This window comes from Rhizobium sp. HT1-10, assembly GCF_049472505.1.
Taxonomy (GTDB): domain Bacteria; phylum Pseudomonadota; class Alphaproteobacteria; order Rhizobiales; family Rhizobiaceae; genus Rhizobium.
Map to the genome: position 1 here is coordinate 1 of NZ_JBCEBQ010000002.1, position 57,671 is coordinate 57,671.

The 57,671-nt window shown below is 60.4% G+C and carries 47 protein-coding genes and 6 pseudogenes (1 of these 53 running past the window's edge); 23 read left to right on the forward strand and 30 right to left on the reverse strand.

From position 1 onward, the window contains the following. From VH564_RS05140 to VH564_RS05150, 3 genes and pseudogenes are all read left to right on the forward strand, one after another. Positions 1-191, forward strand: a pseudogene (locus VH564_RS05140) (IS30 family transposase); the annotation flags it as partial. A gap of 109 nt (positions 192-300) precedes the next feature. Further along, on the forward strand, positions 301-942 hold the full coding sequence (locus VH564_RS05145; protein ID WP_423338752.1) for an amidase family protein: 642 nt from the start codon (positions 301-303) through the stop codon (positions 940-942). 117 nt (positions 943-1,059) lie between these two features. Next, positions 1,060-1,776 carry a maleate cis-trans isomerase family protein gene (locus tag VH564_RS05150; protein ID WP_423338753.1) on the forward strand — a complete coding sequence of 239 codons (717 nt, stop codon included), beginning with the start codon at positions 1,060-1,062 and terminating at the stop codon, positions 1,774-1,776. A gap of 124 nt (positions 1,777-1,900) precedes the next feature. Here VH564_RS05150 and VH564_RS05155 read toward each other — a convergent pair whose 3' ends face one another. The 13 genes and pseudogenes from VH564_RS05155 to VH564_RS05215 form a co-directional block, all read right to left on the reverse strand. Then, positions 1,901-3,589 carry an ABC transporter ATP-binding protein gene (locus VH564_RS05155; RefSeq protein WP_423339375.1) on the reverse strand — a complete coding sequence of 563 codons (1,689 nt, stop codon included), beginning with the start codon at positions 3,587-3,589 and terminating at the stop codon, positions 1,901-1,903. Then, on the reverse strand, positions 3,589-4,533 hold the full coding sequence (locus VH564_RS05160; RefSeq protein ID WP_423338754.1) for an acetamidase/formamidase family protein: 945 nt from the start codon (positions 4,531-4,533) through the stop codon (positions 3,589-3,591). Before VH564_RS05160 ends, VH564_RS05155 begins: the two co-directional genes overlap by 1 nt. Positions 4,534-4,603: 70 nt before the next feature. Continuing rightward, a complete protein-coding gene (locus tag VH564_RS05165; protein ID WP_423338755.1) occupies positions 4,604-6,238 on the reverse strand; it encodes an ABC transporter substrate-binding protein in 1,635 nt (544 codons plus the stop codon). A 28-nt stretch (positions 6,239-6,266) separates the two neighbouring features. Then, complete coding sequence (locus VH564_RS05170; protein ID WP_423338756.1) at positions 6,267-7,187, reverse strand: ABC transporter permease; 921 nt, start codon at positions 7,185-7,187, stop codon at positions 6,267-6,269. Positions 7,188-7,189: 2 nt separating this feature from the next. Beyond that, positions 7,190-8,038 carry an ABC transporter permease gene (locus VH564_RS05175; RefSeq protein WP_423338757.1) on the reverse strand — a complete coding sequence of 283 codons (849 nt, stop codon included), beginning with the start codon at positions 8,036-8,038 and terminating at the stop codon, positions 7,190-7,192. Beyond that, positions 8,038-8,619, reverse strand: a complete 582-nt coding sequence (locus VH564_RS05180) for an ANTAR domain-containing response regulator (RefSeq protein ID WP_423338758.1) — start codon at positions 8,617-8,619, stop codon at positions 8,038-8,040. The genes VH564_RS05175 and VH564_RS05180 overlap by 1 nt, the downstream gene beginning before the upstream one ends. Beyond that, positions 8,616-9,749 carry a transporter substrate-binding domain-containing protein gene (locus VH564_RS05185; protein WP_423338759.1) on the reverse strand — a complete coding sequence of 378 codons (1,134 nt, stop codon included), beginning with the start codon at positions 9,747-9,749 and terminating at the stop codon, positions 8,616-8,618. Before VH564_RS05185 ends, VH564_RS05180 begins: the two co-directional genes overlap by 4 nt. 483 nt (positions 9,750-10,232) lie before the next feature. Continuing rightward, on the reverse strand, positions 10,233-11,288 hold the full coding sequence (locus VH564_RS05190) for an aldo/keto reductase (RefSeq protein ID WP_423339376.1): 1,056 nt from the start codon (positions 11,286-11,288) through the stop codon (positions 10,233-10,235). A 275-nt stretch (positions 11,289-11,563) separates the two neighbouring features. After that, positions 11,564-12,568 carry an NADP-dependent oxidoreductase gene (locus tag VH564_RS05195; protein WP_423338760.1) on the reverse strand — a complete coding sequence of 335 codons (1,005 nt, stop codon included), beginning with the start codon at positions 12,566-12,568 and terminating at the stop codon, positions 11,564-11,566. 31 nt (positions 12,569-12,599) lie between these two features. Next, positions 12,600-12,743 (reverse strand): annotated as a pseudogene (locus tag VH564_RS05200) (alpha/beta fold hydrolase); the annotation flags it as partial. 35 nt (positions 12,744-12,778) lie between these two features. After that, positions 12,779-13,603 carry an oxidoreductase gene (locus VH564_RS05205; RefSeq protein WP_423338761.1) on the reverse strand — a complete coding sequence of 275 codons (825 nt, stop codon included), beginning with the start codon at positions 13,601-13,603 and terminating at the stop codon, positions 12,779-12,781. 111 nt (positions 13,604-13,714) lie between these two features. Next, positions 13,715-13,843 carry a hypothetical protein gene (locus tag VH564_RS05210; protein ID WP_423338762.1) on the reverse strand — a complete coding sequence of 43 codons (129 nt, stop codon included), beginning with the start codon at positions 13,841-13,843 and terminating at the stop codon, positions 13,715-13,717. 55 nt (positions 13,844-13,898) lie between these two features. Further along, positions 13,899-14,687 (reverse strand): SDR family NAD(P)-dependent oxidoreductase, encoded by a 789-nt coding sequence (locus VH564_RS05215; RefSeq protein WP_423338763.1) that lies wholly within the window; start codon positions 14,685-14,687, stop codon positions 13,899-13,901. Positions 14,688-14,798: 111 nt separating this feature from the next. On the opposite strand from VH564_RS05215, the gene VH564_RS05220 reads away from it, so the two are divergent. Further along, positions 14,799-15,386 carry a TetR/AcrR family transcriptional regulator gene (locus VH564_RS05220; protein WP_423338764.1) on the forward strand — a complete coding sequence of 196 codons (588 nt, stop codon included), beginning with the start codon at positions 14,799-14,801 and terminating at the stop codon, positions 15,384-15,386. A gap of 926 nt (positions 15,387-16,312) precedes the next feature. Here VH564_RS05220 and VH564_RS05225 read toward each other — a convergent pair. Together VH564_RS05225 and VH564_RS05230 are read right to left on the reverse strand one after the other, a co-directional pair. Then, positions 16,313-16,486 (reverse strand): hypothetical protein, encoded by a 174-nt coding sequence (locus VH564_RS05225; protein WP_423338765.1) that lies wholly within the window; start codon positions 16,484-16,486, stop codon positions 16,313-16,315. Positions 16,487-16,542: 56 nt separating this feature from the next. Then, on the reverse strand, positions 16,543-17,226 hold the full coding sequence (locus VH564_RS05230) for a transcriptional regulator (protein ID WP_423338766.1): 684 nt from the start codon (positions 17,224-17,226) through the stop codon (positions 16,543-16,545). A gap of 349 nt (positions 17,227-17,575) precedes the next feature. On the opposite strand from VH564_RS05230, the gene VH564_RS05235 reads away from it, so the two are divergent. The 14 genes and pseudogenes from VH564_RS05235 to VH564_RS05300 all read left to right on the forward strand — a co-directional run bounded on the left by VH564_RS05235 (position 17,576) and on the right by VH564_RS05300 (position 37,102). Further along, a complete protein-coding gene (locus VH564_RS05235; protein ID WP_423338767.1) occupies positions 17,576-18,532 on the forward strand; it encodes an ArsR/SmtB family transcription factor in 957 nt (318 codons plus the stop codon). 75 nt (positions 18,533-18,607) lie between these two features. Then, positions 18,608-20,119 (forward strand): alpha-N-arabinofuranosidase, encoded by a 1,512-nt coding sequence (locus VH564_RS05240; protein ID WP_423338768.1) that lies wholly within the window; start codon positions 18,608-18,610, stop codon positions 20,117-20,119. Between the two features lie 238 nt (positions 20,120-20,357). Continuing rightward, a complete protein-coding gene (locus tag VH564_RS05245) occupies positions 20,358-21,461 on the forward strand; it encodes an ABC transporter ATP-binding protein (protein ID WP_423338769.1) in 1,104 nt (367 codons plus the stop codon). Next, the gene (locus VH564_RS05250; protein ID WP_423338770.1) at positions 21,454-22,389 is read left to right on the forward strand and encodes a carbohydrate ABC transporter permease; all 936 of its coding nucleotides are present in this window, start codon (positions 21,454-21,456) and stop codon (positions 22,387-22,389) included. The genes VH564_RS05245 and VH564_RS05250 overlap by 8 nt, the downstream gene beginning before the upstream one ends. Beyond that, on the forward strand, positions 22,386-23,237 hold the full coding sequence (locus VH564_RS05255) for a carbohydrate ABC transporter permease (protein WP_423338771.1): 852 nt from the start codon (positions 22,386-22,388) through the stop codon (positions 23,235-23,237). Before VH564_RS05250 ends, VH564_RS05255 begins: the two co-directional genes overlap by 4 nt. Before the next feature lie 80 nt (positions 23,238-23,317). Continuing rightward, entirely contained in the window at positions 23,318-24,643 is a 1,326-nt protein-coding gene (locus tag VH564_RS05260; RefSeq protein ID WP_423338772.1) for an ABC transporter substrate-binding protein, read from the forward strand. Positions 24,644-25,033: 390 nt separating this feature from the next. Further along, a complete protein-coding gene (locus VH564_RS05265) occupies positions 25,034-25,438 on the forward strand; it encodes a host attachment family protein (RefSeq protein ID WP_423338773.1) in 405 nt (134 codons plus the stop codon). A 586-nt stretch (positions 25,439-26,024) separates the two neighbouring features. Then, positions 26,025-27,326 carry a glycosyltransferase gene (locus VH564_RS05270; protein WP_423338774.1) on the forward strand — a complete coding sequence of 434 codons (1,302 nt, stop codon included), beginning with the start codon at positions 26,025-26,027 and terminating at the stop codon, positions 27,324-27,326. A gap of 46 nt (positions 27,327-27,372) precedes the next feature. Further along, positions 27,373-28,563: pseudogene (locus VH564_RS05275) on the forward strand (glycosyltransferase family 1 protein); the annotation flags it as partial. Between the two features lie 47 nt (positions 28,564-28,610). Next, complete coding sequence (locus VH564_RS05280; protein ID WP_423338775.1) at positions 28,611-31,841, forward strand: glycosyltransferase; 3,231 nt, start codon at positions 28,611-28,613, stop codon at positions 31,839-31,841. Further along, positions 31,838-34,090, forward strand: a complete 2,253-nt coding sequence (locus VH564_RS05285; RefSeq protein WP_423338776.1) for a glycosyltransferase — start codon at positions 31,838-31,840, stop codon at positions 34,088-34,090. Before VH564_RS05280 ends, VH564_RS05285 begins: the two co-directional genes overlap by 4 nt. Before the next feature lie 476 nt (positions 34,091-34,566). Further along, on the forward strand, positions 34,567-35,538 hold the full coding sequence (locus VH564_RS05290; protein WP_423338777.1) for an alpha/beta fold hydrolase: 972 nt from the start codon (positions 34,567-34,569) through the stop codon (positions 35,536-35,538). 207 nt (positions 35,539-35,745) lie between these two features. After that, complete coding sequence (locus tag VH564_RS05295; RefSeq protein WP_423338778.1) at positions 35,746-36,414, forward strand: isochorismatase family protein; 669 nt, start codon at positions 35,746-35,748, stop codon at positions 36,412-36,414. Between the two features lie 58 nt (positions 36,415-36,472). Beyond that, positions 36,473-37,102, forward strand: a complete 630-nt coding sequence (locus tag VH564_RS05300) for a pyridoxamine 5'-phosphate oxidase family protein (RefSeq protein ID WP_423338779.1) — start codon at positions 36,473-36,475, stop codon at positions 37,100-37,102. A gap of 34 nt (positions 37,103-37,136) precedes the next feature. Here VH564_RS05300 and VH564_RS05305 read toward each other — a convergent pair whose 3' ends face one another. Then, positions 37,137-39,848, reverse strand: coding sequence for an ATP-binding protein (locus VH564_RS05305; protein ID WP_423338780.1), 2,712 nt, complete (start codon positions 39,846-39,848; stop codon positions 37,137-37,139). Between the two features lie 134 nt (positions 39,849-39,982). Between VH564_RS05305 and VH564_RS05310 the strand changes: the two are divergent. The 4 genes and pseudogenes from VH564_RS05310 to VH564_RS05325 form a co-directional block, all read left to right on the forward strand. Further along, positions 39,983-40,231 (forward strand): annotated as a pseudogene (locus VH564_RS05310) (glyoxalase); the annotation flags it as partial. 169 nt (positions 40,232-40,400) lie between these two features. Beyond that, positions 40,401-40,541 (forward strand): hypothetical protein, encoded by a 141-nt coding sequence (locus VH564_RS05315; protein WP_423339377.1) that lies wholly within the window; start codon positions 40,401-40,403, stop codon positions 40,539-40,541. Between the two features lie 1,131 nt (positions 40,542-41,672). Then, a pseudogene (locus tag VH564_RS05320) lies at positions 41,673-42,264 on the forward strand (IS5 family transposase); the annotation flags it as partial. A gap of 3 nt (positions 42,265-42,267) precedes the next feature. Continuing rightward, positions 42,268-43,176: pseudogene (locus VH564_RS05325) on the forward strand (IS256 family transposase); the annotation flags it as partial. 239 nt (positions 43,177-43,415) lie between these two features. On the opposite strand, the gene VH564_RS05330 reads toward VH564_RS05325, so the two are convergent. The 10 genes from VH564_RS05330 to VH564_RS05375 form a co-directional block, all read right to left on the reverse strand. Further along, on the reverse strand, positions 43,416-44,618 hold the full coding sequence (locus VH564_RS05330) for an ABC transporter substrate-binding protein (RefSeq protein ID WP_423338781.1): 1,203 nt from the start codon (positions 44,616-44,618) through the stop codon (positions 43,416-43,418). Positions 44,619-44,656: 38 nt separating this feature from the next. Next, positions 44,657-45,739 carry a branched-chain amino acid ABC transporter permease gene (locus tag VH564_RS05335; protein ID WP_423338782.1) on the reverse strand — a complete coding sequence of 361 codons (1,083 nt, stop codon included), beginning with the start codon at positions 45,737-45,739 and terminating at the stop codon, positions 44,657-44,659. A gap of 4 nt (positions 45,740-45,743) precedes the next feature. Then, complete coding sequence (locus tag VH564_RS05340) at positions 45,744-46,649, reverse strand: branched-chain amino acid ABC transporter permease (RefSeq protein WP_423338783.1); 906 nt, start codon at positions 46,647-46,649, stop codon at positions 45,744-45,746. A gap of 1 nt (position 46,650) precedes the next feature. Next, positions 46,651-47,385, reverse strand: a complete 735-nt coding sequence (locus VH564_RS05345) for an ABC transporter ATP-binding protein (protein ID WP_423338784.1) — start codon at positions 47,383-47,385, stop codon at positions 46,651-46,653. Beyond that, a complete protein-coding gene (locus VH564_RS05350) occupies positions 47,382-48,134 on the reverse strand; it encodes an ABC transporter ATP-binding protein (protein WP_423338785.1) in 753 nt (250 codons plus the stop codon). Before VH564_RS05350 ends, VH564_RS05345 begins: the two co-directional genes overlap by 4 nt. 252 nt (positions 48,135-48,386) lie before the next feature. Beyond that, complete coding sequence (locus tag VH564_RS05355) at positions 48,387-49,358, reverse strand: biotin-dependent carboxyltransferase family protein (protein WP_423338786.1); 972 nt, start codon at positions 49,356-49,358, stop codon at positions 48,387-48,389. Further along, entirely contained in the window at positions 49,348-50,223 is an 876-nt protein-coding gene (locus VH564_RS05360) for a 5-oxoprolinase subunit B family protein (RefSeq protein ID WP_423338787.1), read from the reverse strand. The genes VH564_RS05355 and VH564_RS05360 overlap by 11 nt, the downstream gene beginning before the upstream one ends. Before the next feature lie 12 nt (positions 50,224-50,235). Further along, positions 50,236-51,600, reverse strand: a complete 1,365-nt coding sequence (locus VH564_RS05365) for an acetyl-CoA carboxylase biotin carboxylase subunit (protein ID WP_423338788.1) — start codon at positions 51,598-51,600, stop codon at positions 50,236-50,238. After that, a complete protein-coding gene (locus VH564_RS05370; protein WP_423338789.1) occupies positions 51,600-51,833 on the reverse strand; it encodes an acetyl-CoA carboxylase in 234 nt (77 codons plus the stop codon). Before VH564_RS05370 ends, VH564_RS05365 begins: the two co-directional genes overlap by 1 nt. 77 nt (positions 51,834-51,910) lie before the next feature. After that, complete coding sequence (locus tag VH564_RS05375; RefSeq protein WP_423338790.1) at positions 51,911-52,633, reverse strand: LamB/YcsF family protein; 723 nt, start codon at positions 52,631-52,633, stop codon at positions 51,911-51,913. Positions 52,634-52,781: 148 nt separating this feature from the next. On the opposite strand from VH564_RS05375, the gene VH564_RS05380 reads away from it, so the two are divergent. Continuing rightward, positions 52,782-53,675, forward strand: coding sequence for a LysR substrate-binding domain-containing protein (locus tag VH564_RS05380; RefSeq protein WP_423338791.1), 894 nt, complete (start codon positions 52,782-52,784; stop codon positions 53,673-53,675). A 26-nt stretch (positions 53,676-53,701) separates the two neighbouring features. Here the strand turns inward: VH564_RS05380 and VH564_RS05385 are convergent, their stop codons facing one another. The 4 genes in view from VH564_RS05385 to VH564_RS05400 are tightly spaced (at most 9 nt apart) and all read right to left on the reverse strand, a layout consistent with a single transcriptional unit that may run on beyond the window. After that, positions 53,702-54,112 (reverse strand): nuclear transport factor 2 family protein, encoded by a 411-nt coding sequence (locus VH564_RS05385; protein ID WP_423338792.1) that lies wholly within the window; start codon positions 54,110-54,112, stop codon positions 53,702-53,704. Next, a complete protein-coding gene (locus VH564_RS05390; RefSeq protein WP_423338793.1) occupies positions 54,109-55,491 on the reverse strand; it encodes an aspartate aminotransferase family protein in 1,383 nt (460 codons plus the stop codon). Before VH564_RS05390 ends, VH564_RS05385 begins: the two co-directional genes overlap by 4 nt. 9 nt (positions 55,492-55,500) lie before the next feature. Then, positions 55,501-56,967 carry an NAD-dependent succinate-semialdehyde dehydrogenase gene (locus VH564_RS05395; RefSeq protein ID WP_423338794.1) on the reverse strand — a complete coding sequence of 489 codons (1,467 nt, stop codon included), beginning with the start codon at positions 56,965-56,967 and terminating at the stop codon, positions 55,501-55,503. 3 nt (positions 56,968-56,970) lie between these two features. Next, positions 56,971-57,671, reverse strand: the 3' portion of a protein-coding gene (locus VH564_RS05400; protein WP_423338795.1) for a LamB/YcsF family protein. The gene runs 25 nt beyond the window's last position; the window shows 701 of its 726 coding nt (coding positions 26-726); the start codon falls outside the window, past its right edge; the stop codon is at positions 56,971-56,973.

Here is a 57,671-nt window from a genome sequence, read left to right on the forward strand (position 1 = left end):
CCGTCGAAAACACCAATCGCCGGGCCCGCAAATGGCTGTCGAGAGAGGTCAATCCGCTGTCTATCACCGAGAGCGATCTGGTCGAGATCTGCAACAGGCTAAACTCAACGCCGCGTAAATGCCTCGGCTACAAAACGCCCGCAGAGGTCTTTCGCCAGAAAGTTCTCGCCCAGATCAGGCGCGCGGGATAGCATTGGGAATGCCGCAAGTCGCGGTTCATCGTGAACTCACAGGGATATATCGATACCGGGTGCATCGGGCTGGGAGTCGATCGAGCATATCGGACCGATCGCGCGCGATGTGGCCGACGCGGCCCTGATGCTTTCCGTCATCGCCGGCCCCGATCCACGCGACCGCTGGTCGATCCCCTGCGCCGATCTTTCCTGGACCGACATCGCGCCGCTGCCGCGCGGGACCAGGGTTCTCTACTGGCCGACATGGCATGACCAGAAGATCGAGCAGAAATTGCGAGAAACCACCGACAAGGCGGTGGCGCTTCTGGCGGAGGCGTGTGGACTGGAATTGGTCGTCGGCACGCCGCCCGAAATCGATGTTCATGCGACCTTCCGGGCGATGGTGGCGCTGGAGACCGACCTTACAGGCATGCGGGCACTGCTGGCAGAAAAGCCCTTGCCGGTTTCCAACGCTGTCACCGCTCTTCTCGCCGAATCCCGTCCGTTCGAAGATGCCACCGACGCAATCACCGCCAGAAAAGCCTTTGTCGACGAGATCGCGAAGATCATGAGCGGCTGTGACTTCATCCTGACACCCACGCTATCGGTTACCGCCTTCGCGAAGGACCAGGACGGTCCATCGACAATCGATGGCAACCCGATCCTTCCTTACGAATGGTGCCCCTTCACGTCACCCTTCAACCTGACCGGGCAGCCAGCGTACCCTGTGGCCTGGTCGACGGACTACCCATCGGGCTGCAGATCATAGGTCCCCATCTAGGCGACGCCAGCGTGCTCTCCGCCGCAGCCGCATTCGAGGCCGTTCTTCCGAAACTGGGCCGGCCGCCGATCCATGCTTGATCAATCTTACCTTCAGGAAACTTCAGTGAAGCCGCTTCGCATCGGAATGCTAACGCCATCGTCCAACACGGTGCTGGAACCCGTCACCACGCAAATGCTCAAAGATCTGCCTGATGTGACGGTCCACTTCTCCCGGTTCAAGGTGACAGCCATCGGCCTTGATGCCGCGGCACTAAGCCAGTTCGATGACCGCCCGATGCTCGCTGCCGCAGAATTGCTCGCGGACGCGAAGGTCGATGTCATCGTGTGGAACGGAACGAGCGCGGGATGGCTTGGCCTCGACAGCGACCGATCGCTTTGCGCACGCATAACGCAGGCAACCGGCGTCAAGGCATCGACCTCAGTGCTTGCGTTGTTCGATGTCATGCGCAGGCGGAACGAGCGTCAAATAGGTATGGTCTCGCCATATACGTCTGATGTGCAGCAGGCGATCGTAGAGTCGTTTTCCAACGAAGGTGTCGAGATTATCTGCAATCAGCATTTAGGAATTCGGGATAATTTCAGCTTCAGTCAGGTGACGCGTGAGACCATCACCGAGATGATCGCGAAGCTTGTTCCGTCGCAGCCGGATTCGATTGCTGTATTCTGCACCAACCTTGCCGGCGCCCCAATCGTCGAGCAGCTTGAACAGACCTACGGCATCGCAATTCATGACAGCGTGGCGACGGCGATACATGGTGCCATGTCTACAGTCGGATATGACTTTACCCGGGTTTCGGGTTTTGGAAAGATGTTTGATTAGGTCATCGGCTATGTTCTTCGGGTCGGTTCGGAGCAACCCGAGCCTACCGGAAATCACCAATGGCTTTGAAATCAAGTTACACCACCACTTGGGACACGATCCATGAAGACGTGGCCATAAACGATCAGATAGTTCCCTCGGTTCGCATGTAGGCCTCCGGATCAGGGATCGGCACGGCCGCCATCAGCGCCTGTGTGTAGCGATCCTGGGGAGAATCGAAAATTTCACGGCGCGTCCCAGCTTCGACGATCCGCCCTCCTCGCATGACCGCGACGTGGTGCGACATACGCTCGACGACGGCCATGTCGTGGGAGATGAAGAGATAGGCGAGACCCATCGTCTCCTGCAGTTCCAGCATCAGATCGAGCACGCGGGCGCGCACCGATACGTCCAGGGCCGCCACGCCTTCATCGGCGACGATGAGTTTGGGACGCAAGGCAAGCGCTCGCGCGATGCAGATGCGCTGGCGCTGGCCACCTGAAAATTCGTGCGGGTAGCGTGTTGCAGCGTCCGGCGTCAGGCCAACGCGGCGCAGCAGATCAGCTACCTTGTCCTGTCGCTCCGACTTGCCGCCGAGACCATGGATCACCAGCGGCTCGGCAATCGCGGCACCGACGCTCATGCGCGGGTCGAGCGACGCGTAGGGATCCTGGAAGATCATCTGCGCAGTGCGTCGGACGGGGCGCATGGCCCACTGGCCGAGACCTGAAATTTCCAGACCGTCGATCATCACGCTCCCGGTGAAGGGTATCAGGCCGAGCACCGCCTTGCCCGTTGTCGACTTTCCGGAACCGCTTTCGCCGACAAGGCCGAGCGTTTTGCCGGGCAGGATATCGAAGGATACGTCGCTGACGGCTGCCGCCGGTGTCTTGCCTTTGAATAGCCAGCCGGCCTGGTTGCCATAGGTGACATCGAGGCCGCGCACGTTGAGGATCGGCGTACGATCGTGCACCTCCAACGCCGTGCCCGCCGTCACCCGCGGCGGACCGTCCGTACCGGAAAATGCGCCGAGCCTCGGCACCGCTGCCAGCAGTTGCCTGGTATAGTCTTCCTGCGGCTGCCTGAAGACGCCGAGGGTGCTGCCCTCCTCTATCACCCTGCCGCCTTGCATGACGACGACGCGATCTGCCATTTCGGCGACCACGCCCATATCGTGGGTGATCAGAATGATGGAGGTGCCGAACTCCTGCTTCAGCTCGCGCATCAGCTTCAGGATCTGCGCCTGGACCGTCACGTCGAGCGCCGTGGTCGGCTCGTCGGCGATCAGCACTTTGGGGCGGCAGGATAGCGCCATGGCAATCATCACGCGCTGGCGCATGCCGCCCGAGAGCTCGTGTGGAAATTGCTTCAGGCGGCGGGCAGGCTCGGTGATCTGGACTGCGTCGAGCATCCGCAGGGCGCTCGCCTCGACGGTGTCGCCTTCCGCACCCTGGTGTTCGCGGATCGCCTCCATCAACTGGTTGCCGATGGACATGACCGGGTTGAGCGACGTCATGGGCTCCTGGAAGACCATGGCTATTTCCCCGCCTCGGATGCTGCGCAACTGGCGATCCGAAAGCTTCAAAAGATCTCGATCGCCGAAAATTATATTCCCCGAGGCAACCTGCAGCGACGCTTTCGGCAAGAGACCCATAATCGCAAGCGATGTCACCGACTTGCCGGAGCCGGATTCGCCGGCGATGCAGAGCGTTTCTCCGGTCTTCAGGTCAAAGCCGACGCGATCGAGAACCCGCCGCCGTCCCTCCGGGGTGCGGGCATCGACGCAGAGCTCGCGAACGGAGAGCACGGAGGGAGAGGCGGAAGGGGCATGCATCACGAAAAAACGATCCTCGGAAAATAGAAGGAGACGACCCAGTTCGGGGCATCGACGATTTCGCTGATGCGCAGGTCGCCGCAGACGGAGCACAGCAGATAGGCGTCCGTGGGACTCATGCCGTGTTCCGACCCAAGCAGGTCGATCATCCGCATCAGGCTTTCGCGCGCACCCGTCATCAGGTCGGGTCCAATGCCGGTCGTGACCTCGTAGCCGGCACCGTCGAGGTGGCGGGTCACGGGTTCGGTCGTCGTGAAGCGCGGGCTCTTTAGTCTCGCATCCTTGACCAGCTCCAAGGTCGCCTCGACGTTCATCTGGCTTTCGATCGCGGTGCCGCAGACTTCACCGTCGCCCTGGGCTGCGTGCGTGTCGCCAATGGAGAACAATGCGCCCTCGACCTCGACAGGCAGATAGAGGGTGACGCCGGCGCTGAGGTCGCGAATATCGAGGTTGCCACCGACATTGCGCGGCGGAACCACGGAGTGCAGGCCAGGCGCGGCCGGTGCCACGCCGATGGTGCCGGCAAAAGGCTTCAGGGGCACACGACCGCCGGGGCCATAGAGCGCCGGTGCCATGCTGGTCGCATCGTATTTCCACATGTGCAGGGCGGGATCCGGAAAGTGATCGGCCAGCAGACCAAAGCCCGGAATATTGGCAGTCCAGCCGAGGCCCGACGGAATGAAGCGGCGCAGCGTTACCTTCAGCGCATCGCCGGGCATAGCACCCTCGACATAGATCGGGCCGGAGACGGGATTGATCTTTCCGAAGTCGAGGGTCTTCAGCGTCTCCAGCGTGGAGCCTTCGCCCAGCTGGCCGCCTGACGAATCCAGGCACTCGAAATGAATGGTCTCGCCGGGCTTGGCCACCAGAGCAGGCTCAAAGTCACGGTTCCAGCCGAAATTATGCTGGGCACGATGGATTGTGTGGGTGCATGCGATGCACATGGTATTCTCTCCCCAGAATGGGCCTCCCCAGAAGACATCAGGGGAGGCATTATCAGTTTCGATAGACCGATTATTTCTTCACGAAGATCGCGTCGTAATCGATGACGCGGGTAGGGTCGATGTAGATCTGGTCCTCACCGCCCATCCGCTTGGACTTGGCGACGACGCGACGCTCGTTGAAGACGGGGATCCATGGCGCATCCTTCTCCTGAATCTCAGTGAAGATCTTGCCCCACTCCGCATTGCGTTCGGTTGCCTTGGCCGGAAGCGGCAGGGCGTCCGCAGCCTGGGCCCGCGGCTCCATATCCTTGTTGCAATACCAAGACCAGTTCCAGCCGCCGGCAACGGCGCTGCCGCAAGAGAGGATCGGTCCATAGAAGTCGGAGGGATCCGGGAAGTCGGCGATCCAGCCGAGGCCACCAGACCATACCATGGGCGCCTGCCCCTGCGTGCCGCCGGCGGCGATAACGTTCGGATTGGCAAGCGCCTTCAGCTCGGCCTTGATGCCGACTGCGGCCAGATCCTGCTGGATTGCCTGGGCAATGCGCGGCTGCGGATCGGTGTTGGACGTATAAAGCTCGGTCGTGAAGCCGTCCTTCAAGCCCGCTTCGGCCAGCAGCGACTTGGCCTTGGCCACGTCATAGGCATAGCCCTTGTAGTCCTTGTCGTAACCGGCCATCAGCGGCGGCAGGACCTGGTTTGCAGGGACCGCGCGGCCGTTGATGATACGGACGATCCGCTCCTTGTTGATCGCCATGTTGACGGCCTGGCGGACCTTGACGTTGTCGAACGGCTTGATCTGAGTGTTGAGCGTCACGTAGCTGGTTTCCAGCTGCTGGCGATCGACGATCATACCTTCGAAGTCCTTGGACTTTTTCATGTCGAGGTATTTGGCCGGCGGAATGCCGTCGCCTGCAATATCGACCTCACCCTTTTGCAGGCGCAGCAGCGCTACCAGCGGCTCCTGGCCGATCTCGACGGTGTAGCCATCGATGCGCGGCCGGCCCTTGACGAAGTAGTCGGGGTTCTTCTCGAACACGAGGCGCTGGCCGACGGTCCATTCCCTGAGGATGAAAGCGCCCGAACCGACCGGCTTCTTGCCGAAGTCCCCGGCGGCGGCCTCCACGGCTTCCTTCGGAACGATCGAGGCGAAGTTGAGCGCGAGATCGTTGAGGAAGGTTGCATCGGGCTGAACAAGCGTGAATTCGACGGTGTGATCGTCGATGACCTTCACTCCCTCAAGTGTATCCGCCTTGCCTGCCGTCATGGCGTCGTAGCCGACGATCGAGTGATAGAAACTGGCACCCGGGCTCTGGGTCTTCGGGTTGATGGTACGCTCGATCGAATACTTGACGTCGGAGGCAACGAGCGGGCGGCCGTTGGTGAACTTCACGTCGGCGTGCAGCTTGAATGTGTAGGTCTTGCCGTCGCCCGAGACCGTGTAGCCTTCGGCCAGCGAAGGCTTCAGCTCGGCCGTACCGGCGGGATAATCCACCAGACGCGAGAACATGGCGTTGATCATCGACCAGTTCTGCCAGTCATAGCCGATCGCGGGATCGAGCGTTGCGATGTCGTCCTTGTAGGTGACGATGATCTTGGCGCCCGGTGCGGCTTCGTCGGCTGCGTGGGCGGCAATCGCTGGCACGAGCGCGCTCGTGGCAAGCATGGCGGCCAGTCCGGCCCGTTTCAGAAATCTGGTGGTCATTGACTTCTCCTCTGTGGTTTTGCCTTGGTTATTGCGCGCGGATGCGCGGGTCTACGAACGGGGCGATCACATCGGCAAGTAGGTTGCCGATGACGATGGCGAGGGCGGAGACGAGCGTGACGCCCATGATGATGGGGATGTCGACCTGCTGGATTGCCTGCCAGGCGAGCTGGCCGATACCGGGCCAGCCGTAGACGGCCTCGACGACCACGACACCACTCATGAACTGGCCGATATCGATGCCAATCATGGCGATGATCGGCAGGATTGCGTTGGGCAGGACGTGACGGAAAATGATGCGCCGGCCGGATAGGCCCTTGGCCCGGGCCGTTCGCACATAGTCATGGTTCAGCACGTCGATCATAGCGGAGCGGACCATGCGCGCATACCATCCTGCGCCGAGGACGCCGAGTGTCATGGCCGGCAGCACGACATGGGCCGGGGTTCCGAAGCCCGACATCGGGAACCAGCCGAGGGTCGCGGCAAAGACGTAGAGCAACAGCAGCGCAACGACGAACTGCGGCGAGGAGACGCCGACGAAGGAGAGCATCATGATCGTGCGGTCGATCAGCCCGCCGCGTCTGATGGCGGCGATGACGCCGAACGTCAGGCCAAGCACGACTTCCACCGCGATACCCGCGGCCATCAGGATCAGTGTTGCGGGCAGGCGTGCCAGGATCAGCGGCAGAACCGCAGTGCGCTGGGTATAAGATCGGCCAAAATCGCCATGCACGAGACCGTAAAGATAATGCAGGAACTGAAACAGCAGCGGCTGGTCGAGCCCGAGTTCATGGCGGATATTGGCAACCATCTGCGGCGTGGCGCTTCGTCCGGCGATGAGTACCGCGGGATCGGCAGGGAGCGCATAAAGCAGCAGGAACGTGATGGCCGCGACGCCGAGCAGGATCAACATGGCCTGCACGAGGCGGCGAAGGATGACGAGTGTCATGGTCAGCCTCTGCCTCGCTGGGTCGGATCGAGGATGTCGCGCAAGGCGTCGCCGACGAGATTGAACGAGAGAGCGGTCAGCAGGATGACGGCGCCGGGAATGAAGACGAGCCAGGGAGCATCTTGAAAATAAGTCTGGTTGTCGAAGATGATGTTGCCCCAGGATGCATCGGGCGGCTGCACGCCGATGCCGAGGAACGAAAGCGTCGCTTCGAGCAGCACTGTCGTTGCAATGCCCAGCGTACCCCAGACGATCGCTGTCGGCATGAGGTGAGGCAGGATATGCCTGACGAGGATGCGAAAGTGCCCCGCTCCGAGCGAACGCTCTGCCATGATGAAGTCCCGCTCCACCAGTCCGCGGGTCTCCGTATAGACGATGCGGGCAACCTGCACCCAGTTCACCAGCGCGATGACCATGGCGACAATCCAGAGGCTCGGCTTCAGCAAAGCCGCAAGAACGATCGCCAGCAGCAGTGCGGGGAAGGCCATCATCAGGTCGGTGAAGCGCATCATCAGGTTGCCCACAACCCCGCGGATATAGCCCGCCAAAATGCCGACGAGGAGACCGATTGCCACGGCGACACCATTGGCGACAAGGCCGATGACAAGCGAGGTGCGGGCGCCGAAGAGAAGACGCGACAGAAGGTCACGGCCGAGCGTGTCGGTGCCAAGCAGGAAGGGACCTCCCGGCGGCAGCGGCGCGCCTTCGAGCGAGAGACCTTCTGCAAGCTGGTCATCGGGACTGAAAGGAGCAATCAGCGGAGCGGCGATGGCCAGGGCCACGACGAGTATGACGACGACAAGCCCGAAGACCGCGGACGGCTGGCGCAACATGGATTTGAAAACATGCATCAACCGGCCTCCGGCAGGGGCTCGGCGCCGCCGAGTATAAAGGCGGCAAGCTGCTCCATCGTCAGGCGTCGGCGCATGGCGGACTGGCGCAGGATCGTGTAGGCACGCTCCTCGTCCACTTTGTGCCGCTCCGCGATTCTCTCTACCGCGGCATGCACCAGCGGCCTCAGGCGCACCCGCTCTTCCAGATATTGCATCTTCTCTGCCGCTGCTTTCCGCTCTTCATGGATCGAGAGCGCCATTACGAGCGCGGGGTAAACAGAGGATGCGGATACCGGCTTCGCGATGATCGCGCTTGCGCCCTGCTCCAGTGCCCAGGCAATGCGGCCCGGCGCTTCCGAGCCGAGCAGCGCTGCGACCGGCATCGCCGGATTGCTGCCACGCCATGGTAACAGGTCGTCGAAGCCCTGGTCGGCATCGACGATTACCATGTCAGGCAAGCCGGCCGCCTCGATCGGCTTCCATTGAACGGACGGGCGAAGACCGAGCAGCCTGAGCTGCCGGATCAGTCGCTCTGTATTGCTGTCCTCCCGGTGGAGAATGGTGACCGTCCAGCCGGCAAAGTTCGGCGTATCTCTCATGATACCACCCGCAACTTTGGCGCATGATGACTGCGCTTGCCCGTCAGATAGGGATCGGCGGCGAGCGGTGGTCGCGATGCGATCACGTCGAAGCCGTTCTCGGCGTTAATGCGGCCAAGATGGAATGGCAGAGCGGCGTGGTTGGTATCCGCGTCGATCGACAACGGGCCCAGCAGGCTCGGCCAAGGGTGTGCGTGGAGCTCGCGGCGTACCAGTTGGGGTTCGTCGCTACCAGCCGCGACGATCGCCTCGGCGCAGAGCTTCACCGCGGTGTACGCGCTCGCAAATAGGCTGGAGACGCGGCGCGACGCACCGTCGCGCGCTTGCACGCGGGCCTTGAAGGCGTCGTTTTCGGCGGAGCCAAGGCTGTCGAAATAGGATGCCGCACAGAGTTGGCCGACGGCGGCACCCGGCCGGATATCCTCAAGCTCGCATTCCATGAGGTCGCAGCTCGCGACCGGGCAGTTCGCCGGCAAGAAGGCTTGATCGCGTTCGCCCAGCTTCCGGATTGCCTCCAGGAAGGCATAGCTCGATGGCCCAATCAGATTGTTGAGGATGAAGCTCGGGCGGCGCTGCTCGATGTCGGTGACGATGCGTTCAACAGCGGTCTCCTCGAGCGGAAGGTAGCGTTCACCCAGGACAGTTCCGCCGGCATTGGTGATCAGTTCGCGGGCAAGCCGGTTCATTTCCCAGCCCCAAACATAGTTTGCGCCGACCAGGTAGGGGCGATTGCCGTAGCGTGGAAGCAGGTAGTCGAAAAACGGCAGCAGATGCTGGTTCGGGCAGCCGCCGATATAGACAACGTTTTCGTTGGCCTCAAAACCTTCGTACGGGCACATGTACCAAAGCAGGCCGTCATATTTTTCAACGAGCGGGATGACTTCCTTGCGGGCAGCCGAGGTGATCGTTCCGACAATGTGTCGGCAGCCCGCATCTCGCAGCATATGTCTCGCAGCTTCCAGATAGGCGGCGATATCGGCATGCGGATCGATGAAGACCGGCTCGATGAGCTTGCCCGCAGCGCCAAGCTCGTCAATTGCCAGCTGTGCACCGTCACGCGCATCCCGGCCCATGGCCGCATAGGGCCCTGTCGTGGAATAAAGGATGCCGATTTTTATCGCGTCGTGCATTGGAACCCTAATACAAAAAAACCCATGACGCGTGTCTCATCCGATGATGAGGCGTCATGAGGCGAAACTGCCTGGCGACTGTCAAAGTCATGTGTTGCAGCTAGCGAATGCCCAAACTGCAGGCTTGAGTAAAATACAGGCAGTTGGCCGTGTCAAGGCATGTCGCTTGGAGTTGACGATTTTCCCAGCCTCGCGAGCAATCTTGCCTAGACGACCATGCCGGCGCGGAAGTTGGAAAGCCGCAGGAATTCATTCGGCGCATGGTGACCATCGTCTGAGTCGAGAAGGACAAGAAGAAGGCTTCACGCCCGAGATGCCTTCTGAACGCGGCTCCGATCGGAATGGCTGCTCCGATAGCAACGCGCAACTGGGCCTGCCCAAGTAACTCCGACCGATCGTCGTTATTTGCCCCGGATCGAATTCTTCTAGACGAGTGGTTGATCGCTTCGTGAGCAACCACTCGATATCTTCGTCAGGAGGGCGTCATCCGAGGTAAGGCGCAAGGAGGCTCAGATCGGCAGGTCCAAGGCGATCGGAAGCCGTGTTTCTCTGGTGCCAGTAAGGATACTGAAGCCACGGCAGGCTAACCTGATCGAGCTTCGAACGCTCTTCGTCCGTCAGCTTGAGGTCCGCGGAGGACAGATTGTCCTTGAACTGGGCTTCGGTCCTGCCGCCGACGATAACCGACGTGACTGCCGGTCGACCCAGCAACCAGGCAAGGGCGACCTGGGCCGCGGATACTCCTCTTCCCGCGCCAATCTCGACGAGTGCATCGACAATGTTCCAAAGCCTGTCTTCGTCCCGGATCGGTGGTTCGGTCCAACCGGCGAACTGGCGCGTGCCTTCCGGGGTAGCCTGGTTGCGGCGATGTTTGCCGGACAGAAGGCCGCCCGCGATCGGAGCCCAGACCAGAATGCCAAGCCCTTGGTCGACGCTGATGGGAACCAGCTCATTCTCCGCATCGCGCGTTTCCAGAGTGTAGTGGATTTGCTGGCTCACGAAGCGCTGGTAGCGATCGCGCTCGGAAACCCCGAGAGCCTTCATGATGTGCCAACCGGAGAAGTTCGAACAACCGATGTAGCGGACTTTGCCCTGTTTGACCAAGGTGTCGAGCGCTTCCATCGTCTCCTCAACGGGCGTCAGGCCGTCCCATTCATGGACCTGGTAGAGGTCGATCACGTCAGTCTTCATGCGCCTCAGGCTATCTTCGCAGGCTCTGATGAGGTGTTGGCGCGACAGACCTGCGTTGTTCGGCCCGTCGCCCATCGGAAACCGGGCCTTGGTGGCGATCAAAACGCCCTTCTTGCGCGGGCCGCCGATGATCTCTCCGAGAATCTCTTCACAAAGCCCGTCGGAATAGGCGTCCGCTGTGTCTATCAGGTTTACACCGGCATCGATGCAGAGGTCGACAAGGCGGCGCGCCTCGTCAATTCCAAGGTCGCCGACGGTTTTTGCCCAACCGACGCCCCCGAAGGTCATCGTCCCCATGGTAATCGCTGATACTTTCAGACCCGAGCGGCCAAGCTGCCGATACTCCATTTGCCTTCTCCCAAAACGTTGCAGTAAATAGGTGTCAATCGCCTCTGTTGTCAGGACCCTCCGGTCCATCCCCCGACCGAAACTACACTACTCAAGTGCCGGTACCTTATTCATAGTCGGGGAAAGGCGCATATGCACCTGAATCCGGGACGATGACGGCTGTGTCGAACTCACCATATTATGATGAAACGAAAGGTCTATCTTCGCCCATTGGGCGTCTGTCAGTACAAAGCGATCCATCCAAAGCGTGAATCACATTCGCGCTGGCGACACGGTCATTTTGAGACGCCAACCACAACCTTCCCCTTGGCGCGTCCGTTTTCGACATAGACCAAGGCGTCTGGCGTCTGCGCAAATGGAAACACCTTGTCCACGACGGGAAGGATAGCGCCGGCGTCGATCAGCTTGGCGATCTCACGCATTTGCTGACCTTCGGCGCGCATAAAGAGGAATGAGTAGTCGACGCCGCGGCTCCTTGCCTTCTTCAATATGCCGCGGCTCAGCATCCGCATTACAAAGCGCAGGAACAAGTTCAGCCGCAGGGATTTGGCGAAGGGAACGTCCGGCGGCCCGGAGATCGAGATGAGCTTTCCGCCGGGCTTCAGTACATTCACTGACTTTGCCAGCGTCTTGGCATCCTGGCTGTTCAGAACAAGATCGTATCCGGAGAGCACCTGTTCGAAGTCCTGGGTCTTGTAGTCGATGACCAGATCGGCCCCGAGGCTTTTGACCAGTTCGGCATTTGCGGCACTGGTGGTGGTCGCCACGGTGGCGCCGAGATGTTTGGCGAGTTGAATGGCAAAGGTGCCGACACCGCCGGACCCTGCCTGGATGAACACCTTCTGGCCGGGTTTGACCTTGCCGACCTCGACAAGCGCCTGCCAGGCGGTCAGTCCGACCAGCGGGATCGACGCTGCCTGCTCCATGGACAGGCTTGCCGGCTTCAGCGCGAGGTCTGCGGCATCGATCGCAATCATTTCTGCAAAGGTTCCGACCCGCTGGTCGCGCGGGCGAGCGAACACCTCGTCGCCAGCCTTGAACTGCCGGACATTGGCGCCAACGCGGAGGATCGTTCCGGCCAGATCGTGGCCGAGAATGAAGGGCGGGCGATAGGGCAGAAACAGCTTGAATTCGCCGTCGCGGACCTTGGAATCGAGAAGGTTGATCGCGGTGGCTTCGATGCGAACGAGTACATCATTGGGACCGACGTGAGGATCGGGCATTTCTGCCAGACGCAACGGGGCCTTCTTCTTGTATTTGTCGACGACGAAGGCTTTCACGAGTTTTCTCCAGTGTGGAAAGAGTATCAGGTCAGGCGGCCAGGAAAGCCAGGGCTTTCGGCACGAACTCGGCGTGGTATTGGAAGATGCCGCCATGGCCGGCATTCTTGTCGATTACCAGCTCGGTATTCGGGATGCGCCGGGTCATCTCGTGGCTGTTGGATGTCGGCAGCATGCCAGCGCGCGGGCCAATTGCGTGAGAATTGGATCTCAGGCGATGTTGAACTGTTTGCGAAGGATGCGATCGAACAGCGCACGAGGAAGGAAACGCCGGGCAAACGCGGTCTGTTGGGCAGCCTTGCCTGAGGGGTAGCGATGTCGCGGCTTCCGGGCCTGGGCTGCGGCAAGGATCGTCGCCGCCACATCATCCGCCGTGTCCCCGGCAGCCATCGCCGCATTGAACGCGGCCTGGTAGCGGGCAAATGTCTCGCGATAGGCCGCAACGGTCCGATCGCCTTGTGGTGAGTTGGCCTCGATGGAAGTCTTTGTCGCCCATGGCTCGATGACGGCGACCCGGATGCCGAACGGCCGTACCTCATGGTCCAGCGATTCAGAATAGCCCTCGATCGCGTGCTTGCTCGCCGTGTAATAGGCGCCGAAGGGACCAGGAATGAGCCCCATCACCGAGCCGATGTTCAGGATCCGTCCAGAACCCTGCTGACGCATGATCGGAAGGACCGAATTCGACACCCGGATGACACCCAGGAAGTTGGTGTCGAACAGCGCACGAACCTGCTCGATCGAGCTTTCCTCCGCAGCCCCAGACACGGCGTATCCGGCATTGTTGACCAAGAGGTCGATGCGGCCGAGTTCTGCATGGGCAAGCGCTACCGCGGCGGCAACGGAGACGTCCGAGGTCACGTCACAAGCGATCATTCGTATGCCGTCGCGGACCTCGCCGGGTGCTGCCTTGCGGCTGGTGCCGATCACCCGATAGCCGGCCCGGCTGAGGGCGAGTGCCGCCGCTTTGCCGATGCCGCTGGATGCCCCGGTCACGAATGCAGTTTTCTGTTTTTTTGGTGCAAAGGTCGCCATAGCGTTCTTCTCGATCTGGCGCGTAACATCCGTCCGCGCAGCTTTGGGAATTGTCAGGGATGGATGATGATCGGCATGAGAGGGGCCGCGCCGAAGTGCAGCCCCTATGGTTCAAACGCCGGAAACTTCAGTGAGGCGGGGCCGCCCGGCGCGGTTGCGTGTGCGCGGCGCCATGGCGATCCGGTTTGAAAGGGTCATGTCGCCGATGGCGCTGGGTTCGAAAAGCGGGTTGTTGGTCATGATGTACCTGTGATGTTTCTTCTGCTGTGGTGCGCGCTTGCCGATCGCGTGATGCTCAGGCGAGATTGCGGTAGCGTTCTGCAGGAAGCGCGTTGCCGAGGTTGCCGAGCATGGCTTTGCGCGCGCCATCGAAAGCATCCCACTGGCTGGCATCGTGAAGCGGCGGGATGGTAACCGGTTCGCGACGGTCGAACCCGACCAGGGCTGCATCGACCAGATCGCCCACTTCCATGACATTGCTCATGGCATTGACGTCGGCGCCGACATGATTCCAGATCTCGGTCCGGGTCGTGGCGGGAAGCACTGCCTGGATGTAGACGCCTTTGGGTCCAAGTTCGTGCGCGAGACCCTGGGACAGGAACAGGACGAAAGCCTTCGTCGCGCCGTAGACGGTCATGCCGAATTCCGGGGCCAGACCTACAACAGAACCGATATTGACGATCGCGCCCTCGCCAGCCTTGGCAAGACGCGGCGCTATAGCTCCGGCAAGCCGGACAAGTGCGGTCGTGTTGAGTGCAACGAGTTTGGCCATGTCATCGGCACTCTGGTCGACGAAGCTTCCGCCGATCGCCGTCCCTGCATTGTTGACGAGAATGCCGATGCGCGCATCGTCACGCAGCCTGGTCTCGACCTTGGCAAGATCCGCTGGCTGGATGAGATCGGCAGGGAGGATATCGATCGTCACGCCGGTTTCGTGGCGCAGACGGCTCGCAAGCGCCTCCATACGCACGACGTCTCGTGCGACCAGTACGAGGTCATGTCCGCGTCGCGCGAACCGTTCGGCATAGGTGGCGCCAAGGCCTGTCGAGGCGCCGGTAATCAGGACTGCGGAAACTTGGCTCATCGGATTGCTCTTTTCTGTGATTGATCCTATATTCATGATAATCATCATGATTGGATTTAAATATGATCGTCATCATGTAAATGTCAACGGGTGTTGCGGAGAATTTTTGAAATGAAGGTCAGCCGAGAGCAGATGGCGGAGAACAGAGGCCGGATTCTGGACGTCGCCAGCCGGTTGTTTAAGGATAAGGGATTCGATGCAGTCAGCGTCTCGGAGGTCATGAAGGCCGCCGGCATGACCCATGGCGGTTTTTATGGACACTTCACCTCGAAGGACGATCTGGTGGCTCAGACGCTGGCGCACGCGTTGGCAGCGGACAGTTTCGGAGACGGCGAGTTCAGCGGTTTCCTCCGCTCCTATCTGGCGCCTCGTCACCGTGACAATCCCGGCAATGGATGCCCGACGGCAGGGCTGGCCGCTGCCATTCGCCACCAGACGCCGGCCGCAAAAGCGGCCATGACCGAAGGACTACGCTCCCAGATCGCGCGTATTGAGCATGCGCTTCCGGACAGTGGTTCGGCCGAGACCCGCCGCGCAGCGATTGGAAGCTGGGCGGCCATGGTCGGAGCCGTCATCCTCGCCCGGGCGGTGGACGATCCTCAACTGTCTGACGAGGTTCTTGAGCAGACGCGCGCTTGGATTGACGCGCATGTCGGCCAGTCAGCTTCGAGGAAACAAGCGCCCCCACGTGATGGCTGATATGGGGGCGTGAAGCGGCCGTTCGCTACTGCGCCCCCCTAGCCGTCGTCCGCACTGGCATTGGTGGGCTCATAGTCGGCCAATTGGTATAGGCGGTCGAATGTGTCATTATACGGCAATGAAAGTCGCACACCGAACATTCGCGTCGCGCTTTCGCGTATCTGACGCAGGAAGCTGGAGCAGGCGACCCGCGAGTTCACTTGTTCGCATTCACCCGTAAGAATTCGGGTGGATCTTCGCCGCACGCGCGGCTTGCGCGTAAACGGTACTTATCACGTAAATGTCTTCGAGAGCCCATTCAAGGGCATCACGCTCGAACGCGTCGTCACTAATCCCAATATCCGGGTTGGACGTTACAGCTACTATTCTGGATACTATCACGGTCATAGCTTCGACGAGTGCGGTGATGCATAATCGACAAGTAATTCACACCGCCTCCAATGTTGATGATTCTCGAGCTTCGCCGAACAAAGGACGAAGTCTTCCCGGATCCTCTATTATCTAGGAAAGGTTGTGTCGGTAAAGAAGCAAGACGGTGACGAGCGTGACAAATCCAATAACAGTCAAGCCGGCAGCCCGCATCGAAGCTTCCCGGTCGCGATGAAGTAATACGGCCGTAAACGTGCAAAGCGACCAGCCAGCTGTGAATATAATCAACAGCCAGGAATATATAAACGGACCAAGATCGTAGCCGCCGCCGCCGATAGATGCCCCAGAGTTCGTATCGATCTGAACTGCGATCAGAGAAACAACGGGTACGGCGAGTGCAGAGATCCAAACCCAAAACGACCTGTTCTTAATCAGAAGTCACCCATTCCACAAACGCGTTTGTCCGTCAGATAAAGAGATATGCCACAGCAATGCATTTGATCCTGTCCGTTGATTTGCGCTTGGCATTCCCCGCAGACCGCGACATCATAACATGATCACCGCTCGAAACGCGCCATATCTTCTTCAACTGCATTCTGCAGTCGGAGCTTGCTGGCAAACTGGGTCCGGAGCGCGGCGATCTGCTCATCGAGGCTCGTCATTTCGTCGGAAGTGGACGCTGCGAGCGGAGAGGCCTGTAACGCGACCGCGGCCTCTTCGAGCCCGCCCACCAGACTGTTGCTCGTTGGCATGCAAATGCGGCCGGCGATTGGCTGCCGGTTGTTTCTCAATCGAGCTTGAGGCGCTTGCGTAGATCGGCGTTTTCAGCACGGAGCTTTTCGGCCAGCAGCATGCGCAGCTTTTGGTTCTCTTCTTCCAACTGCAGCAGATCCGCCATCTTGTCACCGGTCTCTACGGCAGTTGTCGGCAGCACAGCTGCCATAGGCACGGCAGGCGCCTCCGGTACGTCCTTGGGAGCGCGCCTGTCAGCACTGTTGCCTTCGATCGGCTTGGCCTTGCGTTCACGCTTCTGTTTCGCGGGGGCGCGAGCAGAAGCATCAGCTGGTTCCATCGCATCATCGACCGAGGCGGTTTGTGGGCTTGCGTTCGTTGCGCGCGGTTGGCGCGGTTTTTTCGGCGCGATCGGCGGTGCCGTGACGGCCGGCGCCTCAGTCTTGGTAATCGTATCGATTTCGGCGGTCGTGGCCGTCTCCTCGGTCACTGTGGGTGTCGTGTGCTGCCCGGTCGGCGGTGTCCACAAGGGTCCTGCGCGCTCAGTTTTCGATACTGGCAGTGCGCTGTCGGAACTACCATCTGCTGGCCCTCCCGACAAAAATGAAACCGCGTCGTCCTTGACTTCGCGGGCAACTGACTTGAGATCAATCTTACCCCAGATAGAGTTCGACTTCGGGTCGAGTTTCTGCCGACCGGATTTGTATTCGACGACGAAACTGCGCTGCACTTTTTTCACCAGAAGATGCCTCGGGTATCAGGGGATGATTCAGCGACATTCGATATCGCCAGAGGCTGAGGAAATAGACGTTATTCGCGTGCCAGTCCATGCCGTAAGTGCACGAATTCAACTGTTGACCTGGTGTGCCCCCATGGGGTGATCCGGGTCTAATGCGAGTGCATGCTCGGCTTGGCGAAAGAAATGGGCTGCCAACTGGAGCGACGTGAAGTTTTTCGGATCTCTGTCGCAACACCAAGCCGGAGAGCAGGACGGCCGCTGCCGTTAAACTTCCCGTTGATACGTGATTGAATAAATCAAAATTCCCGATATAGAAGATCATCCATCCCCGAAGGCTGATCGCACGTTCATGAGCCGCAATTTCCTCGTCGTCGACCCCGAAGCAGACATGCCGGTGCTGAAGGGCCTCGCCTCGCCCGCACGGGTGTCGATCCTGAAATTGCTGCACGCAAAGGGCCCCCTCAACGTCAACGAACTGGCCGATATGCTCGGATTGCCGCAGTCTAGCGTGTCGACCAATGTCCAGATGCTGGAAGAGGCCGGGCTGATCCGGACCGAGACGCACAAGGCCCGGAAAGGCAACCAGAAGGTCTGCTACAGCGTCTATGACGAGGTTCTCGTCGTGTTCAAGAACGATATCAAGGAAACCGAAGCGGACGCGGTCGAAGTCTCCATGCCGCTCGGGCTCTATACCAGCTTCGAGGTCACCGCCCCCTGCGGCCTCTGTTCCGTCGACGGCATCATCGGCCTGCTCGATGTTCCCAGCACCTTTCTCGACCCGGACCGCATGAAAACTGCCCTCATCTGGTTCACGCGCGGCCATGTCGAATACCAGTTTCCGAACAATGCCCGCCTGACCAACACCAGCGTGCGCGAGATCGAATTCGTCATGGAACTGAGCTCGGAAGTACCGGGCACCAGCGCCGACTGGCCTTCCGATATCACCCTGTCGGTCAATGGCGTCGATGTCGGCACCTGGACCTCTCCCGGCGATTTCGGCGACAAACGCGGGGTTTTCACGCCCGATTGGTGGAAGCTGAAAGGCTCACAATATGGAAAGCTGAAGAACTTCCGGATCACCGACGACGGCTCCTTCGTCGACGGTCTGCGCATCTCGGATATCTCGCTGGCCGACCTGAAACTCGAGGAACATCACTCCATCCGCCTGCGCATCGGGGTGCGGGACGATGCTGCGCATCCCGGTGGCATCAACATCTTCGGCCGGGGGTTCGGCAACTACGACCAGGACATCCTGCTGCGGCTGAAGACCCGCCGCGAACCAAAACCTTCACAAAATTCCGCTTGACCCCGTCAGGGGCATCCGCTTTATTATCCCTAAATCGTGATACAAATCACGAAATAAGATATAGTGGAGGACGTCATGAAAGCTGCGGTCACCGCGCATAGTCGCTATACGATCTCCGAAATCGATCCGCGCCTCTACGGCTCGTTTATCGAGCACCTCGGCCGCGCTGTCTACACCGGCATCTACGAACCCGGCCATCCGACCGCCGATGCAGACGGCATGCGCCAGGACGTCATCGATCTCGTCAAGGAATTGAATGTCCCCGTCGTGCGCTATCCTGGCGGCAATTTCGTTTCGGCCTATAACTGGGAGGACGGCATCGGCCCCCGCGAGAGCCGCCCGACTCGTCTCGATCTCGCCTGGCACACATCCGAGAGCAATCAGGTCGGCATTCACGAATTCGCGGACTGGTGCGAGTCCGCCAACACCGAGATGATGCTCGCCGTCAACCTCGGCTCGCGCGGCCTTGATGAGGCCCGCAACTTCCTCGAATACGTCAATCATCCCGGCGGCAGCGAATGGAGTGACAAGCGGCGCGCCAACGGACGGGCCGAACCGTTTGACGTCAAGCTCTGGTGCCTCGGCAACGAGATGGACGGCCCCTGGCAGATCGGTCACAAGTCGGCCGACGAATACGGACGATTGGCGCACGAGACGGCGAAGGCGATGCGGGCCTTCGACAGCTCGCTGGAACTGGTCGTATGCGGCTCCTCCAACGCCCATATGCCGACCTATCCCCAGTGGGAAGCGACGGTCCTCGACCACACCTATAATGAGATCGACTACATCTCCCTGCACATGTATTTCGAAAACCGCGCGAAAAATACGGCCAATTTTCTCGCCAAGAGCGTCGAACTCGACAATTATATCGGCACGGTTGCCGGCGTCATCGAATTCATCAAGGCCAAGAAACGCTCGACCAAGGATGTCTACATCTCCTTCGACGAGTGGAATGTCTGGTACCACTCGAAGGAGCGCGACAAGGCGATCCTCGAGGGTGCCAGCGGCTGGCCCCATGCGCCGGCACTTCTTGAAGACGATTATAATTTCGAAGATGTGCTGCAGGTCGGCTGCATCCTCAACACCTTCATCAACCGCGCCGACGTCGTCAAGATCGCCTGCCTGGCGCAGCTGGTGAACGTCATCGCGCCGATCATGACCGTGCCGGGCGGCCCGGCCTGGCGACAGACGATCTACTATCCCTATTACTTCGCATCGGTCTATGGCCGCGGCACCGCGCTGAAACTGATCGTCGATAGCCCGACCTATGCCGCCGATGGCCTTGGCGACATTCCCTATCTCGACATCTCGGCCGTGCACGACGCCGATGCCCGGACGATCACTTTCTTCATCGTCAACCGGTATCAGCAAGATGCGCTGGATCTCGGCGTCGCACTGCTGGAATTCGGCACGCTCACCGTCATAGACGACCAGGAAATTGCCAACCCCGATCTCGCCATTACCAACACGGCAAGCAAGCCTGACAACGTCGTGCCGCGAAAAGCAGACGGCGCGACGGTCGTTGACGGAACGCTCAAGGCGTCGATCGCCCCGCTTTCCTATCGCATGCTGCGGCTGCAGGCCTGAATTATTTATATCACGATAGGCGATACATATCGCCTATATGTTGACTTCGTTCTCGTTTGTCATACCGTCTGGGCAGCGATGCCTGATGTCTCTGGGAGGAGAAGATGGACGCACTAACTTCTGTCTTGGGACGGTCATCGGCCGGGTGCGGGTTTGCCAAGGATCCGCGGTGTGCTGTCATTGGAACCGGGTGCGAGTCCGGGATGTCCGGTCTGCGATCACGCGGAGTGGCGCCGACATGACGGCCGATATCGAGATCCTCAACGTCAGCAAGCGGTTCGGATCCCTGACTGTTCTGGACAACCTGTCGCTCTCCATCAAGGCGAATGAGTTCATGGTTTTCCTCGGCCCCTCCGGCTGCGGAAAATCGACGCTGCTGCGCATGATCGCCGGTCTGGAAACCGTCGACGAGGGAACGATCTCGATCAACGGCGAGCGGATCGATACGCTTCCGCCGGGTCAGCGCGACATCGCCATGGTTTTCCAGAGCTATGCCCTCTATCCGCACATGACGGTCGCCGACAACATGGCCTTCGGGCTGCGCAACATCCGCGTTCCCGCCGAGGTGATCGATGCGCGCGTGACGGAAGCCGCGCGCATGCTGGAAATCGGCCACCTGCTGGACCGCAAGCCCGGCCAGCTCTCGGGCGGCCAGCGCCAGCGCGTTGCGATCGGCCGGGCCATCGTTAAGGAGCCGAAGGCATTTCTGTTCGACGAACCCCTATCCAACCTCGATGCCGCGCTGCGCGTACGCACCCGGCTCGAGCTGGCCCAGCTGCGAAACCGCGTGCAATCGACAATGATCTTCGTCACCCACGACCAGATCGAAGCCATGACGCTGGCCGACCGCATCGTGGTGATGAACAATCGCCGGATCGAACAGATCGGCACGCCGATGGATATCTATTCCAGGCCCGCAAGCCGTTTTGTTGCAGCCTTCGTCGGGTCGCCGACGATGAATTTTCTGTCCGCCAAACTGTCGGAGCGCGATGGCTTCCTGCAGGCAAGCCTTGCCGATGGCAGCACGGTGCAAACGGCCATCCGTCCCTCGGGCATGACTGGCGGCAGCGACTATACGCTCGGTATCCGCGCCGAGGCGGTCAAGCTCGCGGGCTCGGCAGCGGCGGCGATGTCGGGCAAGGTCGATGTGCTGGAGCGGCTGGGCGACCGCACGCTGCTCTATGTGCGGCTGCGTGACGACAGCATCATCGTCGCAGAGGACATCGGCAACAGCCGGGTGGCAGTCGGCGACACCGTATCCCTGACGCTCGACGGCACCCGGGCCCATCTCTTCGATGCAGATGGCCGCGCATGGCACTGCGAGGAGACCGGTCATGGCTGAGGCGACCCTCTCCCACGCCCGTCCAGCGGCAACGGCCATTGCAACGCGCAAGCGCCAGGACGTCAACGCTCCGCTTTGGCGCAATGCGCTCTTCGTCGTGCCGTTCCTGTTCTTTTTCGTGGCGCTGCTGGTCGTGCCGCTGTTCTGGGGCATGTGGCTGAGCGTTCACAAGGCAGACACCTTCGGCGTTGGAAAATTCGTCGGCTGGGGCAATTATCTGAGGCTCTACAACGACAAGATCTTCTTACAATCGGTCGGCAACACCTTCTATTTCGTCTTCCTCACCGTTCCACTTCTGGCCGTCATGGGCCTGCTTCTGGCGCTGGGGCTCAACCGCAAGACCCGCACCGCCACCATCCTGCGCGCCGTCTATTTCTCGTCGTCGGTGCTCTCGGTGACCATCGTGACACTGATCTGGCGGATCGTCTTCGTCCCGAATTTCGGATTGCTGACGACGATCTACGGCTGGTTCGGGGCGACGGCACCGGCTTTTCTGTCGAACCCTGACCTCGCGATGATCGCCATTGCCATCGCCACCATCTGGTGGTGCATCGGCCTGCCGATGATGCTCTTCCTGTCGGCGTTGCAGCAGATCCCGGGCGATATCTACGAGGCCGCAGCACTCGACAATGCCAGCCGCTGGCGCGTGCTGTGGTACATCACCCTGCCGTCGATCCGGCGGACCTTCGTGCTCGTCGTCATCATCCAGATCGTGCTGCAGTTCCAGCTGTTCGGCCAGTCCAAGCTGCTGACCCAGGGCGGCCCTAACAACGCGTCCAAGCCGATCGTCTATTACATCTACGAGACAGCCTTCACCAAGTGGGACCTCGGTCTCGGAGCGGCGGCATCGGAGGTGCTCTTCGTGCTGATCCTGATTGCAGCCATGGCGCAATACCTCTTCTCACGCAGGCAGGGAGAAGAAGGATGAGCATCAGCCCGACGACCAACAGGATCGGCAGCTCCATCGGCGATCGCATCATCCTGGCGCTGGTCATTGCCGTTGCCGTCGTCATGATGGCGCCGGTGCTCTGGGTGATCGCGCTGTCGCTCAAAGAGAACAAGGAGCTGATGACGGCTATGAACGCCGTCTTCCGCGCCCCCTACACGATCAGGAACTATATCGACATCCTCGGCACGTCTTCGGTCTTCCGCTGGATCCTCAACAGCCTGATCGTCTCGGGCACGATGACGATCATGACGCTGATCCTCGCATCGCTCGCCGGCTACGGCTTCGCGCGGTTGAACTTCCCCTATCGCAATGCGCTGTTCATCATCGTGCTGTTGGGTCTCGCCGTCCCCGAGCAGGCAGTGCTGATCGCCCGCCACCAGATTTTCAGCTGGCTGAAGTTTCACAACACCTATCAGGGGCTGATCCTGCCGGGTCTCTCGGCGCCCTTTGGCGTGTTTCTGATGACCCAGTATTTCCGGGCCATACCGAAGGAGCTCGACGAGGCCGCCCTGCTCGACAATGCCAGCCGCTTCAAGATCTTCTGGAAAGTGTTGCTGCCGCTGACCATACCGGCGCAGGCGACGCTCGGCATCTTCACCTTCCTGAATTCCTGGAACGACTATTTCTGGCCACTGATTTCGGGCACACGCAAGGACATGTTCACGCTGACGGTCGGCATGGCCTCGACACAAAGCAATTTCGCCCAGTCGGAGGGCCTGGGCTTTCTCATGGCGCAGGCAGTCTTTGCCGGCGCGCCAATCCTTATTCTCTACCTGTTCTTCCAGAAATACATCGTGACGGCGGTTTCAGGCAACGCCGTCCGCTGACATGCCACGCGCCTGATACGTCTAAACAATGCCCTGGGAGGGGCCAGTAGGGGTCACGGACCCCATGAGGAGGAAATGATATGACGCATATTTTCAGGAAATATCTACTGGCGGCGGCGTCCGTCGTGGCCCTTGCCGGCGCAAGCCCGGCCTTCGCGGCGACCGAACTGTCGGTGCAGCGTTTCTTCGGCGCATGCGATGCCGACTTCGGCACCAATACGGATGTGTCCAAGGCCGTTGGCGAATGCGGCATCATGACGTCGCTGATCAACAAGTTCAACGCCGACAACCCCGATGTGCATGTGAGCGTGACGACCGTCGAATGGCCGGGCTACGACCAGCTGACGGCGCAGTTCGCCGCCGGCGACCCGCCCGATATCGTCACGATCCACCAGTCGGTGCTGGGTGACTATGCCTCGAGAGGCCTGTTGATGCCTCTCGACGACGTTTTGAAATCGGTTGGCGTCGCCTCCACCGATTTCACCGACGCAAGCCTCAGCGGCGTCACCAAGGAAGGCAAGATCTACGGTCTGCCGATCGACAACTGGACTATGCTCTTTCACATCAACATGGGTCTTTTCAAGAAGGCCGGTCTCGTCAAGGCCGACGGCACGCCGATGCTGCCGACCAGTCCCGAAGAGCTTCTGGCGCAAGCCAAGCAGTTCCGGGAAAAGACCGGCAAGCCCTATTTCGTGCAGAACCTCGCCAACGAGGTCGCGCTCTACACCCGCAATCTCTACACCTACCTGTTTCAGCAGGATTCCACCTTCTTCGCCGATCCGAAGCATGTGAAACTCGATACGCCGGAGGCCCGCAAAGTCGTCGAAATGTACAAGGCGATCTTTGATAACGGCGATACGACGAAGGATCTCGACTACTCCGCCAGCATCAATGCATTTCTGGCCGGCGAAGGCGGCGTTCATCTGAACGGCACGTGGATGATCGGCGACTACACCGCGTCGTCGGAGAAGCCCGGAACCTCGCTCAACGCGGGCGGCTATGCCGTCTATCCCTACCCGCAGCTGTTCCCCGGCAAGAAGGCGCAATATGCCGACGGCCATAGCTGGGCGGTCTCCCAGAAGGATCGCTCGCCGGAGCAAACCGCAGCGATCGGCAAATTCCTGAAATTCTTCCACGACAACGATTTCGACTGGTCGCGCACCGGCCATCTGCCGGCGATCAAAGCGGTGCTGACGTCCAAGGAATTCATGGCCCTGCCGCATCGCGACACGATTTCGTCGATCGCAACGCTCGGCACGCCGCTACCCTCCGCAGTCCAGCGTCAGTTCGCCATACAGGATATCATCGGCCAGGAGATGAGTTCGGCTGTCTCCGGCCAGAAGGATGTCGGCGCTGCGCTGAAGGATATGGAATCGCGCGTCAACGATCTTCTCGGCAACCTCTAGCCGACGAAATACCTCCCAAGGTGTCAATGCCCGCCATCGGTTTCATGGCGGGCATTGGCTTTTCGACCCGACGTCACCTGGCAAGCCATAGCGCGCATCCAGCGCTGGATGGCGCTGGCGTTTCAGGTTGATGGCGCGTTCATCGGTGGCTGGCATGAATTTTGGCCTATAATTTCAAGAGGCGGTCGGGCTTCGGCGGCCACCTCTTCCACGCGGGTGAACACGCAATGTTTGTGGACGATCCTCGCGTCAGACAGGTTTGAGATCCCGCTGATGCCGTAGTTTGTCGGGCCTCAGCCGGAACGGATCGTCTGTAGCGAGGTTATGTCTGGGATAGAAACGCGCAGGGGGCGGTCATGTGCACTTGCGCTGCTTACCAAGGAGATCAACATGAACCTTCCACAAAACACAGTGGTTGCCGTAGCCGATGGCGAAAAGCTTAGCCTTTTCCGGAATGACGGCGATGCCGCGACCGTCACTCTGACAGCGTTGCCTGATCCGGCGATCGATAGCTCGAAGATCTCTTCCGGCGGCCGTCATTCCAGCAGCTCCGCCAATCCCAACGACAGTCAGCAAGACGAAGACGGATTTGGCGCGGGTGTTACGGAGATGCTGAACAAGCAGGTGCTCGAGGGGAAGATCAAGAGCCTTGTCATCATTGCGGCACCGCGCACGCTGGGTGAGATGCGCAAGGGCTACCATAAGTCGCTGTCGGACGTTCTTATTGGAGAACTAGCTAAGGATCTGACTGGCCATTCTGTGCAGGATATCGAGAAAGCACTCGCTGCCGCTTAGAGCGGAGTTTTGACTCGATTGGATCACCCGGTTGGCCGAGATCGAGTAGGGCGGACCTTAGTCCGGGGATAATGGCGATGTATGCGGTGCCTGTCCCCGGATTGTTGACGAACGGCCGCGGTCTTCGAGGGAATGCGTCGTCTCCGAATGCTATTACAAAATTGGGGGTGTTATCAGGGCCGAGGCGCACGCATGGTCCACGAGACTTGAACCTGTCCCCAGCGTAGACCGACTGCCAGTTGTCGAGTCAAGTTAGATCGTTTCGATCCCCACACCCCCACGCATGCCACTCTCAGGCTCGTTGCCACCATCCCATAGCTGAAGCTTTCGTGGCATCGGAGACGACAAGCTGCACACCTCTCTAGTTGTGAGCTTTCAGGAGGTTGTCCATTCGGAGCAATTTAGGAGACTGGAGTTACCGCATCTCAGCTTTCCAAGATCACTCCAAATGAACATTCACAGAAAGCGGCGGTCCTCAGATCACGCCTCATACGCCTCTCTGGCGTAGAAATAATTCGGAACTTAACTTCCTAAAAGCTGTTGTGGAACACGACATTGTGACGACAGCTGAAAGATGCAGTCCGGGATGAAGCCCGGTGGCCTTTATGCGCATCTTTGGATGCAGCTTGTGGCGTGGATGGAGATGGCAACTTCTATTCGCGTTCGGCGGTCAGGACCGTGCGCTCCTCTACAAAATCGTGAAGGACGGCTAAGCATGAAAGACAGACGTCTGGTCGTCATCAGTGACTATCAAGGTGGCGATAACTTTGATGGTGCGGTCCCTACGGTCGCTGAATTCCTTGAGCAGTGGATGGTCGGCAGGCGTGGGGAAAGTCCAGGAACTAACTCGTCGCAGGATAGCGTCGAGGTGAAGGGCGGCTATATCGAGCGGCTGCCGCTTGCTGCGCTGAAAGCCGACCTTGTGGACTGTGCGGAGGTCTGGACCCATTGGCGCGGGGAAACGCCGCCCTCTGACTGGCGGAGTGCGGCCAGTCCCTGGCTCACTCGTCGGGCCTTCCAGTTGAATGGTCCGGAGGCACCTTTCTCGTCGAACGACATGCTTGCTCACATAAAGGCCTTTGGACCGCCCGAAATTCTGTGCGTCTGGGGGCTCGGGGTGAGCGAAGACATTCTTCTTGCCTGCAACGAGAGTTTCAAGATCTACAATTCCATCGATGCACCGGCGCTCCGCATTCCTTTTGAGGTCAGCCGCCACTTCGATCTCGTTTTGACCGGCGCCGAATGGCAGTCCGCAGCGGTGCTGGCACGTCATCCGGAAATACAGACGGCGGTCATGCCGGTCGGTCCGGAATTTGCTTCAGATCTGACGTTTCGGCCGCTGGGCCTTCCTAAAATCTACGACGTCATCTACGTCGCGGCGGCACAGGCCTACAAGCGTCACGACATCCTGTTCGATGCGTTGGTAAGGTTGCCGCGCAGCATCCGTACCCTTTGCGTTTTCGGCTACGGCGAACTGGCGGAGAACCTGCGCCAACGGGCCGATGCATCGGGTCTGAACATCGATTTCGTCGGGCCGCCCGGTGTGGACTTCGAGGAGGTCAATCGGCTGATGAACCAGTCCCGCATCGGTGTCGTCTGCGGCATCGACGACGGAGCGCCCGCGATCCTCACGGAATACATGCTGGCCGGCATCCCGGTACTCGCCAACGATGCGCTAAGCTGCGGACTGCAATACATCACCGATCTGACGGGGGCGACAGCCAGCGCCGACCGTTTTCACGATGGCATCTCCGATATGCTGGCACGCCTGGATACCTTCACCCCGCGCGAGATCGTTCAGGCAAACTGGACATGGCCTCACACCGTCAGGAGGCTAGCGCCATTTCTGCAGAATTTTGAGAGGGCGGCTTTCAACCGGTGGAACTAAGGGATTCCTAGCTGGTTGCAGGTTTCACTACTTGGAGAGGAACCCAATGAACCTGCTGAATCCCATACCGCGCACCTCGGAATCCCGCATCCTCGACAAGGCGCCCCTTGTCTGTTTCTCTCATCTCCGATGGGATTTCGTGCTGCAGAGACCCCAGCATCTGATGCAGCGATTTTCACAGCAGCGGCAGGTTTTCTTCTTCGAGGAATACATCCCGACCGACCATCATCTCGCCTATCTCGAGATCCACCCGTTTGCCGGCACGACCGTCAAGTCGGTACGCCCGAGGATTCCCCATTGGTGGGACGAGGCGGATCGGCAGGATGCGCTCGGCTATCTGCTGGACGAACTGCTCGAACTCCATGGTGGCGTGAAACCCATCCTCTGGTACTACACGCCGTTGATGTACGCCTTTTCTGCGCATATCGACGCTGAGGCCGTGGTCTACGACTGCATGGACGAACTTGCCAATTTCAAGTTCGCACCGGTGCAGTTGAAAGACGCCGAGAGGGCGCTGATGGCGCGTGCGGATGCCGTGTTCACTGGCGGCGTGAGTCTTTTTGAGGCAAAGCGCGACAAGCATGACAACATCCACGCCTTTCCCTCCAGCGTCGATATCGAGCATTTCCGTGCCACGCGTAACGGCATGGCGGAACCGGCGGATCAGGCCGCAGTCCCGGGGCCGAAGCTCGGCTATTACGGGGTGATCGACGAACGGCTTGATCTGGGCCTTATTGCCGCAGTCTCCAGGGCACGACCAGATCTCTCGCTGATCTTTCTCGGTCCTGTCGTCAAGATCTCGCAGGAAGAACTGCCGCGTGCGGCGAATATCCACTATCTCGGTCTCAAGTCCTATGCCGACCTGCCGGCCTATCTTTCCGGCTGGGACGCCGCTCTCATGCCGTTCGCGCTGAACGAGGCGACACGCTTCATAAGTCCGACAAAGACGCCAGAATATCTCGCAGCAGGGCGACCGGTGGTCAGCACCCGGGTAACAGATGTCGCACGCGCCTACGGCAACCTTGAGGGCGTCTTTCTCGCCACAGGATCAGAAGACTTCGTTGCCGCCTGCGACAGGGCGATTGCGCTGGCTGGCGAGAGCAGCGAGTGGCTGCGCGAAGTGGACGCGATGCTGATCCGCTCCTCCTGGGACAAGACTTTCCACCTCATGTCGGACATCGTGGCACAATCGATGATCTCTAGCGCCCGCAGGCAGGTCCACCCGTTGACCCATCATCCCCTGGCAGAAGAGATCGGCGCGACAGCCACGGTCGGGGGCAAGTAATGCCCCGCATTCTGCTGGCAACCGACAGTCTCGATCCGTCGGGAATGGGAGAGCACATGCTTGCCCTTGGCCGTGCCTTGGACGAGCGATGGGATGTGACCCTGGCGCTGCTGTCGGGAGAACGCAGCCCATTGCTAACCCGCGCCCTCAGGTACGGTATGAGCGTAAAGCGCCTCAACTCGAAAGAAGACTTTACGACATGGCTGAGCAGAAACGCCTTCGATCTCCTGCACGTGCATGCCGGTATCGGTTGGGAAGGGCACCGGCTCACCGCTGCGGGAATTGAGCGTGGCATCCCCGTCATCCGCACCGAGCATCTTCCCTATCTCCTCACCCATCCCGACCAGGTTGAAGAATACCGCCGACAGATCGAAGCGATCGGCCACCACATCGTCGTCTCCGATGCCTCCCGGAAGAGCTTCGTCGACCACATCGCTGGAGACAGGCTGAGCGTCGTCAGGAACGGCATATACCCGCTCCAGCCGCAGGAATCGGCAACCGACGTCAAGACAGAGATGGATCTGGATGGCCGGACAGTTCTCCTCACAGTGGCGCGGTTTTCGACCCAGAAGGATCACGCGACGCTGTTGCGCGCCCTGCCGGACGTTGTCTCAGCCCATCCGTCGGCCATGCTGCTCCTCGTCGGCTCCGGTGATGAGCAGGAAGCCACCGAGGCGCTCGTCTCGACCCTCGGGATGTCCGGCCATGTGCGCTTCCTCGGCCAGAGACAGGATGTCGCCGACATCATGAACATCGCCGATCTGTTCGTCCTTCCATCGCGCTTCGAAGGCCTGCCGTTGGCGGTTCTCGAAGCCATGTCGCTCGGCATCCCCGTCGTAGCCACACGTGTCGGCGGGACCGTAGAGGCACTCGGCGAGCATCACGACCTCTTCGCCACGGCGGGCGACCCCGTATCCCTCGCTGCTGTCACTAAAGCGGCGCTTGCCGACCCCGACCGGGCAGCACGCACGGGCGGAGCCGGCCGCGCACGCTTCGAGACCAACTTTTCCGCAGCCCGGATGGCAGCGGAAACGGCCGCAATCTACGACCGCGTTCTCCAGGAACCGGCAATACCTATGCAAAAGGATACAGCTATGAAAAAGACGCGTCTCGCCTTCATCGGCGTCGGAGGCATTGCGCAACGGCATCTGGACATTCTCGCCACCTTCGACGACGTCGAACTGGTGGGCTTTGCCGATCCCGACCTCGAACGCGCCGACCGTGCCGCCATGCGGTTCGGTACACGGTCTTTCCGGCACCACAAGGACATGCTCGACGAGCAGCGCCCCGACGCGGTCTATGTCTGCGTACCGCCGTTTGCCCACGGTGAACCCGAGCATGATCTGATCGCGCGCGGCATCCCGTTCTTCGTCGAAAAGCCTGTGTCGCTCGACCTTGAGACGGCAGAGGCGATTTCGGCAGCAGTGGCGGCGAAGGGCATCATCACGGCGGTCGGCTACCACTGGCGCTATCTCGACACCGTCGACGAGGCGCGCGCATTGCTTGAACACAACCCCGCGCAGCTGCTGTCCGGTTACTGGCTCGATTCCACGCCGCCGCCGCAATGGTGGTGGAAGCAGGACAAGTCGGGCGGACAGATCGTCGAGCAGACGACCCATCTCCTCGACCTCATCCGCTTCCTGATCGGCGACGTTCGGGAGGTCTACGGCCGCGTCGGACACACAGACAGAGCCGAATTTCCGGGCCTCGACGTGCCGACGGTGACAACGGCAAGCCTTACCTTCGAGAACGGCGTGGTCGCCAACATCGCCTCCACCTGCCTGCTCGGCTGGAACCACCGTGTCGGCCTGCACATCTTTGCCGACCGGCTCGCCATCGAATTGACGGACCGCGACATCATGATCGATACCGGGCGAGGACGGCCGACACGCGGCGCCGATGGCGACCCCGTCTGGCGCGAGGACCGCGATTTCATCGATGCCGTCAGCGGCGGCGAAAACCGCATCCGGTGCCCCTATGGCGATGCCGTGGCGACCCACCGTCTGGCTCTGGCCGTCATGGCGTCTGCCGAGAGCGGCGAAGCCGTTCGTCTCGACATGCCCGATACCAAGCGGCCTGCGCCAGCGCCCCTGCAGTTTCAGCCGCGTCCGGAAATCCACCACGGAATGCCGCCAGGCCACCGCAAGATCCGCTCGCTCGGTATCGAGGGACCGGGACGGCCCTATTTCTTCGAATACGAGGAGGGCCCGCCAGCCGATGGCCAGGTGAGGCTGGAGACCTTGTTCACGGGCCTGTCCGCAGGAACCGAACTGACCTTCCTCAAGAACACCAATCCCTATTTCCGGTCGCGCTTCGACAGCGATCGCGGCGTCTTCATCGGCAACGAAGCGGATCTCCATTATCCCGTTCCGTTCCTCGGTTACATGGAAGTTGCGCGGGTGTCCGAATCCCGGGCGACGGGTTTTGCCGAGGGCGCCGTCGTCGCCTCCGCTTATGCCCACAAGACCGGCCATACCGCCAACCCCTATCATGACGTGCTGATCCAAATGCCTGACGGCATCGATCCTCTCCTCGGCGTCCTTGTCGCCCAGATGGGTCCGATCGCCGCCAATGGTATCCTGCACGCCGACGCATTGGCCTACGGCGCCCATGTCCCGGGCCTCGGGGCTGGCGTCAAGGACCGGCCGGTCCTCGTCATCGGTGCCGGCACCGTCGGGTTGATGACGGCCCTGTTTGCGCAAGCGCTCGGGGCGTCCGACGTCGTCATCGCCGACCCGAACGAATTTCGCCGCCGCAAGGCGGAGGCGATGGGCCTGACGGCGATGACCGAAGACCACGCCTGGAACCACGCAAAAGCCCGCTGGCATGACGGTGCCATGGGGCGCGGTGCCGATATCGTCTTCCAGACGCGTGCCCATTCGGACAGTTTGCACACGGCTCTGAAGTCGCTCCGCCCGCAGGGCACGGTCATCGACCTTGCCTTCTATCAGGGCGGCGCCGATGCCCTGCGGCTCGGCGAGGAGTTTCACCACAACGGCCTCAACATCGTTTGTGCGCAGATCAACCGCGTGCCGCGCGGTCTCGCGCCCCTCTGGGACAGACGCCGGCTTGCCCTGGCAACGATCGACCTGCTGAAAGCGAGAGGCAGCGATATTCGTGAGCACATGATCACCCACGTCATACCGATGAACGATGCGCCGGCCTTCCTCACCGATCTTGTCGAAAATAGACCTGATTTCCTGCAGGTCGTCTTTCAGGTGAGCCAATGACTTCGGATGCCTCCCCGGTAAGGATACTGTTCGTCTTCGCCTGGCTCGTCGTCGGCGGAGAAGAGACGGAGGTGCGCCTGCTGGCAGAGAACCTTGATCGGCGCCGCTACCGCATCGATGTCGTGGCATGCTTCCGCAAGGAGGGGATGCCCGAGCAGACTCATGAACAGTTGCGAGCCCTGGGCGTCGATGTCGACACAAGACCCTATGACCTCTCCTTCGAAGATACGGTCGGCTATCTCTCCGAAAAGGCAGCAGGCTATGATATCGTCGTTTCCTGCCAGAATGTTGCCGACATCTACCCTGCCCTCGAACGGATGCATCTGCGGCCGCCGCTGATCGAACATGGTGGCCTGGTGTCCGAGGCCCTCGCCGGACCGAAGCACCTGACGACCCGCTATGTCGGCGTCTGCCGCTCGATCAGAGATGCTGCGGCGTTGGGCATGCCGGGGCGCGAGCAGCATGCCGTTGAAATACCTTCGATGGTGGATCTGACGGCCTTCGGCTTGACCCGACGCGCCACCTTGCGCGCCAGCCTTAACATCACCCAAAACCAGACGCTGATCGGTTGGGTCGGGCGCCTCGACCCTAAGAAGAACGTAGCCGATTTCATCAAGGCGGCGGCGCTGGTGTCTTCCAAGGATCCCAACGCCCGCTTCGTCATAGTCGGTGGCCCCGATGCCTTCATGCCAGACTATGCTGCTCACCTCCGCGATCTTGCGCAGAGCCTTGGCCTCGGCGGCAAGCTCGCTTTTCTCGGCGATCGCAAGGATGTCGCAGAGCTGCTGTCGACCTTCGATATCTTCGTCTGGCTGTCCGAGGGGGAAGGTATGCCGCACGTGATCGCGGAAGCCGGCGCTTGGTCCTTGCCTGTCATTGCCACGCCCGACAACGGCGCACTGCAGCAGATCGACGATGGTGTTTCTGGCCTCTTCGTGCCCTACCACGATCACGTTGCCGTGGCTGAAACAATTGCGTACCTCGTTTCCAATCCGACGATCCGCCACCAGCTCGGCTCCGCCCTGCGCCGGAAAGTCGAGGAAACCTACGCCGTCGAAACTGTTATTCCGCAGTGGGAGAGGTTGTTTGCCGCAGTGCTCGCCGAACGCATGCCAGCGTCACCTACGGGCCTTTTCAAATCGTTTCTGCAGGGTGGGTTCGAATGCTCCACGCACAGGCTGCGGCCGCGAGAGGGCGAGGTTAAGGGCAAACGGCTCGACATGATCGCGTCCATCGGACATGACCGCTATGCGGAACAGGATTACCAGCAGCTGGCCGGCCTCGGCGTCCGCACCGTGCGCGACGGCTTTCGCTGGCATCTGATCGACAGGTCCGGCGGCTACGACTGGTCGAGCATCAGGCCGATGATGATGGCTGCTGCCGCGACAGGCACCCAGGTCATCTGGGACCTGCTGCATTACGGCCTGCCGGACGATGTCGACATCTGGTCACCGGCATTCGTGGAGCGTTTCGCGCTTTTTGCGCGCGAAAGCGCGCACATCATGCGTGAGGAAACCGACCAGATACCATTTTACTGCCCCGTTAACGAAGTCTCGTTTTTCTCATGGGCCGGGGGAGACGCGGGTTATCTCAATCCGTTTGCTCATGGACGGGGCTTCGAGCTCAAGGTACAGCTCGCGCGCGCCGCCATCGCTGCCATGGACGCTATCCATTCAGTAGACCCGCGTGCCCGCTTCGTTCATTGCGATCCGATTATCAACGTCGTCACCGACCCCTCTCGCCCTTGGGAAGCAGGTGTGGCCGGTGGTCACCATCAATCGCAATTCCAGGGTTGGGACCTGATTTCGGGCCGCATCTGGCCGCAGATCGGCGGCCACGAGGGCTATCTCGACATCATCGGCGTCAATTACTATTTCAACAATCAGTGGATCCACGGCGGTCCACCTATCGATCATGGCCATCGGCTCTACAAGCCGCTGAGTAAGCTCCTGGCTGAGACCTATGCCCGCTACGGAAGACCCATCCTGATCGCGGAAACCGGGATCGAGGATGACCGGCGCGCATCGTGGTTCCAGTATGTGTCAGATGAGGCAAAGCGCGCGCTGCAACTGGGGGTTCCCTTGGAAGGTCTCTGCCTCTATCCCGTCGTCGACCACCCCGGCTGGGACGATGAAAGGCCATGCCACAACGGTCTCCTGTCCGCGCACGTCACTTCGACTGGCCGCGATGTACATCAGCCGCTGTTGGATCGGCTCACCGGCTTTATAAGGAGTCGCGACACAACTTGAGGTACCTTAGCTTGGATTGACGAGACGTTGGAGCGGGCGAAGAACTCTATCACGTGGTGGACAAGGCGGTCACATACTTGCGAGTAAGGTGGCTCTAAGACGGGTTATTTTGGCTGGTTGCAGGCAACGTCTCGTGAGGCGTTCCTAGTATGCTTGCGCCTTCAAGGTGATTGGACCCAGAACCAGCAAACGCATGCACCTACTCCGCTGTTTTCCGGAAGAAATCTTCACCGAAACCGATGTCGCTTGCGGTCGCTAAAAAAGCCTAGCAAGCTGGTCGTGCTTCCAAAGACGTTGCTTTGATGTATCAGCCTTTGCCCGGGTCGAGCGGCTCATGCCGCTCATAACGCCTTTACCCTCGGCAGGCAGTTCAACTTTTTACCCTTATTTATCCCAGTGCCCAAGACCGCCGATGGTAGTCCTTTTTCCAGAGGTGCTGATGTTCGATCTGCACCCATTTTGGAAAGCTGAGGATCATGAAAAACCATCTCATTGGCACCATCGCACTTCTTATGGCGATCACTCCCGTTGCAGCCGAAGCCCGCTGCGTGCCCAACAACGCAGTCATCGCCGCGAAGGCTGTTCCCGTCATAAACTACAAAAGCACGACCATCGACGGCGTGAAGGTCTTCTATCGCGAAGCCGGCCCGAAAGACGCGCCGGTCCTCCTGCTCCTGCACGGATTTCCGACCTCGTCGCACATGTTCCGCAACCTCATTCCCCTGCTCGCTGACCGCTACCGGGTGATTGCGCCTGACTATCCCGGCTACGGCCAGAGTGACGCGCCCGACCACACCAAGTTCGATTACACGTTTTCGAACCTGACCAACATCGTCGACAAGCTGACCGAAAAGGTCGGAGCCGATCGCTACAGCATGTACGTCATGGACTACGGCGCACCGATTGGATATCGGCTCGCGCTCAAGCACCCCGAGCGGGTTGAGTCAATGATCGTGCAGAACGGCAACGCTTATACCGAAGGTCTCGCCGCGTTCTGGGATCCGATCAAGGCCTATTGGGCCGAAAAGACGCCAGAACGTAGGGAAGCGCTCGCCGGCCTGGTTACGCTCGAGACCACCAAGTTCCAATACACTGACGGGATGGGCGATGTCGCACATATCAGCCCCGACAACTGGGTGGTCGATCAGGCCTTGCTCGATCGACCGGGCAATAAGGACATCCAGCTGGATCTCCTGGGCGACTACGGCAGCAATGTGCCGCTCTACCCGCAGTTCCAGGCCTTCTTCCGTGAGCGCCAACCGCCGACGCTGATCGTCTGGGGCAAGAACGACAAGATCTTCCCCGAACCGGGCGCGCATCCCTATCTTCGCGATCTCCCCAACGCCGAGATGCACATTCTCGATAGTGGCCACTTCGCCCTTGAGGACAAGCTCGACGTGATGGCGCCGCTCATCCGCAATTTCCTCGACCGCAAGGTCTGCAAGTAATCCTTGCGCGGGGCCACCGGCCCCGCGCCCCCCTTAAAGGGAATAGATTATGAGCGACCCCGTTTTGGACACCCAGGCGACTGGGACGCCATCCCTTTCGATCATCCTCGTGCACGGCGCTTTCGTGGACCGCCCACCGACCGGGCAATGCGCGACATCCAGTCGCGAAACGTAACTCAGTAGCTGATCCCGAGAGGTAAGCCGATCATGTACAACAGCAAATCCAAGTCGAGCGTCCTTCCAAGCGGCGGCGGCGTGACGCTCATTGATCCCACCGATGCGCTGATCCTGCTTCTCGATCACCAGTCGGGGTTGTTCCAGACAGTGAAGGACATATCGGTCTCCGATCTCCGTCGCAATGTGGAGACGATCGCCAGGCTAGCAACGCTTTTGAATATCCCGGTTGTAACCACTGCCTTGGGACCTGCCGGCACCAATGGTCCCCTCATGCCGGAGATCCACGAGTTGGCTCCGCATGCCGTCTATGTACCGCGCAAGGGCGAAGTGAATGCATGGGACAATGACAATTTCGTCGCCCAAGTGCGCTCGACCGGACGCAACACGCTCATCATGGCAGGCGCCTGCAACAGTGTCTGCGTGATGTTTCCAGCGCTGGACGCCCGCGCCGCAGGTTACGACGTCTATGCGGTCCTCGATGCGTCCGGAGATCCGAGCGAAATGGCCTCTCGGATTTCGCTTGCCCGCTTCGTGCAAGGCGGCGTAAAGCCGACATTGACCAAGGCATTGCTGTCCGAGCTTCATCGCACCTGGGCGCGGCCCGAGGCTGCTGAACTCGGCGAGCTTTACAGACTCGTCGAGCCCAACGATATGGCCGTGGCCGAGAGCTGTGCGCAGGCGCAGCAGGCCCCGAGATAGGCAATCACCCCTGTCCCGCCAGCACCTGCGAACTGACATCGTAAAAGGGAGACTCGATATGACTTACGGTTTCATGGATATCGCGATCACGCCTGCAGTTCGCCGGACGCAAGCGGAAATGGGAGCGGATCGTCTTTGGTCCGATTTCAAGGGGCACCGCGAATTCGACCGGTTCTCGATGAGAGAAGCCGCGTTTATCGCAGAGCGCGACAGCTTCTACATGGCCTCGGTTTCGGAAACGGGCTGGCCCTATGTCCAGCATCGCGGTGGGCCTGCGGGCTTTCTCAAGGTCCTCGACGATCGTACGCTCGCCTTTGTCGACTACCGCGGCAATCGCCAGTATATCAGCACCGGCAATCTGGCTGAGAACGACCGGACATGCCTGTTTCTGATAGACTATCCTTCTCGCTCCCGCCTGAAGATCTATGCCCGTGCTGAAAAATTGGCGCTTGACGCCGACCCGGTTCTCACAGCGACAATCACCGACGAGGGTTACGGCGCCAAGGCAGAACGCATTTTCAGGCTGAAACTTGAGGCGTTCGACTGGAACTGCCCACAGCATATCGTGCCGCGCTACACCGAAGCTGAATTCCTGACGGCTTCGCAGCACCTTCTGGACAAGGTCGCTCAGCTTGAACGCGACAATGCGGCCCTCCGGGAGCGCATCGACGCGCAACGACGAGATTGAGCGGCGGAAATTGTAGAGCCAGGATTCCACCGGGTCAGCGTAAGTCCAGAGCAGCCATGGCAAGCTGGGTCCGCTTGGTTGCTGCGCCTGCGCCAATGGCGCAAGCGCAATCCAAAGACTTCTGGAAATAGCGCATTGCTTCGTGTGGACGGGCGGCTCCAGCTTCGATCATCCCCGCGACGCGCCAGAGATCCGGATGCCACCAACGCTCCTCTCGAATCCCGATTTCGCCTAGCACGGCGCGCAGACTAGCCTTCGCCAGCTGCATCTCGCCTGCAGCAAGATAGGCCTCCGCCAATAAACTCCGGTAGAAAGGGACGCGAGCACGCCAACCGCCCCGCAGCAACCCGGCGATACTGTCTTGCATCAAAGTGAAACCGGCTTTGTCCCCTCGAGCCGACTGGATTGCGCCGGCGAAAAATGTGGCTGTCCTCTCGTAGATGCCGACGCTTTCGCGCCGGCTGACATCGGCCAGCTGGCGCTGAAGCTGCGAAGCATTTTCCAGATCGCCCTCTACAAAAGCGATCGGTAAAGCCGCCAGCGAGATCGCATTCCCCAAAGAAATCATGTGATCGAGATCGGCCGCTCGGTCGATGGCACGGCCGGCCAGACCGGAAGCGCGCTCAGGGTCGCCCTGTAACCAGGACAAGAATGCCTGAGACAGACGAATGGCAACGGGCAAATCGACCTGGAACCGGGACAGTCCATGCCCCTCTTCCAGGTTACCCCAGTCATTCATCAGCGTCTGTAAATGGTGCGACGCAGAGTCCAACTCGCCGGCGTAGATCTTGATGTGCGCCAACAGGCGCTTGCCGTCGGGCGCTGTCGCCCAGTCCAAACCGCTTGTAGCGGCGAATCCGTTCATGCTGCGCAATGCCTGGCGCGGCCGGCCGGAATAGGCCAGAAAGACGGCCTGTCCGCACACCGAACGGATTTGAAATTCGGCATTTCCCGAAGCGCTTGCATGAAAGATGCTTTCGCGCCAGGCGTCACTGGTTTGCGGGTGCATGTGACGCGCCAGCGTCATGGCCCAGGCCTGCGCGGTGGATAGCTTGACTCGGCCGAGCGGCGCGAGCGCTGATAGTGCTGAGCTGCGCGCGCTTGCAATGTCGATAGCCGCCAGCATTTCCCTGAAAGCCGAAAGTTCTTGCCACAGGGGCAATGCAGCGACCACGAGTTCGACGCCCAGTTCAGCGTCGCCGGCGGGATCAAACGCCCAGCTTATCGCGGCACGGACATCGTCGATCTGCCTCCGATATTTCCCCAACCATTCGCGAGACGTCTGTGAAAACCATTCCCTCTCGGCGATCTGGAGCTTGTCCCTGATCCGGATGGCAAATTGTCGTCTGGCTTCCTCTCTGTAGCGTGAACCAAAGAGACGCCGCGCAGCATAGGTGCCGGTGCTCTCGGCCAGCCTGTAATGCAGAGTTCCGCCGTCGTAATGCGCGGAGAGCAGTGATTTTGCCACCAGCTGCGACAGGGCATCACGTCCTGCCATCGGCTCAAGGCCGCCGGCGGAATACATGGCCTCTGCGTCGTCGGCGTTGAACCGTCCCGAAAACACCGACAGCAGGCCGAGCAAGATAGCCTCGCGGTCGGGAAGAAGACGATAGCTCCAGTCCAGCGTGGCCTCCAGCGACTGATGGCGCAAAGGTGCATCCCTTGCTCCGCGGCCCATCGCGTCAAAGCCATCCTTAAATAGGCCATCTAGTGCTGAGGGAGCAAGGACACTGGCCGTGCCGGCGGCCAATTCGATCGCGAGTGCCAAGCCGTCCAGCCGTGTGCAGATTGAGACGACACTGCGAACGTATTCGACCGTTGGTTCTGAAACTTCAACACCATGAGCCGTCGACATGAAGAGCTGAATCGCAGGAAACCGAAGCGCGTCGGTCGTGGAGAGTTCAGTCGTCTGGTCCGGATAAGCGAGCCCGGAGAGAAAATGGATTTGCTCGTGTCTCGTCCGCAGCGGCTCGCGGCTGGTCCCGAGGATACGAGCACCCGGCACCTCTGCTGACATCCGTTCGACAATCGTCGCTGCCATTGCAATGACGTGCTCGCAATTGTCGATGATGAGAAGCAGTTTGTTGCTTCTAAGGAGATCGATCGCACCCGCGATCGGATCGTCCAATCCGAGGGAAATGCCGAGAGCGGAAGCTATTGCTGGCACCACAAATCGGGGATCGGTGACTGTAGAGAGATCCACGAAGGCAATGGCTTTGCCTTCGCTGCAGCAATGCTGAGCAACGGTAACCGCAAGTGACGTCTTTCCGGCTCCGCCTGGCCCGACGATGGTCACATAACCCGGTTGATCAAGCTGCTCGGAGATTTGGCGGATCGCGTCATCGCGGCCGAGGAGCTGCCGCACCTCCGGTGGAACCGTATAATGGCTCGTGACTGGTGCAGCATGCCGTGCTCTCGCTGGGCGGTTGTCCTCCACTGCGGCGACGAACTTGTAGCCGCGGCCAGCGATCGTTGCGATGTATTCTGCTGCGGGATCGAGTTCGGCCAGCGAGCGTCGAAGGTTGCCGACATTGACCTTCAAGTTATGGTCGTGGACGATATAGTCCGGCCATACGTGCGAGAACAGATCGGCTTTACTCACAACCTCGCCAGCCCGCGCCACGAGCAGGGTCAGTATATCGAACCCTCTCCCACCCAGCGCGACAGACTGCCCCTTGTACAAGAGGGCTTGGGCCTCAGGTAACAGGCGGAAGTCGCCGAACTGGTAAGCCTTGTGCTTCGACAAGGCCTGGGAACCGCCATCGTGTAACAATTTTCCCTCTCAAAACTACAAAAGCTCGACGTTATACCGCCTTAGCCGATTTTCAAGACAATAGACTGCTGCTCACAGTGGTTCTGGCTGCCTTCTTCTAAACGCCTTTGGCGGCGTCGGCCGACAATGCTTTGGTGGCGGTCGGGCCGCAGTACGATACCACTCATGTCTACGTCGACACCGCCGACACCGATCGTTTCGTCCCGAGCTTCACGGCCACATTTGGCGGGGCATCGACCAAGCAGGTCATTACCACAGTGACACCCACGCCAAGCAGCACAAGCTCGCAGTTGATCAGGACGCCAGTGGGCGCGGTTTCGTTGTTTGGGTTCAAGACGCCGATGCCGTATCAGTTTGACCCCGTTGCGCTTCATCATCCACCAAGGGACATCGACTGAACCTACAGAGAAGTATTGTAAAAGTATTGTGCCCAAGTGTAGATTTATCGTTACAGGGTGCGCAGAAGTGGCGAGAGCAAAGACATTTTCGTTGGGCGATAACTATGACGGGATCCTATCCGATCTTGTGAAGAACGGCCGCTTCGGGACGGAGACAGAAGCCGTGCGTGCCGGCATCCGCATGCTGGCTGACTACGAGATCAAGATGCGTTCTTCTCCGCAACGACATCCATGCTGCGGACGCGGAAATCGGTGCAGGCCTTGGTAAGCGGTATGCAAATGGCACGGATCTGTTCAACGACGTCATGAACGAAGGCTGTGACGATTACCGCCAAAGAACTGATCATCGCCCCACTAGCCCTTGCCGACCTGCAAGGCATTCGGCGTTACATCGCTGAGAGCATTCCCCATTATGCACGGGAAGTCCTGGCTGATCTGACCATGAGGATCTCCTGTATCGCCGAAGTGGATTCCACGGATTCGCCACGTGATCATATATCGAAAGGTTTGCGGGCTTACCCCTAAAGGCGACGTTGCATCTACTATCGATCTTATCCTGACAGGGTCGTGGTTCTTCGCGCTATGCGTGGTGCGCGAGATATCAAGCCGCATGATTCGAGTTTTAGCTCCAGAGTATCAGAGGAACACAACTTCCTTTGCCTTTGGGACAGGATCGAGCCAATTTCGCTCGCTTCAAGCGGAAATAAATTCCGCTTATCGGTCCCAAATTTAGCGTGCTTGATCGGTATCGGACCTGCGGCCAGCATTTGGACGCGGAAATTATTTCCGGATATTGCCGCCCAGCACATGATCGCCTTGAAGGGAATCGAACCGGCGACCCTTTGGATGAAACCGTTCTTGGGTGTCCGGTACGCGGCGGCTGGAACTCAAAAAGGGAGTTTCAAAACTCGCGCTACACGGCGAGTGGGAGGAGCACCGGCTCGCAACATCGCGGCTTGCATGTATTTTCCCCTGACTGTTGCCGGTCTGGGGAGATTGCAGACTATATGACACGCCGGCCGCGTGAGCATGCTGGCGGCCATACGACTGTAGCCAGCGGCTCCGTAGAACATAATCTATCCCCATGTATCGCGTAGGGTCGTGAGGCGCCCGGATCTAAAATCGCATTCAAAAGGACAAAGTTTCGACTCGCTTTCATCATGCGGTTGTAGCGCGAAGGCGTTATCGCTTCCAAAAAAGAGGGTGATCCATGTACCAAAATGATTTGACGATGTCGGAAGTTCTACACGATCCAATGATCCGCCTCATGCTTCGGGCAGATCGGGTGCCCCTAGGCGAGCTTGCCAGGCTCATGGAGAACGCGGCGCGTGCTAGGCAGTGTCCCCATAAACGGGGTTCATCTTATTGACGGTGTGTGATTCAATCTCCTTGAAAGGAGATTGCTATGCGCCGTCACGAATTGAGCGATGAAGAATGGCCTATCATTGCACCTATTTTGCCGAACAATAGCCGTGGAATTGAACGTGTCGATGACCGCCGGGTGATCAACGGCATCCTGTGGCGTTTCAGGACTGGTTCGTCTTGGCGAGATGTGCCGGAGCGTTATGGCCCGCGCACGACGCTTTACAATAGGTTCTCCCGATGGCGCAAGGCGGGCGTCTGGGATCGTCTTCTGGACGCCGTTTCAAAGCGTTACGATGCAGACATCGTCATGATCGACAGTTCTTGTGTTCGCGTTCACCAGCATGGTGCCAACGCTAAAAGGGGGATCTGCCGATCCTTGCATGGGACGTTCGCGCGGCGGCCTGACGACAAAGATCCACGCTCTTGTCGATGCAGATGGCAGACCGATTCGGCTCGAACTCACCGCCGGCCAAGCCGCCGATGCAACGATGGCTGAAAAGCTGTTGAGCGACCTGCGGCCCGGCGCGACGATCCTCGCCGACAAGGCATATGACACCGATGCAATTCGTAACTTTGCCAAGCAACGCAAGTGTTGGGCGAATATCCCTGCAAAGGCTAATCGAAAGGATTTGCTCCGGGAAATAATCGGCTTTGCTGCCGAGAAGCTGATGGCTCTCGAGGTCGGCACGAAGACCGGCGTGGGCTATGGCGAGAAGAATGGCTTTCGGCTTGCCCAGGGCAACGGCTATTGCGACAGGGACTGGGAGACACGGGCTGGCACCGTCGAGCTTCGCATTCCGAAGCTTCGCACCGGCAGCTATTTCCCGACTTTCTTGAGCCGCGCCGCATGGCCGAGAAGGCCCTGACTGGGGTCATCCAGGAGGCCTATATCCAGGGCGTTTCGACCCGATCCGTCGATGATCTCAGCGCAAACGGAGTTTGTCGCGGTCAAGGCCATGGGCATGTCAGGCATCTCCAAGACCCAAGTGTCCCGGCTCTGCGAGGAGATCGACGACAAGGTCAAAGCCTTCCTTGACCGCCCCATCGAGGGCGAATGGCCATACCTGTGGATCAATTTCGCGGTCATCATCGCGGTGGGCGTCAACACCGATGGCCGACGTGAGGTGCTCGGCATGGAGATCGGCACATCCGAGGCCGAAGCGATCTGGACGAAATTCCTGCGCAAACTGACAAGGCGAGGCCTACGCGGCGTCAAGCTTGCTGTCTCCGACGCCCATGAAGGGATAAAGGCCGCCGCTTCAAAGGTTCTTGCCGCCACCTGGCAGCGCTGCAGGGTTCACTTCATGCGCAATGCATTGGCTCATGCCGGGAAGAGCGGGCGGCGCGTCGTTTCCGCCTTCATCGCCACCGCTTTCGCTCAGGACACGCCAGAGTCCGCAAGCACCGAATGGCGCAATGTCGCCGATCAGATCAGACCGAAGGTTCTCAAACTCGCCAACATCATGGACAGCGCTGAGCAAGACGTGCTCGCCTAAATAACTTTTCCTAAGGCGCACTGGACCAAGTTACACTCGACAAACCCCATTGAGCGACTGAACGGCGAGATCAAGCGTCGCACCGAGGTCGTCGCCATCCTTAACCGAATGCTTGCTTGCGGACGCCCGAAATCCGTTCGTTGCCGAGCCTTGACGGGAGTAGCCAAATAAGCCGCCCATCAAAGACCGAATGATACCCTGTCGATGAACGTTGCACCAACGCCGACCACAAAAACTGTGGCCGGGCGTATGGTGGCGCCGGGCGAACCCGGCGGTTGATGTTATTTCTTGACCAGCGCGTCCAACGGGATCGGCTCGGAGATCGTCCAGTTGCCGACGACGCCAGGCGTGCCGTTCTTCGTTTCGACGATCAGATAACGGGCCTGATTCTGGTGATGAAGTTCGTGCGTGAAGGTGCGCGGTCCAAACAGGGTCGGCTCGGCCTTCATCTTTTCGAGCTCGGCAACGACAGCATCTGCATCGGTCGTCTTGGCGCGCTCGACAGCCTTGGCCCAGACATCGATCATCGAGTAGCCGGGATAGACATACTGGCTGGATGGGTCCGTGCCGGTCTTCTTCTTGTAGACGGCGTTGAACTTCTGAACGTCTGGATTTGGATCGTCGCCGTAGATCGAGCCCTGAACCGGCGTGTAGAAGTTCGACAAGTCGGGAACGGCTGACAACCAGTAGCTGCCATCGACGCCGGAACCGTTGAGGATCATCGAGTTGATGCCGGCGGCGCGGATCTGCTTGATGGCCGAGACGGCGCCCGGCATCATTGTGCAAAGCATGATGGCGTCAGGTTCCTGCGGCAGCGCCTTGATGCGGCTGATCTGGGCTGCGATCGAGGCATCGTCGTTCTTGAATGTGTCCTGCCCGACAAGCTTGGCGCCCTGGGCTTCGAGCTTCGGCATCATCCAGTCGAAACCATCGCAGATGCCCTTGTTGTATTCTGTCCAGGTATCGAGCAACCGGTAGAAGGTCTTGGCCTTCTTCTCCTTGAATGCCCATTCGGACATCGTTGCGCCCTGCACCGCCGCGAGCACCGATGCCGAGAAGCTGTGCGGGCCGACGCCCTGGATGCCGGCCTTGACCGATTCCGCGCACAGGAAAAACGACACCAGACCGGCGTCCTCTGCCGCGAGTGCTGCCGGCGCACCAAAGTCATAGTCGCAGGAGACGACGACCAGCTTGGCGCCCTGGTCGATGACGGAGAGGCCGGCCTTGGCGCCTTCGGCGCGGTCGGACTTGGTGTCGGCGGATACGACCTTGATCTTTTTGCCGAGCAGGCCGCCGGCAGCATTGATCTCGTCAATGCGGATCATCGCTGCGTCCTGGGCCGGCTTGTCATAGGCTTCCATGAAGCCGGAGGCCGCCGTGGCAAAGCCGACGACGATGTCGCCATCGTCGGCCAATGCAGGATAGGCGCCCATGGCGACTGCCATCGCGAAAGCTGCTGCAAGTAGTCTCTTTATGTATGCCATTAGCTGCTCCTTTTTATCGCCGGACGGATTTCCGCCGGCTATTGGTTGCGGTTACGACGAAAGAGCGTGATCTCCCGATTGCCGATCAAACCGGCGGGGCGTAGCGCGAGGATCACGATCATGATCACGCCGAGGGCGATTTCCTGAAGCCCCTTCGGAAGGGCGAAGACATCCGAGCCGATCGGCACACCCGCCTCGAGCCAGCGCAGAGCCTGGATGAGAGCGGAGAGGAGGACGACCCCGATCACCGCGCCGGAAAGGCTGCTCATGCCGCCGACGACGAGCATGGAAAGGGTGATGAAGGTGAGACCGAGATAGAAGGTATCGGGTGTCACCACGCCGATGGAGTGCGCCATCATCGCGCCGCCCAGGCCCATGACGGCGCCTGAGATCGTGAAGGCAACCAACCGCTCCTTGGGAATGTCGATGCCCGATGCCGCTGCCGCTGTCGGCTCGTCGCGTGCGGCGCGCAAGGCAAGGCCAGCACGAGAGATGGCATGCGCCCAAGCAATGAAGATCGAGACAACGGCGGCGATGACATAGGGCCAGATGACCCGGACGATCGGAATCCCGACGACCGACGACGTGGCGCCGGTGACGTTTTCCCAGTTGGAATAAATCGTGTTGATCATCGCCAGAACGGCGAAGGTCGCGATCGATGCCGCAATGCCGGAGAGGCGCATCAGCACCTTCCCGAATATCAGCGCTGCCACACCGGCAAAGAGCGCTGCGAAAATCGCTGATTCCCAGTAGGGAAGTTTGGTTTCCAGCAACCAGCCCGGCAGGCCCGGCAAGGAGCTCTTCTTCATCATCGGGCTGATCGTCAGCCAGGCTGCGGCATAGGCACCGAGGCAGGTAAAGCCGATGTGACCGAAGCTGAGCACGCCGGAATTGCCGATGAAGATGTAAAGGCCGACGACAAGCGTGACGCGAACGAAGACGTCGATGACCGCCTGATTGAAGGGCCGCGAGCCGGTCATGACAGTCAGACAGGCGATGACGACGATCAGCAGCGAAAGCAGGATCGGCGTCATGACGGTGCGGCGGGCGAGCGCGAAACGCGGTGGCTTCCTGGGCGCAGCAAGCTCTGCGGGCAAGGCTGGAGCAGTGACTGTGGTCATGGGATCAGACCCTTTCCTTGGTGCCACGCGCGGCGATCAGGCCTTGCGGACGGAAGAGGAGGATGAGGATGACTGCGCCATAGACGAAGGCATCGCGGAAGGGACGGGCATCGACCGGCAGCACGACCTGCATGACGACGGAGGCTGCGCCTAAGAGAAAGCCTGCAAGCACGGCGCCGGCGAGGCTGCCGAGGCCGCCGATCACCGTGGCGATGAAAGCCATCAGCATGATCGAGGCCCCCATCTGGATGTCGGCCGTCCCCGTCTGGCTGCCGAAAATCATGGCAATGGCACCCGCCAGTGCGCCGGAGAGTGCGAAAGCGCCCATGATCACCCGGTTGGCCCGGACGCCGAGCATGCGGGCCATCGAGAAATTCTCCGCCGCTGCCCGCATCTCCAGGCCGAAGCGGGTGCGCCGCAGAAAGAGCGAGAGGCCGATCAGGATCAGCACCGTCGATATGATGGTAATCAATTGCAGAAGGGGAAGCCGGGCACCGAAGATTTCCACCGGCTGGGAAAGCATCGGCAGCAGCGAGATGGACTTTGGCCGGCTGGTGTACAGCATCAGCAGGAAGTAGCGGATGACGAAGCCGAGGGCGAAGGATGCGATCATCATGGTTGCCGGGTTGGCGCGGCGAAAGTGTCGGAAGACGACGATCTCGCACAGAACCGACAGCCCTGCCCCGACGGCGAGCACCAGCGGTATCAACAGAAACCATGGCAGGTTGCCGGCAAACACGATGGCCATCGCATCGGTGGATGGCCACAGCAGAGCAAAGATACAAAAGGCGATGATGTCACCATGGGCGAAATTGACCAGGCGCATCACGCCGAAGATGAGCGCGATCCCGAGTGCACCGAGTGCGTAGAGCGAGCCGAGAGACAGCGAGTCGAAGATAATTTGCAGCATCTCAATGATCCTCGTAGCCGAAGTAGGCGGCCTGGATGGCCTCGCTGTTGCCGAGCGTCCGAGCGTCGCCGTCCAGCACGATCTGGCCGCCGCGCATCAGGATCATCCGTCCACCAACAAGCACGGCGCGGGTGGAGCTCTGCTCGACGATCAGAAGCGTCAGTTTGCGTTGCGCCTGGAGCGCGATGAGGCGCTCATAGACCTGGTCGGTAATGTTGGGAGCAAGGCCGAGCGAGGGTTCGTCGATGGCGATCAGGCGCGGGTTGGTCATCAGCGCCCGGCCGATGACCAGCATCTGCTGCTGTCCGCCGGAGAGCAGCCCCGCCTGCCCGTGGCGGCGTTCCTTGAGGATCGGAAACGTCTCGTAGACGGCTTCCATGTCTTCCGCCGTCCGGGCTTTCCATCCGCTCTGCCGGGAATTCATGCCGGTGCCGACCAGAAGGTTTTCCTCGATGGTCAGCGAGCCGAACACGTCCCGGCCTTCGGGAACCATCGAAAAGCCGAGGCGGGCGATGTCCTCAGGCGCGCGGCCGGTGATGTTGTATCCGTCGAAATCGATGGTTCCACCGGCGACAGGCGTGACCCCGGCGATGGCCCTGAGCAGGGACGACTTGCCCGCCCCGTTCGGCCCGGTGATGAACAGCGTCTCGCCGTCCTTCATGGAAAACGAGACATCCCGCACCGCCGTCAGGCGGCCGTAGCGAATATCGATATTTGCAAGAACGAGGACACTCATAGCAGGACCTCCGCGACCGGAACTGAAGTCTCTGCAGCCGTGCCCATATAGGCATGCCTGACCTTTTCGCTTTGGCGTATGGCAGCAGGCGTGCCCTCCTCGATCACGGCGCCGGAATCAAGAACGACGATGTGGTCGCATAGGCCGAGGACCAGGCCGACATTGTGCTCGATCAGCAGGACACCGCAGCCGAGTTCGCGGGCGATGCGCCTGACCAGCGCCGACAGCTCGGCCGCTTCATGGCCGCTCATTCCTGCGGCCGGTTCGTCGAGAAGAATATAGCCGGGGCGTCCCATCAGCGCGCGCCCGATGGCCACCCGGCGCTCGTCGGTATAGGGCAAGGTGCCGGCGATGCGCGAGCCGAGGGCGCCGATGCCGATCCAGTCGAGCATGGCTTCAGCCTCGGCGACGGCCGCGCGCCGGCTCATGCCCAAACCGACACCGGTCACCTCCAGATTGTCGATGACCGCCAGGTCGCGAAACAGGCGTCCGCCCTGAAAGGTCCGGGCGATGCCGCGGCGGCGTACCTGATGGGGTTTCAGCCCGCTGAGCGATGCGCCATCGAGCTTGATTGCGCCTTCGGTCGGCTCCTGAAATCCTGTCAGGACGTTGACCAGCGTGGTCTTTCCGGCACCGTTCGGGCCGATCAAGCCGCTGATATGTCCCGGTGTTATGTCAAGCGTCACCGATGACAGCGCCTTGAGCCCCGCAAAGGCGACGGACACATTTTCCGCAGACAAATGACTCATGATCCCCTGTTCCTTATGTTGCCGACGGAAAGGGCATGCAGAGCCGGGCCTTGTTCGGCCTTATGATCTCAACAATGTTCCCCAGTCGGTTCCGGCGATCTCTTCGGACCACTCGGCTTCCACGTTCCCGCCGTTTACCGGCTTAGTCTTGTCGTTGCGCGCGCCGGCTCTTGTTGACCGGCGCGGCCAAGGGCCGATTTAGTCGGCCATGCTCTTCCCGTCTCCGGTCCTCTCCGGAAACGCCCGACCGCCTCAGGCGGACAGATATTCTTCAGCCTTGGCAAGCGCGGCCTGACGGTCGGCGCGCGCAGCAAGGGCCTCATCGAGGCTGACAGGCACGAACCGTGCCGGTGTATGGGGCTGCATCTGCGCGATGCGATCCATGTCGGCCGAGATGACAACGCCGAGCATCATGTAGCCGCCACCCGAAACGGCATCGCGATGCAACACGATCGGCTCCGTTCCGCTGGGAACCTGGACCGAGCCATAGGGGTAGCAGGCATCGACGATATTGGACGGATCGGAGCCCGCTCCGAAAGGCTGTTCGCGCGGCAGGAATTCGAGAGGTGTGCCGCCACGGAAGCGATAGCCGATACGGTCCGCTTCCGGCGCCACTTTCCAGGTGTCCTCGAAGAAGCGCTTGCCGGCCGCTTCGGTAATCCGATGCCAGTAGATGCCGGGAAGCATCCGTAGCTCTGCCGGTGATGCACCAGACCCGCGAAGCTGGACAGGAAGCGATAGTCCGACTTTGCCGCTGCCCTCCCCGATCGCCAGCTCGTCGCCGGCTTTCAGGACGCGGCCTTCGAAGCCGCCGAGCGCGCCCAGCACATAGGTCGATCGCGACCCCAGAACGACGGGAACATCGATGCCGCCGGAAATCGCGATGTAGGCGCGGGCACCGGCCTTGAGGTAGCCGAAAGACAGGCGGTCTCCGGCCTTGACCGGGAAGCCTTCCCAGCTCGGCTTTTCCTCGCCATTGACCTTGGGCGGCAGCTCGCCGCCTGTGACTGCGACGACAGCGGCCTCGGTGAATTCCAGCTCGGGCCCCATGAAGGTGACCTCGAGTACCGCGGCACCGGGGTCGTTGCCGACCAGAAGGTTTGCGATGCGGGTGGCGAAGCGATCCATGCCGCCACCCTCGGGAATGCCCAGGTGATAATAGCCAGGTCGACCAAGATCCTGGACCGACGTTGCCAGGCCGGGGCTGATTACCTTAACGACCATTGAGGAGCTCCATCAGTTGGGCGTTGGTGCCGTAGATGTCCTTGTTGAAGCTGGCGAGACTGAAGGTACATTCTCGCGTCGTCGGCTGCCAGCGATTGGCCTCGATCTCTTCTAGCGTCGCGTCGTATTCGTCCCGGGTGATGGACTTGAACTTGACGATATCGCCTGGCTTGAAGAGGCACATCTCGTCCGTGAGGTAACGGACCTTGCGCGTCGGATCATAAATCGGTGCCGGCGTGACGCCGTACATCTGGTAACCGCCGGCGCCGCGCACGGAATAGATCGCCGCAAAGCATCCACCATGACCGATGGTGAGTTTTGGCGTATCGGTGCGCGGACGAAGATATTTCGGCGCCTCGATCTGCTTCTTCCGCTCCACCATCTGATAGAGCCAGGGCAGGCCCGCCACGAAACCGACCATGGAAACGAACCAGGGCTGTCCGGAATAGGCGGCGATAAACTCTTCGATGGTTGGATAGCCGTTTATCCTTGCCGAGTATTCGAGATCGGTCGAACTCGGATCCTGGTGGCGCTCGCGGAAGCGCATTTCAGTCTCGTGCGTCCAGGGGTCCTGGAAGTAAACGGGAAGCTCGATGATGCGCGTCTTCAGGGCGGCGTCCGATTTGGATGCCGCGTCCTCCATCGCGGTCAGTTCCTTCAACAGGTCCTGCGGCGAGATGATGTCCGGGTTGAAGCGGATCTGAAAACTGGCATTGGCCGGGCAGGTTTCCGTGACGCCCCGAATGCCCGCTTCGCGGACGGCGTTGATCATCGACAGGCCGGTGAAGAAGGAGGCGAGCGACATGTCCTCGGAAACCTCTCCGAAGATATGTTCGTCACCGCCGAAGTTGAAACGTATCGACATCGCTTCTCCTTGTCAGCTGGCAAGTGCCGCTGCGTTTTCAATGAGCCAGCCTTCCAGCCAGCGCGTATGCACGTCTCCCGCCTGGACCGACGGATCGGCGGCAAGCGCAAGAAAGAGCGGTTTGGTGGTCTTCATGCCTGCAATGTGAAGTTCGCCGAGGGCGCGCACGAGCCTGGCAATGGCGGCTTCCCGGGTTTCGCCATGGACGATCAGCTTGGCGAGAAGTGAATCGTAGAATGGCGGCACCTGGTAGCCATTATAGAGCATCGAATCGAAGCGGACGCCGGGGCCACCCGGGATGCGCAGGTCGCCGACCTTGCCGGGGAAAGGCGCAAAATCCTTGGCAGGATCCTCGGCATTGATACGAACCTCGATCGCATGACCCTTGACGCTGATGTCGGATTGCTTGAGCCTCAAGGGCTCGCCACCGGCGATGCGCAGCATCTCGGCCACGAGATCGATACCGGTGATCGCTTCCGTCACCGGATGCTCGACCTGAATGCGGGTGTTCATCTCGATAAAGTAGAAGCGATCGGCCGCGTCGTCGTAGAGATACTCCACCGTTCCGGCGCCCGAGTAGGAGACGGCACGGGCGAGCGCGACCGCCGATGCGCAGAGTTCCTCGCGCAAAGGCTCCGAAAGCGCCCGCGACGGAGCCTCCTCCCACACCTTCTGCCGCCGCCGCTGCAAAGAGCACTCCCGCTCATAGCAGTGGATGGCGTCATGGCCGTCAGCCAAAACCTGCACCTCGATATGGCGGGCGCGGCCAATGACCTTCTCCATGTAGAGACCGCCATCGCCGAAGGCAGCAAGCGCTTCAGCCTGGGCCTGGGGATAGGCCTGTTCGAATTCGGCGAGCGAATTGGCAATGCGGATGCCCCGCCCGCCGCCGCCGGCAGCGGCTTTGATCATCACGGGAAACCCCGTTTCCGCAAGCACGTCGCGCGCAGCCTCGAGGCTGTCGACGCGACCAACGGAACCGGGAACGACCGGGACACCTGCCGCAGCAGCAGCAGCCCGCGCGGAAACCTTGTCGCCCATCAGCCGGATTGCATTGCCGGACGGGCCGACGAAGACAAGCCCGGCCGCGCTGACGGCATCGGAGAATTCCGCATTCTCGGCAAGGAAGCCATAGCCTGGATGGATGCTGTCGCAGCCGGTATCACGGGCGGCGGCCAGCAGTGCGTCCATGTTGAGATAGGACTTCTTGGCCGCAGGCGGACCGATATTGACGGCTTCGTCGGCCAGTTGCACATGCAAGGCATCGGCATCGGCTGCGGAGTAGACGGCGACCGTCGCTATACCGAGATCCTGCGCTGCGCGAATGACGCGCACTGCAATCTCGCCGCGATTGGCTATCAGCAGCTTCTTCAACATCAGCCGACTTCCGCCAGGGGTGCGCCGGCCATGATCGGCTCCTCGTTGTCGACGAGGAAAGCGATGCTGGCGCCAGCCACCTCGGCCTTGACCTCGTGAAAGGATTTCATGACCTCGATCAAACCGATCACGTCACCGACGGCGACGGCATCGCCGTCCGCCTTGAGTGGCGGCTGGCCGGGAGCGGCGCTGCGATAGAACGTTCCGGGCAGGGGAGAAAGTATCTGTGCCATGGGGAAAACACTCCAAATCCGATAATGTAAGATGGATGCAGGCTGTCGTACCGCCGCCTTAAAGGCGGCCGTTGGCCTTAGCGCCAGGGCGCGATCGCGCTTCGCACGGCCTTTGCTATATCGATAGCGTTGGGCGTGTCCGAATGCACGCATATCGTTTCGCAGCCGACCGGGAAAAGGCTGTCGTCAACGGCCGTGCCCTTCTTGTCAGCCAGGGCGCGTATGCAGCGCTCGGCCATCAGTGCCGGGTCTTTCGCTTCGTGCTCACGCGTCACGATCAAGACGCCGCCGGGTGCGTAGTCGAGGTCGGCGTAGAACTCGGGGACGAAAGCGATGCCGCGCTGCTGATAGATTTCTTCGTGCTTGGTGCCGGTCATGCCGAACAGCGGAACGCCGAAGACTTCAGCCGCATCGCAGATTCCGTGAGCCACGTCTTCCTGCCGCGCCGCCATGCCGTAGAGGCTGCCATGGGGCTTGATGTGGTGCAGCGGCATGTCTTCCGCCTTGAGGAAGCCAACCAGTGCGCCGACCTGGTAGATGACCGAGTTAGCTATCTCTTCCCGGCTCATTTTCATCTCGCGCCGCCCAAAACCCTGAAGGTCCGGCAGCGACGGATGAGCACCGACCTTGACGCCATTTGCCTTGGCACGCTGGACGGTGATGCGCATGTGGTTTGGGTCGGAAGCGTGAAAGCCGCAGGCAACGTTTGCTGCGTCGATCAATGGCATCATGCCGGCGTCGTCGCCCAGCCGATAGAGGCCAAAGCTCTCGCCCATGTCACAATTGAGTGTGACGTTCATTTTAGTCGTACCCCTTATAAGTCTACCGTCTATGCGGCGTTGCACAATTCTTGTCTGAGCTTTTGCCTCTTGTGAAATAGTAATTTTTTGAATGTAATATCAAAAAAAGAGATAATTCTCCAAGGGGTCCTAAAGCATGAGTATAACGTTGAAACAATTGGATTATTTCATTGCCTCGGCGGAGAGCGGGCAGGTCAGTCATGCTGCGGTGAACCTTAATATTTCACAATCTGCGGTAACTGCTGCGATAAAGTCGCTCGAGGATGAGTTGGGGGTCCGGTTACTTGAACGAACACATGCCGGTGTGCGGCTGACGATAGAGGGTGCGCGATTTCTTGAGCATGCGCGCATCATCACCGGCGCGGTCGCCGCTGCAGTGCGAAGCCCGCTTCGCGAGCGCGCCGAAGTTTCCGGGACGCTGCGAATAGGCACGACCTACACTGTGGTCGGCTACTTCATGTCCAAATATTACGCGCGATTCCGCAACACCTACCCACAGATTTCCATCGAACTGAAAGAGCTTCCCCGCGTCGCGCTCGAGAAGCAATTGGCTCAAGGCGAGCTCGATATCGGCCTGATGCTCGTGTCAAATCTGGAGAATACGGAAGAGCTTGAGCAGGAGCTTCTATTGCGGTCCAGCCGTCGGCTCTGGCTGGCGGCGGATCACCATCTTCTGGTGCGAAACGAAATCAGCCTTACGGATGTCGCTCGGGAAGACTACATCATGCTGACCGTGGACGAGGCCAGCAAGACGGCGACACGGTACTGGGAAATGGTCGGCGAAACGCCCCGCAGTGTCCTGACCACAAGTTCGGTCGAAGCGGTGCGTTCCCTTGTCGCTGCAGGCGTCGGGGTGACGATTTTGTCCGACATGGTCTACCGTCCCTGGTCTCTCGACGGCCAACGGATCGAACTGCGCCGGCTCATCGAGCCCGTGCCGAGCATGAATGTCGGCCTCGCCTGGGCACGCACCCGACCGCTTGAAGCCGCAGCGGCTACGTTCCGGGCCTTCATGTCCGTCACCATGGGTGGCGGTGGCTGACCAAGGCAGGTTGGTCACCAGCCGCCTTAGCTGCGTGCCTTGCGGTAGGAGTCCTTCAGCGCAATCAGTGGGCCGTCGAAGGTGAAGATGTCGCAACCATCGACCTCGACCACATGTCCGGCAGCCGTCAACCCGGAGAAACGCCAGGCAGACAGGCCGGTTTCGCCGCTGACGACATGCTGCCGCTCTGTCCAGGAGGTCTGTGGAAAGGCCTCGAAGAGCGCTGCATAAGCCCTCTGCACGGCCTCTCGGCCAACATGTCGGCTTCCCTCTGCGTCATGTCCGCTCGAGCCGTGGAAAGAGCAGTTTGCGGCCATGCATCCCATCAGCGCCTCGACATCGCGGGCATTCCACGCATCGAGGAACCGGTGAAGGGTTGCGAGCCGCTGGCGGCCGAGATCCTCCTCGGCCGCGGTCGAAGTCTTGCCCGCGCTCATGCCAGCCCTTCCGCGGCAACGGCAGCCGGCAGCCGCTCGAGTGTCCGGCCCATGCGCTTCATGATCTCGGTGACGTCGTCTGATGTGACGATCAGCGGTGGGCACAGCGCCAGCTGGTCGCCGATCGCGCGGAAGATGAGCCCTTCCTCGTGGCCAATGGCCGAAGCGATCGCCCCTGCCCTGCCGATCTTCTCAAAAGGTTTGCGCGTCGCCTTGTCAGCCACCAGCTCCACGGCGCCGATCAGGCCATCACCGCGGGCTTCGCCGACGAGCGGATGATCGGCAAATGAGCGCAGGCCGGCCTGGAACTGTGCCTCAAGCCTTACCGCATTGCCCATCAGGTCCCGCTCCTCGATGATGGCAAGGTTTTCAAGCGCCACCGCTGACGCCACCGGGTGGCCTGAGGCTGTGTAACCGTGGCCGAACACGCCGAGCTTTTCCGAATTGTCGGCAATGGCTTGATAGATCGCATCGGAGAACATCACGGCGGCCAAGGGCATGTAGGACGAGGTGATCTGCTTGGAGACCGTCATGATATCGGGCGTGAAGCCGTATTTTTCGCAGCCGAACGGCGTGCCCAGGCGCCCGAAGCCGCAGATCACTTCGTCCGAAATGATAAGGATATCGTTGGCGCGGCAGATGCGCTCAACGCCCTCCCAGTACCCGACCGGAGGCGGCATCACGCCGCCCGCTGACATCAGCGGTTCCCCGATAAACGCAGCAATCGTATCTGCCCCCTCGGTCGCGATCACCGCTTCAAGCTCGGCAAGCAGACGCGCCGTGAAGGCAGCCTCGTCTTCGCCTTCGGCCCCGAAACGGTAGAAATGCGGGCATGTGAGATGGTGCACGGGAATGGCCGGCAGATCGAAGTCGCGGTGGTTGGTCGGCAGTCCGGTCAGGCTGCCCGAGGCCACCGTGATGCCGTGATAGCCCTTGATACGCGAGAGGAACTTCTTCTTTTTCGGTCGGCCAAGCGCATTGTTCATGTACCAGACCATCTTGACGATACTGTCGTTCGCCTCAGACCCTGAAGAGGTGAAGAAGACGCGGCTGACGCTTGATGGCGTCATCTCGACCAGTTTCTCCGCCAGCCGGATCGATGGCTCGTGCGATTTGGACGAGAAGGTATGATAGTAGGGCAGCTTCAGCATTTGCTTGTAGGCGGCCTCGGCCAGCCGTGGCTCCGAAAAGCCGACGGCAACCGACCAGAGACCGGCCAGCCCCTCAATATACTCCTTGCCATGGTCATCGTAGACGCGGATGCCATCGCCGCGCTCGATCACCAGCGGACCGGTGCGCTCATGTAGGCGCATGTTGGTGTTCGGATGAAGGATGGTGGCGATGTCGGCGGCGGCGAGCGAGTTGGAGAGAGTGTTCATGTCGAATTCTCACAGACTGGAGCTGATGGTGAGGGTCTTCATTTCGAGATATTCTTCGATGCCATGGGTCGAGCCTTCACGCCCGAGCCCGCTTTCCTTGATGCCTCCGAACGGCGCCACCGAATTGGAAATCAGGCCTTCGTTGATCCCGACCATGCCGGTTTCCAGCGCATCGGCAACGCGGAAAATACGATCCGCATCCCGCGTGAAGAAGTAGGCCGCCAGCCCATAGGGCGTCGAGTTGGCGGCATCGACCACTTCCTTCTCGGTCTCGAAACGGAAGATCGCCGCAACCGGGCCGAAGGTCTCGTCATGGGCGAGTTCCATTGCTTCCGTCGCGCCGGTGAGGATCGTCGGCTGATAAAAGAGACCATGCAGCCGCTTGCCCCCGGTGACCACAGTTGCGCCCTTGGCAACCGCGTCGGTGACATGACGCTCGACCTTGGCGATGGCGGCAGCGTTGATCAGCGGACCATTGGACACGCTGGGCTCGTTGCCGGGCCCGACCTTCATTGCCTCGACGACAGTTTTGAGGCGCGCGACAAAGGCGTTGTGAATGCCGGCCTGCACGAAGATGCGGTTGGCGCAGACACAGGTCTGGCCGTTGTTGCGGAATTTCGACGCAATGCAGCCGTCGACAGCACGATTGAGATCGGCATCGTCAAAGACAATCAGCGGGGCATTGCCGCCGAGTTCGAGCGAGGCCTTCTTTACCGTATCGCCGGTTTGAGCCAGCAGCATCTTGCCGACGCGGGTGGAGCCGGTGAACGAAAGCTTGCGCACGACCGTGCTCTCCATCAGCGTACGGCCGATTTCCTGCGGCATGCCGGTCACGACATTGAGGACGCCATCCGGAATGCCCGCCAGCCTTGCCAGTTCGGCGAGTGCCAGTGCCGAGAATGGCGTGAATTCGGATGGTTTGATGACCACCGTGCAACCGGCGGCAAGCGCCGCCGCCGCCTTGCGGAGAAAAAGCGCATTTGGGAAGTTCCAGGGGATGATGAGGGCGCAGACGCCGACGGCATGTTTCTGGACGATGATGCGGCTGCCGGCCCGTGGCGAAGGGATAACCTCGCCGGCTATTCTCGGCGCCTCTTCGGCAAACCATTCGACGAAACTTGCTCCGTAGACGATCTCTCCGCCGGCTTCCGCCAGCGGCTTGCCCTGCTCTGCCGTCAGGATCTCCGCAAGCGGCTCCTTGTGGGCGAGGATCAGGGCATTCCAGCGTTTCAGCAACGTCGCCCGCTCCATGGGCGGGCGTGAGCGCCAGGCCGGCAAAGCGGCGTTCGCGGCAGCAATGGCCCGCGTGACTTCGGCCGCCCCGAGATCTGGCACAAGGCCGACAACGGCGTCGTCGGCCGGATTGTGGACGGCAAGGGTTGCGCCGTTGTCGGCCGCGATCCATTCGCCAGCGACGAAGGCGGCGTTCTTTCTGAGATCGTTGGCGGTGAGCAGAGGCTCTGGAGTATGGTGCATGGCTTAGACCTCGGGATAACTATCGATGACCTGCCGCATAAGCGCAGCGACGTCACGGGCATTGGGTGGATCGGAATGAATGCAGACAGTGCCGAAAGTGAGCGGACGGATGCTGCCGTCCGTCGCCTCGAGTTCGCCGTCCGCCAGCGCACGGCGCATTCTCCGCTCGGCCACGACAAGATCTATGGTGCCGTGTGCCCGCGGGATGATCAGGCTGCCGTCCGGCGCATAGGTCAGATCGGGGAAGAACTCGCCGACAAAGGGGACGCCGAGTTCGGCAGCCGCTGCCTCGTGGCAGGTTCCCGCCATCCCGAAAAGCGGGACGCCGAAGGGTTTGACAGCCGCAGCGATTGCCAGTGCCATCGGCAGGTCGCGCGCCGCCATGCCGTAGATAATGCCATGCGGCTTGACGTGCGAAAGCACTCCGCCTTCAGAGTCCAGAATGCCCCGTAGGGCGCCGATCTGGTAGAGGAACGCTGCCGTCAGCTCTTCCGGCTGCAACCTCATCTCGCGGCGGCCGAAGCCTTCCCGGTCGGGCAGTGAGGGATGTGCACCGACCTTCACCCCATGCTCCAGTGCCAGCCTCACCGTCTTCAGCATCGTCCAGGGGTCGGAGGCATGGAAGCCGCAAGCGATATTGGCCAGATGCACATGCGGCATGATGCCGGCGTCGTCTCCGAAGCGCCAGTTGCCGTAGCTCTCGC

Coding starts and splice junctions, on each gene's coding strand:
- VH564_RS05155 (WP_423339375.1), bottom strand. CDS start 3,589: ATGCATGCCCCTTCCGCCTCTCCCTCCGTGCTCTCCGTTCGCGAGCTC.
- VH564_RS05160 (WP_423338754.1), bottom strand. CDS start 4,533: ATGTGCATCGCATGCACCCACACAATCCATCGTGCCCAGCATAATTTC.
- VH564_RS05165 (WP_423338755.1), bottom strand. CDS start 6,238: ATGACCACCAGATTTCTGAAACGGGCCGGACTGGCCGCCATGCTTGCC.
- VH564_RS05170 (WP_423338756.1), bottom strand. CDS start 7,187: ATGACACTCGTCATCCTTCGCCGCCTCGTGCAGGCCATGTTGATCCTG.
- VH564_RS05175 (WP_423338757.1), bottom strand. CDS start 8,038: ATGCATGTTTTCAAATCCATGTTGCGCCAGCCGTCCGCGGTCTTCGGG.
- VH564_RS05180 (WP_423338758.1), bottom strand. CDS start 8,619: ATGAGAGATACGCCGAACTTTGCCGGCTGGACGGTCACCATTCTCCAC.
- VH564_RS05185 (WP_423338759.1), bottom strand. CDS start 9,749: ATGCACGACGCGATAAAAATCGGCATCCTTTATTCCACGACAGGGCCC.
- VH564_RS05190 (WP_423339376.1), bottom strand. CDS start 11,288: ATGGAGTATCGGCAGCTTGGCCGCTCGGGTCTGAAAGTATCAGCGATT.
- VH564_RS05205 (WP_423338761.1), bottom strand. CDS start 13,603: ATGGCGACCTTTGCACCAAAAAAACAGAAAACTGCATTCGTGACCGGG.
- VH564_RS05210 (WP_423338762.1), bottom strand. CDS start 13,843: ATGACCAACAACCCGCTTTTCGAACCCAGCGCCATCGGCGACATGACC.
- VH564_RS05215 (WP_423338763.1), bottom strand. CDS start 14,687: ATGAGCCAAGTTTCCGCAGTCCTGATTACCGGCGCCTCGACAGGCCTT.
- VH564_RS05220 (WP_423338764.1), top strand. CDS start 14,799: ATGAAGGTCAGCCGAGAGCAGATGGCGGAGAACAGAGGCCGGATTCTG.
- VH564_RS05235 (WP_423338767.1), top strand. CDS start 17,576: ATGAGCCGCAATTTCCTCGTCGTCGACCCCGAAGCAGACATGCCGGTG.
- VH564_RS05240 (WP_423338768.1), top strand. CDS start 18,608: ATGAAAGCTGCGGTCACCGCGCATAGTCGCTATACGATCTCCGAAATC.
- VH564_RS05245 (WP_423338769.1), top strand. CDS start 20,358: ATGACGGCCGATATCGAGATCCTCAACGTCAGCAAGCGGTTCGGATCC.
- VH564_RS05250 (WP_423338770.1), top strand. CDS start 21,454: ATGGCTGAGGCGACCCTCTCCCACGCCCGTCCAGCGGCAACGGCCATT.
- VH564_RS05255 (WP_423338771.1), top strand. CDS start 22,386: ATGAGCATCAGCCCGACGACCAACAGGATCGGCAGCTCCATCGGCGAT.
- VH564_RS05260 (WP_423338772.1), top strand. CDS start 23,318: ATGACGCATATTTTCAGGAAATATCTACTGGCGGCGGCGTCCGTCGTG.
- VH564_RS05265 (WP_423338773.1), top strand. CDS start 25,034: ATGAACCTTCCACAAAACACAGTGGTTGCCGTAGCCGATGGCGAAAAG.
- VH564_RS05270 (WP_423338774.1), top strand. CDS start 26,025: ATGAAGCCCGGTGGCCTTTATGCGCATCTTTGGATGCAGCTTGTGGCG.
- VH564_RS05280 (WP_423338775.1), top strand. CDS start 28,611: ATGCCCCGCATTCTGCTGGCAACCGACAGTCTCGATCCGTCGGGAATG.
- VH564_RS05285 (WP_423338776.1), top strand. CDS start 31,838: ATGACTTCGGATGCCTCCCCGGTAAGGATACTGTTCGTCTTCGCCTGG.
- VH564_RS05290 (WP_423338777.1), top strand. CDS start 34,567: ATGAAAAACCATCTCATTGGCACCATCGCACTTCTTATGGCGATCACT.
- VH564_RS05295 (WP_423338778.1), top strand. CDS start 35,746: ATGTACAACAGCAAATCCAAGTCGAGCGTCCTTCCAAGCGGCGGCGGC.
- VH564_RS05300 (WP_423338779.1), top strand. CDS start 36,473: ATGACTTACGGTTTCATGGATATCGCGATCACGCCTGCAGTTCGCCGG.
- VH564_RS05330 (WP_423338781.1), bottom strand. CDS start 44,618: ATGGCATACATAAAGAGACTACTTGCAGCAGCTTTCGCGATGGCAGTC.
- VH564_RS05335 (WP_423338782.1), bottom strand. CDS start 45,739: ATGACCACAGTCACTGCTCCAGCCTTGCCCGCAGAGCTTGCTGCGCCC.
- VH564_RS05340 (WP_423338783.1), bottom strand. CDS start 46,649: ATGCTGCAAATTATCTTCGACTCGCTGTCTCTCGGCTCGCTCTACGCA.
- VH564_RS05345 (WP_423338784.1), bottom strand. CDS start 47,385: ATGAGTGTCCTCGTTCTTGCAAATATCGATATTCGCTACGGCCGCCTG.
- VH564_RS05350 (WP_423338785.1), bottom strand. CDS start 48,134: ATGAGTCATTTGTCTGCGGAAAATGTGTCCGTCGCCTTTGCGGGGCTC.
- VH564_RS05355 (WP_423338786.1), bottom strand. CDS start 49,358: ATGGTCGTTAAGGTAATCAGCCCCGGCCTGGCAACGTCGGTCCAGGAT.
- VH564_RS05360 (WP_423338787.1), bottom strand. CDS start 50,223: ATGTCGATACGTTTCAACTTCGGCGGTGACGAACATATCTTCGGAGAG.
- VH564_RS05365 (WP_423338788.1), bottom strand. CDS start 51,600: ATGTTGAAGAAGCTGCTGATAGCCAATCGCGGCGAGATTGCAGTGCGC.
- VH564_RS05370 (WP_423338789.1), bottom strand. CDS start 51,833: ATGGCACAGATACTTTCTCCCCTGCCCGGAACGTTCTATCGCAGCGCC.
- VH564_RS05375 (WP_423338790.1), bottom strand. CDS start 52,633: ATGAACGTCACACTCAATTGTGACATGGGCGAGAGCTTTGGCCTCTAT.
- VH564_RS05385 (WP_423338792.1), bottom strand. CDS start 54,112: ATGAGCGCGGGCAAGACTTCGACCGCGGCCGAGGAGGATCTCGGCCGC.
- VH564_RS05390 (WP_423338793.1), bottom strand. CDS start 55,491: ATGAACACTCTCTCCAACTCGCTCGCCGCCGCCGACATCGCCACCATC.
- VH564_RS05395 (WP_423338794.1), bottom strand. CDS start 56,967: ATGCACCATACTCCAGAGCCTCTGCTCACCGCCAACGATCTCAGAAAG.